Raw genomic sequence first — 56,778 nt, 5'->3', positions numbered from 1 at the left:
GGAGGGCTTCAGCGAGATCCCGCCGGAGTCGTACATGATGCCCTTGCCGACCAGCGCGAGGTGGGCGGGAGGCGCCTCACCGTCCGTTGGCGCCGCACCGACCGTTGGCGGGGGAGAGTACGTCACCTTGATGATCCGTGGCTCTTCGACGCTTCCGGCATTCACGCCGAGGAGACCGCCACAGCCCAGCTCGATGATCTGCTGCTTGTCGAAGACATCGACGGCCAGCCCGTGTTCGAGGCCGAGGCCGATCGCGATGGTGCCGAGATCGGTGGCGGTGAGGTGACTCGGCGGAGTGTTGGCCAGGTCCCGGGCGAGATTTGTGGCGCGTGCGGTGATCTCGCCGACACGGACCCCCACGCGAGCCTGATCCGCGACCCCGGAGCCGGTACTCGGGGTGTCGAGGACGATGTCGAGGGTGACGAGCGCGCAATGGTCGGAGGAAGGCTGCAGCTCGACGTATCGGTAGCGGGCGAGCAGGACCCCTTCGACGACCGCCTGGCCGACGGTCGCAGCGTCGAGGGGGAAGGTGTCGCCGATCGCGAGTGCGATCCGGGGATAGCGCTGGGCCGCCCGCGCGAAGGTGGCCGCGACGTCGCGCAGGAGATCCGCATCCTGGGCATCCGCGGGTCCGGCACCGACGACGATGAAGATCGGACCGTTCGGTTGGGGGAGAAGCAGGGTCTGCCCGATGCTGCCGGTGAAGCCGGCAGAGACGAGGGTGGCCCGTTCGGCACCCAGCGTCAGGGGAAGGGGGCCATCCGGGCCGATGAGGAATCCGACGGCGTCAAGACCGACCGGCACCTCGGAGACGACGAGGATTCCGACAGCGGAGGCCGGAGTCTGGGATGGCGTCCGGGTGAACGATTCCGGGATGAGTTTGTATGTGCCGAGGGACATGCGCGGTCTACGCGATCGCCTGGGCCTTGAGCAGGGCGAATTCCGCATCGGTGAGGGCGCCGGCAGTGTGCAGCGCAGCGAGGCGCTCGATCTTGCTGATGATGTCCTCCTGGGGTGCCGCTGGCGGGACGGCGACAGGCGCCGTCGCAGCGATGGGCGCAGCGACGGCCGGGGCGGCTGCAGCAGCGGCCGCCTGCTTGCGTGCGGCGGAGCCGTGAACGGCATTGCTCGTCGCGGTTGCTGTTCCGACGATGACGGCAGTGCGTGCCGCACTTGCCGCGAGTCCGCGTGAACGTCGTCCGAATGCCATGGTGTTCCTCTCGAGTGGTTTAGCCGGGGTGGTGTTCGTGGTGTTGTGGTCGGGTCAGGTCAGGGGTGGAAAGGCCAGAAGACTGGAACCAGGAAGGTGGCAACGGCGACGAAGAGCAGCAGGAGGGGCAGCCCGAGCTTCCAGTAGTCGCCGAAGCGGTACGCTCCAGGCCCCATCACCATGGTGTTCGCCGGGGTCGCGACCGGGGTGAGGAACGATGCTGCCGCTGCGACCGTGACGCCCATCAGCAGGGGGAGCGGTGAGATCCCCGTTTCGGTTGCGATCGCGATGGCGATCGGACCAAGGATGAGTGCTGTGGCCATGTTGCTGATCAGCTGCCCGAGCACGCTCGTGACGACGGCGATACCGAAGAGCAGCAGATAGGGGCTCGAGGTGCCCACTGCGGCGACGAGCCCGTTCGCGATGACGTCGGCAGCGCCGGAGACCTGGATGGCGGTCGACAGCGGAATCATCCCGCCGACGAGGATGAGGGTCGTCCAGGAGATCGAGCGGTGCGCCTGGGAGACCGTGAGCACGCGCAGGAGGACCATCGCCGCCGCAGCGGTCAGGGCTGCAACCGCCGCAGGCACGATCCCGGTGGCAAGCAGGACGACCATGCCGGCGAGGATCACGAGGGCGGTCGTTGCGCGCGGGCCCATCGGCACGGCCTGGCGACGAATCAGCTGGGGTGCGTCGACGACGACGACGTTGGGGTCTGCGGTGTTCCGGTCGAGCGCCTGCCACGGGCCGCGCAGCAGCAGCACGTCTCCAGCGGCGAGGACGGCATCCGTCAGGTCCTCCCCGCTCCGCTGGATCGCGATGACGACGAGTTCCCCACTGTCCGTCACCATTCCCGTGAAGACGCTTTCACCCACGAAGGACGAGCGTGGTGCGATGACGACCTCTGTGACACCGTTCTTCCGGCCCAGCAGGCTTCCCGCGTCCGCGAGAGAGTACTGGGCTGCGAGGGTACGCGCGTGGTCGCTGAGATCCTTGGGCGCGACCTGGGCGGTTCGGTTGGGCAGGAGCCTCGGGCCGAGGAATACGGTGATCAGGATGGTCCCGACGACGAGCGGGAGGCCGACGAGGCCGAATTCGAAGAATCCGAACGGTGCATGGCCCGTGCTGACCGCGAGCTCGGAGACGAGCACATTGACCGGGGTTCCGGTCAGGACGAGAAGGGACCCGGCATGTGCGCCGAAGGCGAGTGGCATCAGCATCTGGGAAGGAGGCTGCCGAATCCGGATCGCGAGCACGACGACCATCGGGAGCAGGGACGCGACGGCGCCGTTGACGCTGATCAGGGCGGTGACGACCGCAACGAGCAGCATCACGAACGTCACGATGATGCGCCGGTTCGTTCCGGTGCGTTTGGTGAGCTGCTGGCCGGCCCAGGTGGTCACCCCGGTCGCGTCGAGTGCTTCGCTGACGACGAACAGGGCGGCGATGAAGACGATGACCGGGTCGCCGAACCCCGCCAGGGTCTGCTCGAAAGAAATCACACCGGTCAGGAAAAGCGACAGCGCGACGCCGATGGCGACGATCTCCACGGGAACCGCGTTCCAGACGAAGAGCACGATCGCGGCGAGAAGCACGAGCAGGGTGATCGAGATGTCGTTCACGGCTGCGCCCCAGGATGCCGGTGAACGGCGTCGCCGCGTGGCCTGCTCATGACCGGGAGGCCGGCCGTTCCAGGCCGTCCTCGTCGTCGTCCGGTTCCTTGCCGCTCGAGAGCGCCGCGGGGATGTCCCCGGGAATGTAGTCCGGCATCCGCCCGGCCGGGATGATCGCGAGGAGTGCGATGCCGGCGAGGCCGAGCAGCGAGATCTGCAGGGCACGGAGCCGCGCGTCCTCGTTGATGGCAACGGCCTCTGCAACCTGCTCCGGGGTGGCGGATGTCTGGCTCAGGACCGACTCGAGGTGGTCGTTGGTGACGAAGTTCACACTGTCGAGGGGCACTTGCGCGACCAGTTCCGGCGGCAGGGCCTGGCTGCTCGCGACACTCGACGCCACGATCGCGCTGAGGATTCCGACGGCGAAGACGCTCGCGACGGCGATGCCGACGCTCCCCGAGATGTTGTGGACGAGGCCGCGCCAGGCGCCTACGTCTCCGGCGAGGCGTTTCGGGGCCGCGGAGAGCAGGGTGTTGAACACGAGCGCCACAATCGCCCCCTGGCCGAGGCCGAGGATGATGAGGCCGATGACGACGGCGAACTGTTCCCATTCGTTCCGGATCGTGAAGGCGAGGATCACCAGCCCGAGGGCGACGACGACGAACCCCACCCGGGCGATCTGGTGCGGCGGGTACCGCTTGTACAGGGTGGCCACGACGGAGCTGGCGATGAAGATCGAGAGGGTGTACGGGATGATCGAGATCGAGGTCTGGAAGCTCGACCGGCCCTGCACGATCTGGATGTAGAGCGGGATCAGGAAGTTCGCCGCGGTTCCCACGAACAGCATCGCCGCCATCGCGAAGGTCGTCGCCTTCTCGGATCCGGACTTCAGCACCTCGAGGTCGAAGATCTGCGGCAGGTGCGCGGCCTTCCTCCGGCGCAACCACACGAAGAACGCCTGCCCGCCGATCGCCCCGAGGAGGATCAGGACCGGCGCAGGGGAGACCCCCAGGACCGTGAAAGGCGCGCTGGGCGTGGCCAGGACCACGCCCCAGGAATTCAGGCCGCTGAACCCGAAGCTCAGCAGGATGATGGACCCCGCAGCGAGGACGGCGCCGACCCAGTCGATCACGACGGCGGGCTGGGGCGGCACGACCTTCAACCGGAAACTCAGCAGCAGGTTCACTGCCGCGAGCGCCACGATCAGGGCGAAGGAATACCGCCAGCCGATCGTGGACGCGAAGGTACCCGCGATGAGGAGCGCGAGCACCCCGGCCGCGGGGATGGCCGCCGCGAGGAACCCGATTGAGCGGGCCTGCTGCTCACCGGAATAGTTCGCCGCGATGAACACCACGAGCGCCGGCGCGATCAACGCGATCACCGCACCGGACGCGGCTTGCGCGATGAACAGCATCGTCGGACTCACACTCACGGCAACGGCCGCCATCGCGAGTCCATGGATGACGACTGCGATCTGGAACACCCGGCGGGACCCGAACTTCGCACCCAGCTTGGCACCGAGCAGGATGAACGCCGCCATCGCGAACGTGCCCGCGGTGATCGCCGTCCCCACACTCGTCGCTGGAGTGTTCAGATCCGTCGTGATGCCCTGCATCGACACCGTCAACGCATTCACCGCGAACGACGCCTGAATCTGCGTGAGCACGACCACGACCAACGGCAACCACGACGCTGCAACGGCAGGGCGGGTGGCACCCCCGGGTACGACGGTCTCTGAGGACATCCTTCACGCTCCCATCTGGGTTTCCGACTGGTTCTGTCTGGGTCTGTCCGGCGAATTCTTGTCAGACTAGGGCCACTGATCCGGCGTCCAGCAGAGTTGGCGCAGGACTGCGCTTGTGCTGGCGCAAGAACGCCGTGCCGGGTCCGGAGCTGTCAGGCGACAACCCGGAGTTCTTCCGCGTTGCATTGTGTTCCCGTTTGGGGGGGCGATAGCCTGCGGTTCTGGAATGGATCGCAGGTCTGCGTCGCAGCGGGCCGCGCGGAGATCGCGCAGCAGAAGTGAGGGGTTTCAGATGTGGGTGCCGGTGTCCAGCGACGCGGTGCGGCATCTCACCGTTCAGTCCGGCATCCCGGTTCCGCTTCCCGACGACGCTGTCGGCTTCCTCGCGCAGCGCCTCGAGGTTCCGGCCTCTGACGTGTTTCATTTTTCGGCGATCAGGAAAGTGATCGGCAGCACGACGGTGACGCTCGCCACCCAGTCGGCCTTCCGCTACACAGGGGGCACCGATTCCACCGCGGGGGTCCTGCACGTCGGTTTCATGCTCAATGGCAGCATGACGATCGGACTCGGTCAGCACCCGCCCCAACGGTTCAGCCCGATCAGCGCATACGTGATGCCGGCGGGGGTCGCGTCGTCCGTCCAGACGACGGAGGTCACGCGCGGACTCGGCATCCAGCTTCCCCAGGCCCGCCTGATAGCGAGGGGGATCCAGCTCGAGGGTGAACGCCTGCGCCTCGAACGCTCGGCGTCTCTCGCCGCGCCCCTGCGGGTCCTGGCGCTCGCGGTGGTCGAAGCGGCCTGGACGCCGACGGCCATCGGAGTGTCTGTCACAGAGAGGACGATCGAGGACCTCGTGGTCGGCATTTTTCTGGAGGGCGACGGTTATGCCATGGACAGCGCTGACCTCCGGGCGGGCCTGCGCATGCGCGCCGTCGCCCACATCGAGGCCAGGCACCGGAACCGCGATCTCAGTCCTGCTGTCGTTGCCGCCCAGCTGGGGATCTCCCTGCGGCACCTGCAGCGCGCGTTCGAGGGCGGGGGCAGTACTGTCGCCGCGGAGATCAGCCGGTGTCGCGCGGAGTCTGCCGCCCAGCTGCTGCTCGCACCGCGCACGGCGGGGCTGACAATCGCCGACATCGCAACGCGTTCCGGATACACGTCCGCTTTCGAGCTCCGCGCCGGGTTCCGCGCACGGTATGGCGTCCTGCCCTCCCAGTACCGCATCGGCGGCATCGCCCTGCCGGAGACACGAGCGTCCGGACGTGCGTAATCCCCGGTCCTCGGCCAGTATTCTTGGGACGGTGAGTTCTTCTGACTATTCCGCCCGCCACCTCTCGGTCCTCGAAGGCCTCGAGGCCGTGCGCAAGCGCCCCGGCATGTACATCGGCTCGACCGACTCCCGGGGGTTGATGCACTGCCTCTGGGAGATCATCGACAACTCCGTCGACGAGGCGCTCGGCGGATTCGGTGCCGGAATCGACATCGTGCTGCACCCGGACGCGAGCGTCGAGGTCAGCGACACCGCCCGCGGTATCCCCGTTGACATCGAACCGAAGACCGGACTGACCGGCGTCGAGGTCGTCTTCACCAAATTGCACGCCGGCGGCAAGTTCGGCGGCGGTTCGTATGCGGCGTCGGGTGGACTGCACGGAGTCGGCGCATCCGTCGTGAATGCCCTGTCGGAGCGCCTCGACGTCGAGGTCGACAGGGACGGCAAGACCTGGGCGATGTCCTTCCACCGCGGTGAACCCGGACTGTTCGCCGACACCGGGGAGAAGAGTCCGGACGCCCCCTTCACCCCCTTCGAACACCAGAGCGAACTCCGTGTGGTCGGCAAGGTCCGTCGAGGCGTCACGGGAACCCGTATCCGCTATTGGGCGGATCGGCAGATCTTCACCAAGGGCGCGACGTTCCAGACCGAGGAACTGCTCGAACGGGCCAGGCAGACGGCGTTCCTCGTTCCCGGGCTCGCCTTGTCGATCGACGACCGCCGTGGCGATGAGCCCGTTGTCGAGGTATTCCGGTTCGAGGGTGGCATCTCCGAGTTCGTCGAGCACCTCTCGACGGATGCCGCGATCACGGACACCTGGCGCCTCACCGGCCACGGCACGTTCACCGAAACCGTTCCTGTGCTGATGCCGACGGGTGCCATGGTCCCGACCGAGCTCGTCAGGGACTGCGCCGTCGATATCGCGCTGCGCTGGGGGACCGGCTACGACACGATCGTCCGCAGTTTCGTGAATATCATCGCGACGCCCAAGGGCGGCACCCACCAGGCCGGATTCGACGCCGGGCTGATCAAGTTCCTCAGGGCCCAGGTCGAACTCAACGCGCGCAGGCTCAAGATGGGTTCTGACAAGCTCGAGAAGGACGACGTGATGGCGGGGCTCACCGCCGTGCTCACCGTGCGTCTGCCCGAGCCGCAGTTCGAGGGACAGACCAAGGAGGTCCTCGGAACGCCCGCCGTGCGCGCGATCGTCGCGAACGTCGTCGCCCAGGCGATGAACGAACGCTTCGTGTCCACCCGGCGCGACGACAAGACGCAGGCGGCCGTGCTGCTCGACAAGATCGTCGCGGAGATGAAGTCGCGCATTTCCGCCCGTGCCCACAAGGAGACGCAGCGGCGCAAGAACGCCCTCGAAAGCTCCTCCCTGCCCGCGAAGCTCGTCGACTGCCGCAGCAACGACGTGCTGAACAGCGAACTGTTCATCGTCGAAGGCGACTCGGCGCTCGGCACCGCCAAGCTCGCGCGCGACAGCGAGCACCAGGCCCTGCTGCCCATCCGCGGCAAGATCCTGAACGTGCAGAAGGCATCCGTCGCCGACATGCTCTCCAACCTCGAGTGCGCCTCGATCATCCAGGTCATCGGCGCCGGCTCCGGCCGCAGCTTCGATCTCTCGGCGGCGCGCTACGGCAAGGTCATCATCATGAGCGATGCGGATGTCGACGGGGCGCACATCCGCACCCTGCTGCTAACCCTGTTCTTCCGGTACATGCGCCCGATGATCACAGAGGGGCGGGTGTTCGCCGCGGTGCCGCCCCTGCACAGAGTGGTCGTGATGAACCCGGGCTCGAAGCCCAATGAGACCATCTACACCTACTCGGAACCCGAGCTGCACAGCGTGCTTGCGGCCCTGAAGAAAAGCGGAAAGCGGTACCAGGACCCGATCCAGCGGTACAAGGGGCTCGGCGAGATGGACGCGGACCAGCTGGCGACGACGACGATGGAGCGCTCGCACCGGATGCTCCGCCGCGTGCGGGTCGCCGATGCCGAGCAGGCCGGCAAGGTCTTCGAACTCCTGATGGGCAACGACGTCGCCCCGCGCAAGGAGTTCATCATCGAAAGCTCGGACAAGCTCAGCAGGGACCGCATCGACGTGTAATGCCTGTTCACGGTGATATGGTCGCCGCACACTGCCGGCACTGGCGCCGGCACAAGGCGGAGGGCATTCCAGATGAGCACCCAGGCGGACCAGGCAGGATTCCAGCAGGCACGGTTCACGGGCCGGACCGTCATCGTGACCGGGGCGGGCAGCGGCATCGGGAGGGCGACGGCGCTCCGGCTCCTCAGCGAGGGCGCCCGCGTCATCGCCGCCGATATCTCGGCGGAGCGTCTCGCGGCTCTGGAGCAGAGCAGCGGCAGCGGGGAGCTCGTCGGCGTGGCCGGCGACGTGAGCCTGCAAGCGGATGTCGACGCGCTCGTGCTGGCCGCGGGACCCACGGTCGACGGGCTGGTCAACAATGCCGGGATCATGGACTCGTTCCTCCCGACGGCGGAGATCACCGACGAGGTGTGGGAGCGGGTCTTCCGGGTGAACGTGACCTCGCAGATGCGGCTGATGCGTGCCGTGCTGCCCGGCATGGTCTCGGCCGGTTTCGGGCGGATCGTGAACATCGCAAGCGAGGCAGGCATCCGCGCGGGAGCATCGGGCACCACGTACAGCGCGTCCAAGCACGCCGTGATCGGACTGACCAAGAGTACGGCGTTGTTCTACGGGCCGAAGGGGGTGCGCTGCAATGCGGTGGCGCCCGGCGCGGTGAAGACGAACATCGAGGCTCCGTTCCTGTCCGCGTGGGCCGCCGAGCGTCTCGGACCGATCATGCAGACGACCATTCCGGCCCCTGCGGAGCCGGAGGAGCTGGCCGCGTCCATTTGCTGGTTGCTGAGCGAGGACTCGCCCAACGTCAATGGAGCCGTCCTGATGTCCGACGGCGGCTGGTCGACAATCTAGCGAACGCCGGTCTGCGGAGGTCAGGCGGGCGGGGCGAACGCGGAACTGGGCAGGTCGCGCTCCCCGGCGGCGATGGCGCCGACGATCCGCGCGGCCACGGCCTCCGGCTGCAGACCGGCAGGGAAGTTCGGCGCGACGCCTGAGATCGGGTGGTCGGCGAGGCCGGTTTCGGTGTGTCCGGGGCGGGCGTCGATCATGCGGATGCCGCTGCGGCGAAGCTCCCGCCCCGCGGCCTGTCCGAATGCTGCGAGGGCGGCCTTGGACGCCGAGTACGCCGCAAGGCCCGCGGTCGGGCTCTCGCTCACGACACCGCTGAGGGTCACGAAGAACGGTTCCCTGCCGGCGGCGGCGGATGCCGTGAGGCTGTCCGCTGCGGCGCGGAGCAGGCGGATGGGCGCGAGCGTGTTCACGGCGAAGAGTTCCTCCATGGCCGCGTCTCCGAGCTCACGTGCCGGCCCGAAGGCCACAACACCGGCCGCGTTGACGACCCCGTCGAGTCCTCCGGTGGCCTGGACCGCACGGGCGACCAGGGCGTCGACTGCCGAAACGTCGGTGAGGTCACCCGTGACGAGCGTGCCGGGGATCCCGAGGGCTGCGAGCCTGGCCGTGTCACGCCCGGCCAGGACAAGGGTCGCTCCGGCGGCCGAGAGCTGCCGGGCGATTTCACGGCCGAGGCCGCCGGTCGCGCCGACGACGAGGACGACCGAGCCGGGAAGTGTAGTCATTCGGACACTGTAGCCGTCTGAGCCGGCCGTCTGAGCCGGCCGCATGAGCCGGACGCATGAGCCGGCCGGCCGGTTCAGGCGATCCGGGCGCCGATCGTGCCGACCAGAGCTTCGAGCATCGTCCCAGAGGCATCCCGCCTGGCCCCGGTTTCCGGAAGGGTGCGCGGGGCTCCGTCCGGACCGACCGCGCGGGCGGGCATCGGACCGACCCACGCGACGGCGATGGCGTCTTCCCCCTTGAGGAAGCGGTGGGCGCGGACTCCGGACGTCGCCCGGCCCTTCGCGGGGAATTCGGTGAACTCGGAGACCTTGGCACTGCCGGGGTCCGTTCCGGCGAGGGTGTGGCTGGACGCTGCGACGGTGGCGACGACGGCCGTCTCCGCGTCGTCGGCCGCGAGACTCGTGAAGAACACGGCCCGGGCATCCGCTGCGAGTTTGATCCCGGCCATTCCGCCGGCAAGGCGGCCCTGGGGCCGCACCGATGCGGCCGGGAACCTCAAGAGCTGGGCGTCGGACGTGACGAAGACGAGCTCGTCGTCCTCCGTGCCCTGCTCGGCCCCGATGACGGAGTCCTTCGGCTTGAGCTGGATGATCTCGAAGTCAGGCCGGTTCGCCCAGTCGCCCGCGACGACGCGCTTGACGGTGCCGAAGGCGGTTCCGAGCGCGATGGAGCGGTCGGACTCGAGGGAAACGAGCGCGAGCACGGTCTCGGACCTGTCGGTCAGGCCCAGGTAGTCGGCCACGCGCACGCCGGCGCCGAGCTGGATGGATGTGGGCGGCATCACGGGCAGGTCGACCGGGGTGAACCGGATCAGCCTGCCGCGGCTCGTGACGGCGCCGACCTCTGCACGGCTCGTCGTGTCCAGGGTGGAGAGCACGGCGTCGTGCTTGCTGCGCCGCTGGGTGGGTACGGTCCTGGTCCGGGGCGCGGATGCCGCGTCACCGGTCTCCGTCGCGGCGTCTCCAGCCGGGAGGGCATCGGGATCGAAGGGGTCGTCAGCAGTGGGCTCGATGGCGGCGAGGTCGACCCTGGCGATGCGACCGGTGGCACTCAGGTAGACCCTGGTCGGCGTGTCGGTGAGTTCGAGCACCGGGGCGTTGCGTTTGGCGACGGCGCCGGCGATGCTCGGCTTGGCCTCGGTGAGGAGGGTGCGGCGCGGGGTGCCGAACTTCTCCGCCACGGCGGCGAGCTCGTCGGAGACGAGGGTGCGGATGGCCTGCTTGCTCCCGAGCAGTTCTTCGAGGAGGGCGATCTCGGCGAGGAGCTGGTCGCGTTCGGCCTCGAGTTCGATCTGGGAGAAGCGGGTGAGGCGGCGCAGACGGAGTTCGAGGATGTACTCGGCCTGGATCTGGCTCAGCTCGAAGACGTCGATCAGGCGCGTGCGGGCCTGCTCGGTGTCGTCGCTCGTGCGGATCACCTGGATGACCTCGTCGATGTCGACGATGGCGATGAGGAGGCCCTCGACGAGGTGCAGGCGTTCCGTGCGCCTGGCCAGGCGGTAGGCGCTGCGCCGGGTGACGACCTCGATCCGGTGGCCGACGTAGACGGACAGGAGCTCGCGCAGGCCGAGGGTCTGCGGTCCGCCGTCCACGAGGGCGACCGCGTTGATGTTGAAGGAATCCTCGAGGGGGGTGTAACGGTAGAGCTGTTCGAGAACGGCGAGGGGGCTGAAGCCGGTCTTGATGCCGATCACGAGCCGCAAGCCGTGGGTGCGGTCGGTGAGGTCTGTGACGTCGGAGATGCCGCTGAGCTTCTTGGAGGTGACGCCGTCCTTGATTTTCTCGATGACCCGCTCCGGGCCGACGAGATAGGGGAGCTCCGTCACGACGAGGCCCGATTTCCGGGCCGTGATGGCCTCGACGGAGACCTTGGCGCGGGTCTTGAAACTGCCGCGGCCCGTGAGGTAGGCATCCTTGATCCCCGAGAGACCGACGATCGTCCCCCCGGTCGGCAGGTCGGGTCCCGGCACGTATTCCATCAGCTCGTCGAGCGTCGCGTCGGGGTGCGCGAGCAGGTGCCGCGCCGCGCCGACGACCTCGATGAGGTTGTGCGGCGCCATGTTCGTCGCCATGCCGACGGCGATGCCCGCGGCCCCGTTGACGAGCAGGTTCGGGTACGCGGCAGGGAGCACATCCGGCTGGGTCAGCTGGTTGTCGTAGTTCGGGACGAAGTCAACGACGTCCTCGTCGAGGTTTTCCGTCATGGCGAGGGCGGGGGCTGCGAGGCGCGCCTCGGTGTACCGCGGCGCGGCGGGGCCGTCGTCGAGGGACCCGAAGTTGCCGTGGCCGTCGATGAGGGGAACGCGGAGGGTGAAGGCCTGGGCCATCCGCACGAGCGCGTCGTAGATCGCGGTGTCACCGTGCGGGTGCAGCTTCCCCATGACTTCGCCGACGACGCGCGCCGACTTCACGTGGCCCTTGTCCGGACGCAGGCCCATCTCGGCCATCTGGTAGAGGATCCGGCGCTGCACGGGCTTGAGCCCGTCCCTCGCGTCGGGGAGGGCGCGGGAATAGATCACCGAGTACGCGTACTCCAGGAACGATCCCTGCATCTCCGTCGAGACATCGACGTCCTCGATGCGTTCGGTGAATGCTGCGGGCGGGGTAGCGGGTGTGCGACTCATTCGTGAATTCTGCTTGGGGTGCTCCGGTGGCAGGACCAGCGGCACGATCGGGTGGGCGCGCAGGCTGCGCGCCAGTGCAGGGCCGTGTCCATGACAGACTTGACCCAATGCCCCCCATGCTACCGGCCCGCCAATTCAGTGCGCTGCGCCTTGCCGACGTCCTGTCAAGTTGCCACGCTGCGGTCCTCGGCCGGGAGAATGCGCTTGCCCTCGCCGCTGTCGACAAGGCCGTCGTCGTGCTCGTCGACGGCCTCGGCGTCAGCTCGCTGCGGGCACGGGCAGGCCACGCCCGGTACCTCATGTCGAAACTGACCAGGGCCGGGGTCGTCGATACGGTCTTCCCCGCCACGACCGCCGCAGCGATCACGAGCCTGACCACCGGGGTCGAACCCGGTCGGCACGGGCTCGTCGGCTACCGGGCCCTCGACGCCGCCAACGACAGGGTCGTCAACCAGCTGAGTGGCTGGGACGAACGGATGCCGCCGGAAACGTGGCAGCGGACCCGTACCGTCTTCGAACGCGCCGCCGATGACGGTGTGCCGAGTTTCACCATCGGCCCGAAGCGCTACGCCCACTCCGGATTCACCCTCGCGTCCCTCCGTGGTGCGCACTACGTGCCGGCGGAGAGCATCTCCGATCGGTTCGCGGCGGCCCGTGCCCTGCTGGACACCGAGTCGCGCGCCCTCGTCTACCTGTACGTGCCCGAACTCGACGTCGCCGCACACGCGCACGGCTGGGAGTCCGCGAAATGGCTCGCGGCCCTCGAGGCCCTCGACTCCGCCGCCGGGCGCTTCGCTGCCGGTATGCATCGGGACGAGGGGCTCATCGTCACCGCAGACCACGGCGTCCTCGACGTCCCCGCCACGAAACACGTGCTCTTCGACAGCGTTCCCGAACTCGTCGCGCCGGTGCGGCACATCGGGGGAGACCCGCGCTGCCTCTACCTGTACCTCGACGAGTCCCGCGGCGACGCCGGAACGTCCGCATCAGAGGCGGCGACCACGCTGGCCGAAACCTGGCGCGAGGTCGAGGGCGACCGGGCGTGGATCTTCACGCGTGCGGAGGCGGTCACGGCCGGACTCTTCGGCAGGGTCGATGACGAAGTGCTGCCCAGGATCGGCGACGTGATCGTGGCCGCGCGGAAGGCCGTCGCATACTACGACTCCCGCGAGCCGAACCAGTCCGCCCGGTCGATGATCGGCCAGCACGGGTCGCTCACGGACGAGGAACTGCGCGTCCCCGTGATCCGCGACGGTGCCTTCGGCGCGTAGCCGCGGCTTCCGCCCGGGGGAACACCTCAGGCCCGCCCCCGGGGGGACGGGCCTGAGGGAGAGCCTGATGCTCAGGAGGGGTACTGGCCGCGCTTGACCTGGGGCTTCGGAAGCCGCATTGCTCGCAGCTGGAGCGCGCGCATCGCCGCATACCAGCGCACGCGCTCCGCCTTCGCGTCGCCGAACTTCGCCTTGACCTTCCGGGTGAGGGTGAAGCCGAGCACCGTGCAGTCCACGACGGCGATGAGGAAGAAGGCCCAGAGCGCGAGGATCCCGTAGGTCTGCACGTTGCGGTCGGGGAAGAACGTGAGGAGGATGACGAGGAACATCACCGGGATCATGAACTCGCCGATGTTCACCCGGGCGTCCACGTAGTCGCGCACGAAGCGCTTCTGCGGACCACGTTCGCGGACGGGGAGGAACTTGTCCTCACCCGCGGCCATGCCGATCCTGGCCCTGTCGCGGGTCTCCGCGGACTTGGCGCGTGCCTGGCGTGCGGCGAGCTTGCGGTCGTCGGGCACGAGGGGGCGCCGGTTGGCGGCCTCCTGCTCCTTACGACTCGGCGTCGGCTGGCCCTTCCCTTCCGGGTGGCCGGCGGGGTGGGCGGCCGCGAGGCGCGCCCTCGTCTCGTCGATCGATTCGATCGGCGGTTGTGCGTCTGGGTTCACTGGCTTGGCCACATCAGTTCCTTGCAATTAGTTGGCTTAAGATTACCTGATGACCGTTACCCCAGATACTGCACCCGAAGCCGCACTCGCCGACGCGCCTGTGCGCGCCGCGGTCGAGGCCGCCCTTCCCGCCACGATTGCCGACCTGTGCGCCCTCGTGCGCATCCCGTCCGTGTCCTGGGACGCGTTCGATCCGGCCAGGGTGGCGGAAAGCGCGGAGGCCGTCGCCGCCCTGGTGCGGGGGCTCAACGTCTTCGACGAGGTTGTCGTGACCCGGTCGGGAATTCCCGGCACCACGGAACTGGGCCAGCCTGCCGTGCTCGCCCACCGGCCGGCCCGCAACGGCCGACCCACGGTCCTGCTCTATGCCCACCACGATGTGCAGCCCCCCGGCCACGACATCGACTGGGAATCCACCCCGTTCGAGCCGACCGTTCGCGGGGATCGGCTCTACGGAAGAGGCGCAGCGGACGACAAGGCAGGGGTGATGGCGCACGTAGCGTCGATCCGGGCACTCGCCGAGACGGCCGGCCCCGACTTCGACCTCGGAATCGCCGTGTTCATCGAGGGTGAGGAGGAGTTCGGCAGTCGCTCGTTCGCGGCATTCCTCGAGGACAACCGGGAGTCGCTCCGCGCCGACGTCATCGTCGTCGCCGACTCCAACAATTGGGACGTGGACACCCCCGCCCTCACGGTCGCCCTGCGGGGCAACGTCACCTTCCGACTGACCGTGCGCACTCTCGACCACGCCTCCCACTCCGGAATGTACGGGGGAGCGGTGCCCGACGCCATGATGGCGACTGTGCGCCTTCTCGCGAGCCTCTACGCGGAAGACGGCTCCGTGGCCGTCGACGGGCTCACGAGTCGGGACGTCCCCGCACCCGAATACACCGAGGAACAGCTGCGCCTGGAAACCGGCCTCCTCGATGGTGCGACGCCCATCGGCCACGGCCCGCTGCTCAGCAGGCTCTGGTCCCAGCCCGCCATCACGATCACGGGCATCGACGCCCCGAGCGTCGCGAACGCGTCGAACACCCTGTCCCCGGTCGTGAGCGTGCGTCTCAGCACCCGGATCGCACCAGGACAGCCCGCTGCTGAGGCTTACCAGGCCCTCGAGGCGCACCTGCGCGCCCACGTCCCGTACGGGGCGAGCATCACCATCGACGACGTCGACACCGGCGAGGCGTTCCTCGTCGACGACAGCGGCTGGGCCGTGCCGCTCGCGCTCGGTGCGATGACGGATGCCTGGGGCAAGCCCCCGGTCAACGTCGGCATCGGCGGCTCCATTCCGTTCATCTCGGACCTCGTGCGGGTGTTCCCGGAGGCCCAGATCCTCGTCACGGGTGTCGAAGACCCCGATTCCCGGGCGCACAGCCCCAACGAGTCCCTCCACCTGGGCGTGTTCAAACGGGCAGTCCTCGCCGAGGCGTTCCTGCTCGACCGGCTCAACCGCCGCACCGGGACTCTGGAGGCCCCCACCCGATGAACCCATCAGCCCCGGTCAGAGACGAGAGACCGGCAGGCGGGAATTACTGCGGCGGACTCACCGTTGCTGCAGGTAGAATCTGTCAGAATTCGAGCACAGCGCAAGGAGCGTCATGACCGACACCATCACAACCAGCACCGCCGCCCACGGAGTGGGCCTGAGCGAGGCCGCAGCGCTGAAGGTACGAAGCCTGCTCGCCCAGGAGGGCCGTGAGGACCTGCGCCTCCGCGTCGCCGTCCAGCCCGGCGGCTGCTCCGGCCTCATCTACCAGCTCTACTTCGACGAGCGTGTGCTCGACGGTGACGCGCTCGTCGACTTCGACGGTGTCGAGGTCGTCGTCGACAAAATGAGCGTTCCGTACCTGGACGGGGCCTCGATCGACTTCGAGGACACCATCCAGAAGCAGGGCTTCACCATCGACAACCCCAACGCCGGCGGCAGCTGCGCCTGCGGGGACTCGTTCAGCTAGGGAACCACAGACGATGCCGGGCGGGCCGCCCGGCATCTTGGCGTGGATTCGTTACCGGATCAGCGCCTGCGCTGCACCCCGAAGCGCATCCCGCGCAGTAGGCTGTCATTCACACAGAGGCACTTCCGATGAAGTGATGTCGAGACTCCCCGAAAGGTTACTGGTGCGCAAAAACCACCGTCTCCGATGGGCTGCAATTCCGATCGCAGCGTCGTTGGTCATTGTTCTAGCGGGGTGCACCCAAGCCCAGCTCCACGGCTTCCTGCCCGGCTTCGTCGAGGGCGAACCGGCGGTGACGAACCAGACCGACCGCGTCGCCGGACTCTGGACGACATCCTGGATCGTGCTCCTGATCGTCGGCCTGATCACCTGGGGCCTGACAATCTGGGCCGTGATCGTCTACCGGCGCCGCAAGGGCCAGACCGGACTTCCGGTCCAGCTGCGGTACAACATGCCGATCGAGATCTTCTACACGATCGTTCCTCTCATCCTCGTCATCGGTTTCTTCGCATTCACCGCGAGGGACCAGGCCGCCATCGAGGCCCGCTTCGACTCACCGGACGTGAAGATCGAGGTCATCGGCAAGCAGTGGGCCTGGGACTTCAACTACGTCAACGAGAATGTCTACTCCGCCGGCATCCAGGGCCAGCCGAACCTCGACGGGCCCAAGGGCTCGCTCGTCGAAGCCGAGTTGCCGACGCTGGTCCTCCCGGTGGGCAAGAAGGTCGAACTCGCGCTCGAATCCCGCGACGTCATCCACTCCTTCTGGGTCATCGACTTCCTCTACAAGAAGGACATGATCCCGGGGAAGACCAACTACATGTCGGTCATCCCTGAACGGATCGGCACCTATTCCGGCAAGTGCGCCGAGCTGTGCGGTGAGTACCACTCGCTCATGCTCTTCAACGTCAAGGTCGTGTCAGAGGCCGACTACGAGGCGTACACGGCCTCGCTCAAGGCCGCGGGCAACTCCGGGCAACTCGACAACGGGTACAACCGCAACCAGAATCTTCCGGGCACGTCCGCCCCGGCGGTAGAGGAAGGCAAGTAGGCCATGACCACAACCGCACCCGCAGCACCCGCGACGCCGGCAGCCCCGGCCGCTACCCGTCGTCCCACGGGCGTCGAGCGCAAGGGCAACGTCCTCGTCCGCTGGATCACCTCCACCGACCACAAGGTGATCGGGTACATGTACCTCATCACCTCCTTCGTCTACTTCTGCCTCGCCGGCGTGATGGCGCTCGTCATCCGCGCGCAGCTCTTCGAGCCCGGCCTCGAGGTCGTGCAGACCAAGGAGCAGTACAACCAGCTCTTCACGATGCATGGAACGATCATGCTGCTGATGTTCGCGACGCCGTTGTTCTTCGGCTTCGCGAACTCGCTGATGCCCCTGCAGATCGGCGCTCCTGACGTCGCCTTCCCGCGCCTCAACGCCTTCTCGTTCTGGGCATTCTTCTTCGGCAGCCTCATCGCCGTCGGCGGGTTCCTGACGCCGCAGGGAGCAGCATCCTTCGGCTGGTTCGCCTACCAACCGCTCGCGAGCACGACCTTCTCGCCCGGCGTCGGCGGAAACCTGTGGATGGTGGGCCTGGGACTGTCCGGTTTCGGCACCATTCTCGGCGCGGTGAACTTCATCACGACCATCATCACGATGCGCGCCCCCGGCATGACCATGTTCCGGATGCCGATCTTCACCTGGAACACGCTCGTCACCTCGCTGCTGGTCCTGATGGCGTTCCCGGTGCTCGCCGCGGCCCTCCTTGCAGCGGCCTCTGACCGCATCTTCCTCTCGCACATCTACGACCCGGCCAACGGCGGTGCCATCCTCTGGCAGCACCTGTTCTGGTTCTTCGGCCACCCCGAGGTGTACATCATCGCGCTGCCGTTCTTCGGCATCGTCTCCGAGGTGTTCCCGGTCTTCAGCCGCAAGCCGATCTTCGGGTACAAGACGCTCATCTACGCGACCATTTCGATCGCCGCCCTGTCGGTGGCGGTCTGGGCCCACCACATGTACGTGACCGGTTCGGTGCTGCTGCCGTTCTTCTCGCTCATGACGATGCTCATCGCGGTTCCGACCGGTGTGAAGATCTTCAACTGGATCGGCACGATGTGGCGGGGGTCCCTGACCTTCGAGACGCCGATGCTGTGGGCGCTCGGCTTCCTCGTCACCTTCACGTTCGGCGGGCTCACCGGTGTCATCCTCGCCTCGCCGCCGCTCGACTTCCACGTCTCCGACACGTACTTCGTCGTGGCGCACTTCCACTACGTCATCTTCGGAACCGTCGTGTTCGCCATGTTCAGCGGCTTCTACTTCTGGTGGCCGAAGTGGACGGGCAAGATGCTCAACGAGAGCCTCGGCAAGTGGCACTTCTGGTTCCTGTTCATCGGATTCCACACCACCTTCCTCGTGCAGCACTGGCTCGGAGTGGTCGGCATGCCGCGCCGCTACGCCTCGTACTCTCCGGAGGACGGCTTCACCTGGATGAACCAGCTGTCCACCATCGGGTCGATGATCCTCGCCGTCTCGATGATCCCGTTCTTCCTGAACGTGTACATCACTGCCCGCAAGGCGCCGAAGGTCACGGTCAACGACCCGTGGGGCTTCGGAGCCTCCCTCGAGTGGGCCACGTCGTGCCCGCCGCCGCGGCACAACTTCACGTCGATTCCGCGCATCCGCTCAGAGCGGCCGGCCTTCGACCTCAACCACCCCGAGGTCGCCATGCCGGTCGGGATCGGGCCGGGCAAGGACGCGCCCGATGCCCCCGTCTACGACGCCGCAACGAACGAGGTCAAATAAATGAGGGCAAACACCAACCTGCTCTGGCTGCTCGCGGGCTTCTTCGCCCTCGTCACGGTCGCGTACATCGTTTGGGGTCTCGTCGACCCGCACCAGCACAGCATCGAATGGGCGGGAACCTTCGCCCTGGCACTGAGCTCCGTGTTCGTGAGCTTCGTCGCCTTCTACCTGTCCCGGGTGCACGGCGCTCAGGGAGGAGAGCTTCCAGAGGACCGCCTCGACGCCAACGTCGACGACGGCGATCCCGAAGTCGGCTTCTTCAGCCCGTGGAGCTGGTGGCCCATCCTCCTCGCCGCGAGTGCTGCGTTGCTTTTCCTCGGCCTCGCGATCGGGTTCTGGATCTCGATCATCGCGGTCGGCATCGGCGTGATCTGCCTCATCGGCTGGGTCTACGAGTACTACCGCGGTAACTTCGCGCGCTAGCCGGTCCGCGAAAGCGGGTGAGCAGTCGGTCTCGATTCCTGAGAACGACGGCTCCCGCTTTCGCGTTAATGGGGGAGAGCGTGCAGGGCGCGGCGCCGGAAGCCGAGCACGTCGAAGGAGAACGTCACGGGACTGCGGGAAGGCCAGCGGCCTGCGATGGCCTCCGTCCCGGTGTGATGTGCCGACGGGCCCATGCCGATCAGGACGGCAACGGCGTCCGCGCCGAGGTCGTGACGACTGGTGACCCTGATCCGGGTCTCCAGGGCGAACCAGGGCTGCAGGGAGTCCCTGAGGTCCTCGGCTTTGTTCGGCGGGATATCGAGGGCCAGTCCGGCATCCCTGAGCTCGCGGAGATGGTCATCGTGGGGAACGACGACGGCGAGGAGACCCCTGTCGCGCAGCACGCGATGGAATTCGGCCGGGTTCCGCGGTGCGAAGACGTTCAGGAGGGCATCGGCGACTCCGGTCCGCACCGGAAGGTCGGCCCAGACGTCGGCGACGAGCCCGTCCACCTGCGGCGGTTCAGGGAGTTTGCCGCCTGAGGCTGCAGCATGTTCGTGCCCAGGCGCGGCGACGGTGCGGGCAGCGGCCACAGTTCGGGCCACGGCGACGGGGGAGAGGTCCATTCCGAGGTATCCGGCGGTCGGACAGGCTTCGGTCACTCCGCGGAGGTAGTACCCGGTGCCACAGCCGATGTCGAGCACCCGAGCGGGCTGTTCCGCTGCGACGAGCGTCGTGACGGCCGTGCGCAGGTCTTCGTACCAGCCGGCTTCGAGGAAGGCCTCACGTGCGTCGAGCATCGCGGCGCTGTCACCGACCACGTGGCTGCGCCCGCCCAGGAGCGACAGATAGCCGCGCCGGTTGGCGTCGAAGGAATGCCCGGAAGCACACCGCAGCACGAGGCCGCCGTTCGCCGCGAGGGGCGACAAACAGTTCGGGCACCTAAGCCACTCCGACAGGGTCTGGAGGGACATCGATGCCCGATCTGTTCATGTTGTGTTGTGGTGATTGTGGAACTACCGCTGGTTAGTGGTGGTCTCCGTGGCTCTGCTCGAGCTCCGTCGTGGTGACCGGAACAATCCGGTCCTCGAAGAACCAGCGAGAGAGTCCGCCGCGCAGGCGCTGGCCGGTCGTGATCTTGCCCTGGTCGTTCGGGCGGATCATCAGCGGCTTGTAGTCCGAGTAGCTCACGAGCTTCCAGCGCTCGTACTCGTCGACGGGCTGGTGCACCTCGATGTACTCGCCACCGGGCAGGCGGACGATCCGGCCGGATTCGTAACCGTGCAGGACGATCTCGCGATCCTTCTTCTGCAGCGCGAGGCAGACTCGCTTGGCGACGAAGAACGCGATGAACGGTCCGACGATCGTGGCGAACTGACAGGCGTGGATGACGCCCTCCATCGTCACGTGGAAGTGCGTGGCGATGATGTCCGAGGATGCGGTCGACCAGAGCGCGGCGTAGAACGTCACGCCGGCCGCGCCGATCGCCGTGCGGGTCGGGGCGTTGCGCGGGCGATCGAGGATGTGGTGCTCGCGCTTGTCCCCGGTGACCCAGGCCTCGATGAAGGGGTAGATCAACACGACCAGGATGAAGAGTCCGAGGCTGATCAGAGGGATCAGGATGTTGAACGACCAGGTGCGATCGAGCCAGACGAACTCGAGTCCCGGCGGAATCAGGCGCAGGGCCCCGTCGGCAAAGCCGATGTACCAGTCCGGCTGGGTACCCGCCGAGACGGGGGAGGGGTCATAGGGTCCGTAGTTCCAGATCGGGTTGATCGTGAACAGTGAGGCGATCAGCATCACGACACCGAAGACGATGAAGAAGAACCCGCCGGCCTTGGCGGCATAGACCGGGAGGACCGGGTAGCCGACGACGTTCTGGTTCGTGCGTCCGGCACCGGGGTACTGGGTGTGCTTGTGCACGACGACGAAGAGCAGGTGCATCGCGATGAGGGCGATGATGATCGCGGGCAGCAGCAGGATGTGGAGCGAGTAGAGCCGACCCACGATCGCCTCGCCCGGGAACTCGCCGCCGAAGAGCAGGAAGGAGATCCAGGTTCCGATCAGCGGGATGCCCTTGACCATTCCGTCGATGATCCGCAGGCCGTTGCCGGAGAGCAGATCGTCGGGGAGGGAATATCCGGTGAAGCCCTCTGCCATCGCGAGGATGAACAGGATGAAGCCGATGACCCAGTTGAGTTCGCGGGGCTTGCGGAACGCACCCGTGAAGTAGATCCGGAGCATGTGCAGGCCGATGGACGCCACGAACAGCAGCGCAGCCCAGTGGTGCACCTGGCGCATCAGGAGGCCGCCGCGGATGTCGAAGGAGATATTGAGCGACGAGGACATCGCCGCCGACATTTCGACGCCCTTGAGCGGAACGTACGAGCCTTCGTAGTGGACGGGTGCCATCGAGGCGCTGAAGAAGAACGTCAGGAACGTCCCGGACAGCAGGATGATGACGAAGCTGTAGAGGGCAACCTCACCGAGGAGGAAGGACCAGTGGTCTGGAAAGATCTTCCTGCCGAGTTCCTTCACCGCGGTGGAGATGCTCGTGCGCTCGTCGATGTAGTTCGCCGCCGCGCCCGTGAAGCCGCCGTTGGTTTTCGTCGTCTCGACCACGCCTGTGGTCGTTTTCGTGATACTCAATGCCGCTCCCAGAAACTCGGTCCGACGGGTTCAGTGAAATCGCTCTGCGCAATGAGGTAGCCCTCAGAGTCTACGGCGATGGGCAGCTGGGGGAGCGGCCGCTTGGCCGGCCCGAAGATGACCTCGCAGTGGTTCGACACGTCGAACTGTGACTGGTGGCACGGGCAGAGCAGGTGGTGGGTCTGCTGTTCGTAAAGGGCGACGGGGCAGCCGACATGGGTGCAGATCTTGGAATACGCGACGATGCCGTCGTACGACCAGCCTGCACGCTCGGGGAGTTCGTTGAGGTCCTCGGGCTTGAGGCGCATCAGCAGCACGGCCGCCTTGGCCTTCTCTTCCAGACGACCGCTCGGCAGGTCCTGCAGACCCTCCGGAATGACGTGGAAGGCGGAGCCGAGGGTGACGTCCGAGGCCTTGATTGGTGTGCCGGTCGGGTCGATCGCCAGCCGGGTCCCCTTCGTCCACATCGTGTGGGTGAGCAGCTCGGAAGGGTTCTCGTTCATCGGGCCGAGGCCGCGGAAGAGCACGACCGCGGGAAGGGGGAAGGCGATGAGCGCGCCGATCAGGCTGTTCCGGATGAGGCTACGTCGTCCGATCCCGGATTCCTCGTTGGCTTCGGCGAAGATTTCGACCGCCCTGGCCCTCGTCTCGTCTGAGCCGCGGACGGGGTGCCGGACATCGATGCCTTCGTGGTCGCTCATCAGCGCCTTGCCCCAGTGGACGGCGCCGATGCCGATCGCCAGGAGCGCGAGGGCCAGACCGAGGCCGATGAAGAGATTGTTCAGCCGCACGGAACCCGGGTCGGTTTCCACGATCGGGAACGCCATGTACGCGGCGATAGCAAAAACGCTGCCGACGATCGAGAGGTAGAAGAGCGTGTACACCGTGCGCTCGGCACGGCGCTCGGCGCTCGGGTTCAGGTCGGTGACGCGGGGGCGGTGCGGCGGGAATCCGGGGTTGTCCACGGCGTCGCGCACGACAACGGCCGTGCCGGCGTTCGCGGGGTCGTGCCCGGCGCCGGAGTCAGCAGCGGTGAGGTCCTTCCCGCTGTTATCGTCCGTGGCCATTGTGCTCCTTTGTCTGCTGTGTGTCGTGCAGTTGTGTGCTGAGCAGGTGTGTCTGCTGCATGATTCTGATTCCGCGCCCTGTTCGGATGCGGGTCAGTTCGATTTTGCGGTGATCCACACCGTCAACCCGACGATCGCGCCGAGTCCGAAGATCCAGAGGAACAGTCCTTCGGAAACCGGACCGAGCGAGCCGAGGGCGTATCCGCCCGGGGACGGGTTGTTCTCGAGGTACTTGAGGTACGTGATGATGTCGCGTTTGCTCTCCGGTGAGATGTTCATGTCGTTGAAGACCGGCATGCTCTGCGGTCCCGTGATCATGGCCTCATAGATGTGCTGGGCGGAGACGCCGTCGAGTGCGGGTGCGAACTTGCCCTCCGTGAGGGCGCCTCCGGCGCCTGCGACGTTGTGGCACATCGCGCAGTTGATGCGGAAGAGCTCGGCGCCCTTGGCGGAATCGCCCTGCGCGTCGAGGTACCGCGCATCCGGGATGGCCGGCCCGGGGGCGAGGGAGGCGACGTATGCGGCGAGGGCTGCGATCTGTTCGTCCGTGAACACGACGGCCTTCTTCTCAGCCTGAGGCCCGTCCATCTGCATGGGCATCCGGCCGGTGCCGACCTGGAAATCGACGGATGCCGCACCGACACCGATGAGGCTCGGGCCGGATCCGGTTCCCGCGGCGCCGAGGCCGTGGCAGGTGGCGCAGTTGCTCGCGAAAAGCTTCTGGCCCTCTCCGATGGTCTGCTGAGACGAGGCATCCGTCTGGGCACTCGCGGTGCTCGTGCTGAACAGCGCATAGGCGCCGCCCGTGAAGAGGAGGCCGATGGCGATCAGGGCGACACTGGCAAGTGGGCTGCGGCGGCCGGACTTGCGCACGCGGGCCGGCTTGGGGGTGTTGGTCTTGGTCATTCTGAGGTGTCCGCTCCGGATCTCTATTTGAGGACGTAAATGACGAGGAAGAGGCCGATCCAGACGACATCGACGAAGTGCCAGTAGTACGAGACGACGATGGCGCTCGTCGCCTCCTTGTGACCGAAGTTCTTGACCGCGAACCCGCGGCCGATGACGAGGAGGAAGGCGATCAGGCCGGCCGTGACGTGGATGCCGTGGAAGCCGGTGGTGAGGTAGAACGCCGATCCGTATGCGTTGCTCTGCAGCGAAACGCCCTCGGAGACCAGGGTGGCGTACTCCCAGATCTGCCCGGAAACGAAGACGGCGCCGAGGGCGTACGTCAGGAAGAACCACTCGACCATGCCCCACTGGCTGGGCTTCCAGCCCGTTGAGCGGGCCTGGAGACGCTCCGCGGCGAACACGCCGAACTGGCAGGTGATCGACGAGGAGACGAGGATCAGGGTGTTCACGAGTGCGTAGGGAAAATTGTGCTTCTCGGCTTCGAATTGCCAGAGTTCCGGCGATGTCGACCGGAGCGTGAAGTAGATGGCGAACAGGCCCGCGAAGAACATGACTTCGCTGCCCAGCCACACAATGGTGCCGACAGCAACGCTGTTGGGCCGATTAACCACGGGCGCTGTGGCTGAATAAGTTATCGAAGGGCTCGTCACTCGTCCATTATGGCCGATTTCGCAGCCGGGGTGCGCACCATGCGGACGCGGGTGCGTCATTTACCCAAAAGGTGACCAGATTGGAACGAAAGCGCCGCTGGAGCAGATTCGGAACGCGGGAGCCGATGCGCTTAAGATCGGTTTCATGCTCGAAATCCAGTCCTGGCCCAATGTCCTCAGCGCCCTGCTCAGTGGAGAGGACCTGAGTGTCTCCGATGCGGCGTGGAGCATGGAGCAGGTGATGCAGGGGCACGCGACCCAGGCCCAGATCGCCGGGTTCCTCGTCGCCTTGCGCGCCAAGGGGGAGACCGTCGACGAGATCGTCGGTTTTCGTGACGCCATCCTCGAGCATGCCGTCGCCCTCCCGGTCAACCCGATGGCGCTCGATATCGTCGGCACCGGCGGTGACCGTTTCGGCACCGTCAACATTTCGACGATGGCTTCGATCGTCTGTGCCGGCGCGGGCGTTCCGGTGATCAAGCACGGGAACAGGGCCGCGAGTTCGGCATCGGGCGCCTCGGACGTGCTCTCGGCGCTGGGCATCGACCTGACCCTCTCCGCCGAGAAGGTCGCCGAGATCCTCGAGGCGACCGGGATCACCTTCGCCTATGCGGCGGCATTCCACCCAGGATTCCGTCACGCCGGACCGGTCAGGGCCGAGCTGGGCATCCCGACGGTGTTCAACTACCTCGGCCCGCTCTGCAACCCGGCGCGTCCGGAAGCCTCCGCTGTCGGTGTCGCCGGACTCGACCGGGTACCGCTCATCGTCGGTGTCTTCCAGACCCGCGGAGCTGCCGCGCTCGTCTTCCGCGGGGACGACGGTCTCGATGAACTCACGACGACCGGTCACAGTCACGTCTGGGAGGTCTCCCGGGGACTCGTGACCGAGCATGACATCGACCCGCGCGAGCTCGGCATCCGCCGCGCCTCGATGAGCGAACTCCTCGGCGGCGATCCGGCGCACAACGCGGAGGTCGTGCACCAGACGCTCGCCGGACAGGCGGGCGCCGTGCGCGACATCGTGCTCCTCAACGCAGCGGCCGGTCTTGTCGCCTTCGATCTTGCGAAGAATCCGGTGTCCGCGCAGTCGAGCATCCTCGACCGATTCCGCGACAAGCTGGCCGTGGCAGCGGAATCCATCGATTCAGGGGCCGCTACGGCCAAACTCGCCGAATGGGTCGCGGCCAGCCGCGCCTAGCCAGCCTGCACGCACCGATTCGACGGAGATTCTGGTGGGAAAGCGCCTGAGACGCGCTCCCGCGTGTGTGGAACCCGGAATCTCCGTCGAATCGGTTGGTTGTGCGGCAGCGAGTTGTGCGGCTTAGAGCACGTCCTCGTCGACCCAGCCGAAGGTCTTCGTGACGGCCTTCTTCCAGTTGCGCAGCTGCCGGTCGCGCTCGGCGACCGTCATCTGCGGCGTCCAGCGACTGTCCTCCTGCCAGTTGGCGCGGAGCTCGTCGAGGTCGCTCCAGAAGCCGACCGCGAGGCCGGCCGCGTATGCGGCACCGAGCGCCGTGGTCTCCGCGACGACGGGCCGGACGACGGGCACACCGAGGATGTCGGCCTGGAACTGCATGAGCGTGTTGTTGGCGATCATGCCGCCGTCGACCTTGATCTCGGTGAGCGGGACCCCGGAGTCGGCGTTGACGGCGTCGATCACCTCCCGGGTCTGGAACGCGGTCGCCTCGAGGGCCGCCCTTGCGATGTGACCCTTGTTCACGAACCGGGTCAGCCCGACGAGGGCGCCCCGGGCGTCCGAACGCCAGTACGGCGCGAACAGCCCGGAGAATGCCGGCACGAAGTAGGCGCCGCCGTTGTCGTCGACGGACTTCGCGAGCGTCTCGACCTCTTCGGAGGAACTGATCATGCCGAGGTTGTCGCGCAGCCACTGCACGAGCGCGCCGGTGACGGCGATCGAGCCCTCGAGCGCGTAGTGCGTCTCGCCGTCGCCGAGCTTGTAGCCCACGGTCGTGAGGAGGCCGTTCTGGGAGTGCACGATCTCGGTGCCGGTGTTGAAGATCAGGAAGTTACCGGTGCCGTAGGTGTTCTTCGCCTCGCCCTGGTCGAACGCGGCCTGGCCGAACGTTGCGGCCTGCTGGTCGCCGAGGATGCCCGAAATCGGGGTCTCGCGCAGCAGGCTGTGTTCGCTCGCGATGCCGTAGACCTCGGAGGAGGAGCGGATCTCGGGCAGCATCGACCGGGGCACGTTGAAGGCGGCGAGGATGTCGTCGTCCCATTGCAGGGTTTCGAGGTCCATGAACATCGTGCGGCTCGCGTTGGTGACGTCGGTCGCGTGCACGCCGCCCTCGAGGCCGCCGGTGAGGTTCCAGAGCACCCAGGAGTCCGTCGTGCCGAACATCAGCTCGCCGGCATCCGCCTTGGCCCTGGCGCCTTCGACGTTCTCGAGGATCCAGACGATCTTCGTGCCCGAGAAGTACGTGGCGAGCGGCAGGCCGACCTGCTTCTTGAAGCGTTCGACGCCCCCGTCGGCGGCGAGGCGGTCGACGATGGGCTGGGTGCGGGTGTCCTGCCAGACGATCGCGTTGTAGACGGGGAGCCCGGTGGTGCGGTCCCAGACCACGGCGGTCTCGCGCTGGTTGGTGATGCCGACGGCGGCGATGTCGTGCCGGGTCAGGTTCGCCTTGGACAGCGCCTGCCCGATGACCTCACGGGTGTTGTTCCAGATCTCCATCGGGTCGTGCTCGACCCAGCCGGCCTGGGGGAAGATCTGCTCGTGCTCGAGTTGTCCGGTCGAGACGATCGAACCGGCCTTGTCGAAGATGATCGCCCGCGAACTCGTGGTGCCCTGGTCGATGGCGATGACGTATTGGGCCATGGAATACCTCCTTGTATTGTTCTGACACGTTGTGCTGAGACGTACTGACTACTGATGGACATGCAGAAGCCGACCGGTCGGTCCTGGTTGGGGAACCGGCCGGTCGGCAGGCGCACTAGGTGAGAATGGGCAGGAGAGCGTACGAGGCCCATCCGGCGAGGACGCCGCCGATGACGGGGCCGACGACCGGCACCCAGGAGTACGCCCAGTCGGACGAGCCCTTGCCCTTGATCGGCAGGATGAAGTGCGCGATGCGCGGTCCGAGGTCACGGGCCGGGTTGATCGCATACCCGGTCGGGCCACCGAGCGAGGTGCCGATCACGATGACAAGCAGAGCCACCGGCAGGGCGCCCAGGGCCGCGAGGCCGCCGGACGTGCCCTGGCGACCGCCGCCGAAGGCGATCACGACGAACACCAGCACGAAGGTGCCGATGATCTCGGTGACGAGGTTCCAGCCGTAGGAGCGGATGGCCGGACCGGTCGAGAAGACGCCGAGCTTGTTCGCCGGGTTCGGTTCCTGGTCGAAGTGCTGCTTGTAGGCGAGCCAGCAGAACACGGCCCCGATGATGGCGCCGAGGAACTGAGCCGCGATGTAGACGAGCACCGACAGGAAGTTCACCGGGACCCCGGAGCCGAACTCGGTCGCGCCCGATGCGACGAGGCCGAGGGTGACGGCGGGGTTCAGGTGCGCACCTGAGTTGTACGCCACGATGACGCCGGAGAAGACGGCGAAACCCCACCCGATGGTGACCATCAGGAAGCCGCCGCCGAGACCTTTGTTCTTGGCCAGGGCGACGTTGGCTACGACACCGGTACCGAGGAGGACGAGCATCGCGGTGCCCACGACCTCCGACAAAAATACGACTCCAATATTGTCCACGTTGACCTTCCTAGGTAGGGCTCGAGCGCTGAACAGTCTGGTCGCGGTGAGCGACTGGCAACACCATAGCGCGCTGGTATCCCGAGCGAAATGGGCAGGTCGAGGCGTGGTTCGTCCCTTACTTCCCCGGCTACCTGCGCGTAGGTTAAGGACAGCTCCGTATCGAATCGCACGATGCGACGCCGACCGATCGTCACCATCCGACCCGAAGGAAGAGTCATGAAAAAGCTCGTCAATGATCCCAAGAACGTTGTCGATGAGGCCGTGGCCGGCTTTGCAGCCGCGCACGGCGACATCGTGCGCGTATCCAGCGACCCTACTTTCATCGTCCGCGCCGATGCCCCGGTGTCGGGCAAGGTCGGCCTGGTCAGCGGAGGCGGAAGCGGCCATGAGCCGTTGCACGGCGGATTCGTCGGCGTCGGCATGCTCGACGCCGCCGTGCCAGGCGCGGTCTTCACCTCGCCGACCCCCGATCCCATCCTCGCGGCGACGCAGGCGGTCAACGGCGGCGCAGGGGTGCTGCACATCGTGAAGAACTACACCGGCGACGTCCTCAATTTCGAGACGGCTGCCGACCTGGCCCTCGCGGATGGGATCGAGGTCCGCACGGTCATCGTCAATGACGACGTCGCCGTGAAGGATTCGCTGTACACCGCCGGACGTCGCGGAGTCGCCGGAACGGTCCTCGTCGAGAAGATCGCCGGAGCTGCGGCCGAACGCGGCGATGACCTCGCCTCCGTTGCCGCCGTCGCGGAGAAGGTGATCGGGCAGGTGCGCACGATGGGTGTGGCGCTGACGCCGTGTGTCGTCCCGCACGCGGGAGAACCGAGCTTCACCCTCGCAGAGGACGAGATCGAAATCGGCATCGGCATCCACGGCGAGCCGGGCCGGGAGCGGATCAAGCTCGAACCCGCAGACGCCATCGTCGACCGTCTCCTCGGACCGATTCTGGAGGACATCCCGTTCGTGAGCGGGGATTCGGTGCTCCTCCTCGTCAACGGCATGGGCGGCACTCCCCAGATCGAGCTCTATATCGTCTTCCGGAGGGCCGCCGAGGTCCTTGCTGCCAAGGGGATCACTGTCACGCGGACGCTGGTCGGGAATTTCACCACCTCCCTCGAAATGCAGGGCATGTCCATCACGGTTCTCAAGCTCGATGACGAGCTCACCGCGCTCTGGGATGCGCCGGTGCAGACTGCGGCGCTACGGTGGGGACGGTAGAAGGAGATTCGATGAATCTGAGTGTCACCTGGGCTGAAGCCTGGATCCGGCAGTGTGTGGACGTTATCGCTGACCATCGTGTGGAGCTGATCACCCTCGACAGGGACATCGGCGACGGCGACCACGGCGAGAACATGGACCGTGGTTTCCAGGCGGTGCTGGGGAAACTCGACACGCTCCCGGCAGACGCCGTTCCCGGCGACGTCTTCAAACTCGTCGCGACGACACTCATTTCCACGGTGGGCGGCGCCGCGGGGCCGCTCTACGGAACGGCTTTCCTGAAGGCGGCCGTCGCCGTGGCGGGGAAGCCGGACCTGGACGGTGCCGCGGTCGTCGCACTCCTGACGGCGGCACGCGACGGAATCGTGCTCAGGGGCAAGGCGGAGAGCGGCGACAAGACCATGGTCGACGCCTGGACGCCCGCTGTGAACGCTGCAGCGGCCGCGGAACGCGCCGGAGCGACGCCCGTCGCCATCCTCGTCGAGGCCGCGGATGCTGCGGAGGCCGGCGCGGTTGCGACGGAGCCGCTCATCGCGCACAAGGGACGCGCGAGTTACCTCGGCGAACGCGCCATCGGGCATCGCGATCCGGGTGCCCAGTCCAGTGCCCTGCTTCTGCGTGCTGCCGCCGACACCGCCGAGCAGGTTGCGGATGAGTGATTCAGAACCCGCCGTCCCCGCCGTACTCGTCGGCCTTGTCTTCGTGTCGCACAGCTCGCTGATCGCGAGGGGCCTCGTCGATCTCGCCCGCCAGATGGCTCCGACCGTGCGGATGCTGCCGGCGGGCGGCACCGACGACGACCGGATCGGAACGAGCTTCGCCAAGGTGGCGGCGGGCATCGAGGCCGCAGAAGCAGGCAGGGGAGTCGTCGTGCTTTGCGACCTCGGCTCCGCAATCCTGACGGCGGAATCAGCGCTCGATTTCCTCGATGACGACACTCGATCCCGGGTCGTCATCGTCGACGCACCCCTTGTCGAGGGCGCCGTCGCCGCCGCCGTCGCCGCACAGATCGGTGGCGACCTGCCTGCCGTGGAGTCTGCGGCCCGGTCGGCTGGGGCAGCGTACTCGGGTGCGCCCTCGGCCCAGGCGCCGGTCCCGGCCGCAGATGCCGGGTCCGGTCAGTCGGGGACCGACACGACGGTGATGAGGACGGTGACCCTGATCAACGCTGACGGCCTGCACGCCCGGCCCGCCGCGGAGTTCGTGACCCTCGCCGCGACGCTCGGCGTTCCGGTCACGGTCAATGGCCGCGATGCCGCGAGCCTGCTGGCCATCATGGGCCTCGGGTTGACCCGGGGCGCACGGGTTGAACTCTCGGCAAGCGGTGCCGGCGCGGCCGCGGCGGTCGACGCCCTTGCCACACTCCTCGAATCGGGGTTCGGCGAGGCCTGAGAGTCCCGGGGGAGCCAGCGGCACGGCGGAAGATCGCGCCGGGAAATTTCGGCTCATACCGACCCGATTGGTTCTATGCTGGCCGCATGATCCAGGACACCACAGTGCCGTGCCCCGTGTGCGGCCATGCCATGAGTGAACACACGATCGTGCACGGCGTGCACGACACGATCCTGAACTGTCCGGTGCCCCATCCGGGCGCCTGGGACAGGGACGCATTCGAACCTGTGAACGAGTTCGGCATGGTCACCCACCAGCACCCTGCGGAGGACCCTCCCGTTCACGGCTGAATTCTCCTGCTCCGCACCTGCAACGGCTGGTCAGCGTACGAGTTCACCAAGAATTTCCCCGGATGCCCTATTGTCTGCAGTGCAGATCTCCTGCACAACGTCGTCCCACCTAATCCAGACGGTATCCATCGAATGAGCGCCACAGCCAAGCGTGTGATCGGGCTCGTCCTCGCGGGCGTGCTCGTCGTCGGCGTGGTCATCGTCGTGGTCGGCGGTCGCCTGTTCGGAGCACCGACAGGGACGGCTCCGGTGACCACGGACCTCGCTGTCGTCCACGGGGTCATCGGCTCGGAGAAGAAGCCGTTCTTCGACGACCCGGCCGTCCGGGCGGTCTTCGCCGAGAAGGGCCTCGACGTCGAGGTCGTGACGGCGGGATCACGCCAGATCGCCACATCCGTCGACCTCACCGGAGTCGATTTCGTGTTCCCGTCCTCCGCGCCCGCCGCCGAGAAGATCCGGCGCGAAGCCGGGGCGCGCAGCGTGTTCTCACCGTTCTACTCGCCGCTCGCCATCGCGACCTTCACGCCGATCGTGACCCTCCTGCAGTCCGCGGGGATCGCGAACCAGGACGCCGCGGGCACCTGGCACCTGAACGTCGCGGAATACCTCAAGGCCGTCGCCGCGGGAACCCGCTGGAATCAGCTCCCCGGTGCGGCGGCGAGCTACAACAGCTCCCGTTCGATCCTGATCTCCAGCACGGACATCCGCCAGTCGAACTCAGCGGCCATGTACCTTGCGATCGCGTCCTACGTCGCCAACGGGAACAGCGTCATCAGCTCCGCCGACGCGGAGGCCGCCGTCATCGACCCGATGGCCGCACTCTTCCTCGAGCAGGGCTTTTCGGCCTCCTCCTCCGAGGCACCATTCGAGGACTACCTCTCCCAGGGAATCGGCTCGAAACCGCTCGTGATGGTCTACGAGGCACAGTTCCTCGGCCGGCAGATGAGCGTCACCGGCCGCAGTGCCATCACCCCTGACATGGTCCTGATGTATCCGGACCCGACCGTGCTCTCCAAACACACGGTGGTCCCGCTGACCGAGCAGGGAACCCAGGTCGGCGAACTCCTCCAATCCGACCCCCGCCTCGCCCGGCTCGCGGCGCAGTACGGGTTCCGGCCTGCCGACCCGGCCGTGTTCACGGCAGCCCTCGCCGGCAACGGCCTCGCGGCGCCCGCAAGCCCCGTCAACGTCATCGACCCGCCGAGCTACGAGACGCTCGAGGCGATGATCACGACCATCAGCGGGCGGTACGACACCCCTCTTGCCTCACCAGACGCCAACGTCGACAAATGACCCGACGAACACCCGCCGAACGATCCCCGGAGACCAAGGAGCACCATGGCAGACTCATCCCTCGATCTGAGCACTCCCACACCGGGCGAGAGGCCGGCCGCCGCTGCAACGACAGCACCGCGCGTCGACACCGGACTTGTGCTCGTGCCGCCGAACGCTGTCCCGGACATCGGTGGCACCCAGGCCAGCGCGATGATGCCGATCGACGACGCCCGCACTGAGGAACTCGCCGGACGAGCCAGGGCCTTCGTCGCCGACCTCATCGACCGCGATCCCTCGGCCCCGGAATTCCAGAAGAAGATCTCGGACGTGGCCCAGATGGGCCGGGACGAGATCCGGGCCGCGTCCGAGGTCAGCAACCGGATGCTCCAGCGCCCGGTCGCAGCGCTTGCCGCCGCGCGCGGAAAAGGCGACGAGGCCGACGCGCAACGGCGCGTCGCCAGCACACTCGTCGAACTGCGCGGAACGATCGAAGACCTTGACCCGTCCAGGGCCGACGGCGGGGTCGCCCAGTTCCTCCTGAACCTGATCCCGTTCCGGGACAAGCTCCGCAGCTATTTCGCCCGGTACGCCTCCGCACAGAGCCAGCTCAACAAGATCATCCACTCGCTTCAGAACGGCCAGGACGCCCTTCTCAAGGACAATGCGGCGGTCGAGGGGGAAAAGGTGCGGCTCTGGGAGACGATGAATCGCCTGCAGGAGTACGCCCTCCTCACGAGCGCCCTCGACACCCAACTGGTGGAACAGATCGACACGGTCAGGACGACCGACCCGGCCAGGGCCGACGCGCTCACGAGCGATCTCCTCTTCACGATCCGACAGAAGCACCAGGACCTGCTCACCCAGCTCGCCGTGAGCGCCCAGGGCTACCTCGCCCTCGACGTCGTGCGGAAGAACAACGTCGAACTCATCAAGGGCGTCGAACGGGCAACGACGACGACCATATCCGCCCTGCGCACGGCCGTGATCGTGGCACAGGCACTGGCCAACCAGAAGCTCGTCCTCGACCAGATCACCGCCCTCAACACGACGACCTCGAACCTGATCGTCTCGACCTCGCAGATGCTCAAGACCCAGTCTGTCGCCATCAGCGAGCAGTCGGCATCCGCCACCATCAGCCTCGAATCGTTGGAAACGGCCTTCCAGAACATCTACGAGACTATGGACGCCCTGGACAGCTACAAGCTCAAGGCGGTCGCGACGATGGCCCAGACGGTCGACACCCTTCAGACCCGCCTGGCCGAGGCAACCGCATACCTCGAGCGAGCCCGGCCGGAAGCTCGCTGAGCATGCTTCGCCTCCTGAGGAGCTTCGGCGTGGTCGCGGTCGCGGCGCTGCTGCTGGCGGGCTGCACCGTTGCGCAGCCGAACGAGCAGGACGGCCTGCCCAACGACGCCACGACTCTTCGGGTCCTTGCGGGCAGCGAGGTCAAGGACATGGCTCCGATCCTGGAGTCCGCGGCCGCGGACAAGGGAATCCGGGTGGTCTTCGACTACACCGGCACCCTCGCCGGCACGGAACTCGTCGCATCCGGTCGTGCCGTCGGTCGCTACGACGCGACGTGGTTCCCGAACAACCGCTACCTGTCGCTGCTTCCCGGGGCGGCCAAGGCCGTCTCCTCGAGCGTCAAGATCATGAGCTCCCCGGTCGTCCTCGGGCTTCGGCCCGCAGTGGCGGCGCGGCTCGGCTGGGACTCCGCCCCGCCGACCTGGGCGGACCTCGCCACCGCCGCTGCCGACGGTGAATTCACCTACGGCATGACCAATCCCGCGGCCTCGAACTCCGGGTTCAGCGCCCTCGTGGCGGTCGCGACGGCACTGTCCGGAACGGGAACCGCGCTCACCGATGCGGACGTCACTGCGGTCGGTCCTGAGCTGACCCGGTTCTTCTCCGGGCAGAAACTGACCGCCGGGTCCTCCGGCTTCCTTGCTGACAAATTCGTCGCAGACCCCACCCTCGTCGACGGCGTCATCAACTACGAGTCCGTACTCCTCGGTCTCGCCGGCAAGGGTGCACCGCTCACGATCGTCCGGCCGACCGACGGAGTCGTCACGAGCGACTATCCGCTCACCCTGCTGGCCTCGGCCGACACGGGCAAGCGTCCACTCTTCGACACCCTGACGGCCTGGCTCACCACTGACGCCGTACAGAAGCGAATCGTGTCGGAGACCCACCGTCGGCCAGGCGTTCCCGGGATCGACACCGGGTCGGCCTTCCCGGCCGGCATCCTCTTCGAGACGCCGTTCCCGAACACGCTGGACGTCGCCAACACCCTGATCGCGACCTACCTCGACACGGTGCGGGCTCCCGCGCAGACGCTCTTCGTGCTCGATACCTCCGGGTCGATGGCGGGGGAGCGGCTCACCGCGCTCCAACAGGCGCTCAAGAACCTCGCCGGGGCAGATTCCTCGACGACGGGCGGTTTTGCCGCGTTCCGCAACCGTGAGCGCGTGACCCTGATCCCGTTCAGCACCGCCCCGGATACCCCGACGATCGTCGACGTGCCTGCGGCGGACAAGACCGAGGCCCTGCAACGGATTCGCGATGTCGCGGATGGACTCTCCGCAGACGGCGGCACGGCGATCTATGCCTCGCTGGAGCGGGCGTATGCCCTCGCGCGGCAGCAGAAGGCCGAGCGGCCGGATACCTTCGTCTCGATCGTGCTCATGACCGATGGTGAGAACACCGACGGTGCAACGGCGAAGGACTTCGCGGACTACTACGCGGCCCAGGGTGCGGATACCCGGTCCATCGCGACCTACGTCGTTCTCTTCGGCAATGGCAACGTCGATGAGCTCACGAGCGTGGCGAAGCTCACGGGCGGGCAGGCCTTCGACGCCCTGAACGGCGACCTGTCGAGCGCGTTCCAGGACATTCGTGGGTACCAGTAGCGTGTCGCGGTGGCTCGCCTCCACGAAGAACATCGTGGGTTCGGTACTCGGCATCGCGACCCTCGGCGCGCACGTCGCCGTCGGCCTCGGTCCGCTGTGGCCCGTTGTCGTCGTCGCGATGTACGCGGTCGGCGCGCTCGTCGCACCGCGAGACAGGGTGGACCTGCGGCCGGGACCACTGCATGGAGACGGGGGAGTGGCGTCAGCCGCGGACCTTGCTGCCCAGCTGGCCGTGCTGAGGAGATCGATGACGGCGGAGAACCGCCGCCTGCCGGACGAAGCGACCTCGAGGCTCGCCCGAATCCTGGATGCCCTCGATCAGGTCATCGCCCGCTGGACGGACCTGACCGAAGCGGCCGATCAGGCTCACACGGTAGAGCAGATGATCCTCGACTACCTGCCCACGTCGATCCAGCGGTTCCTGAACCTGCCGCGGAGCTTTGCGATCGCAAGCCGGGTCGAAGGGAAGAAGACGGCTGAGGACGAACTGATCGAGCAGTTGGACATCCTCGAGACGGAGAGCGATCGCATCCGCACCGCACTCTACGCGAAAGACCTCGCGGCGCTCGAAGACCAGAGTCGTTTCCTGCGTGAGAAATTCGGCCGATCCGAACTGGACCTCTGATTCAGGCGAGCCCGGGCAGGGGGACCGGCGGCGCCGGTGCGACGGGGGCCGCTGGGCGATAGGTCGCGATGATGACACCCGTGCTCGTCGTCGTGCTGTCGACGAGGTCGAGGGATGCCGAGGGGCCACCGTCCGGGAAGAGGCGTCGACCGGTGCCGAGCACCAGGGGGTGGATCAGGAGCGTGTACTGGTCGATCAGGCCCCAGCGCATCAGTGCACGCACGAGCTCGCCGCTGCCGAGGATCACGATGTCCTTGCCGGGCTGCTGGCGCAGTTCCGCGACGGTCGTCGTCGCCTCACCGCTCAGGAGGATCGAGTTGTTCCAGGCCAGGGGGCCGGGGAGGGTCATCGACGTCACGTACTTCGGGATGTTGTTGATCACCTCGGTATACGGGTTCTCCAGGGTCATCGCCGGCCAGATCGAAGCGAAATCCGCGTACGTCTTGCGTCCGAAGAGCAGGGCGCCGGCATCGCCGATTCCCGCGGCCATGACGCTGCCCATCACCGAGTCGGCATAGGGCTGGGCCCAGCCGCCGAGGTCGAAGCCGTCCCGGCGATCCTCGTTCGCCCGGCCGGGCGCCTGCATCACGCCATCGAGGGTCACGCTGTTGGTGACCACGATTCTGCTCATCGAAATCCTTTCCTCCGTCTGCAAACTTACTGCCCGATGCCGAATCTCCTAATTCGGGGGACAACAGATGACGCCTGCTCCAGACAGCCTTTCACCTTCTTGACAAAAAATATTGTCGGTGGAAGGCTGGTTGCATGCTCGAAGTCGCCGTCATCGACACCGCCGGAGCGGCGGCAGCGTCGCTCGAGCCCACACGGAGCCGGCTGCTCGCCGAGCTCGGCGAACCGGGTTCGGCCACGACCCTGGCGGCCAGGCTCGGCCTGCCGCGCCAGAAGGTCAACTATCACTTGCGCGAACTGGAACGCCACGGTCTCATCGAACTCATCGCCGAGCGTCGCAAGGGGAACATGACCGAGCGGGTGATGCGGGCGACGGCACAGTCATTCGTGATCTCGCCAACGGCGCTCGGGGGAGTGGCTCCCGATCCGCGGCGTGGCGTGAATGAATTCTCGGCGCGCTGGATGCTCGCGGTTGCCGCCCGGCTCGTCCAGGAGGTCGGAATCCTGCTCGACCGCGCGGGGCGCGCACACCGCCCGCTTGCCACATTCACAATCGACAGCGAGCTGCGCTTCGCTTCGGCGGCCGATCGTGCCGATTTCAGCGCGGAACTCGCTCTCACGGTCGCCACCCTCGTCACGCGCTACGACGCGCCGCAGTCCCCGGGCGGTCGCGCCCACCGGCTCGTCCTCGCGCTGCACCCGAGCATCACCCGACCTCCGGAAGAACCCGGTAACCCAGCAGACAAGGAGAACTGACATGAGCAAGGACTTCGAGATCGTCGTCGAGGGGGAGTTCCCCGGCGATCCTGAACAGATGTGGGACGCCATCACCCAGAACACGGCGGCGTGGCTGTTCCCGACGGACGACATGCCCGGGGTTGACCTGGTCTCGGAGCGCCCGACCCATCACGTGAATCGGATGGAGGGACCCGACGGCTGGTTCAACCAGCTCGAACAGGTCATCGAACCGCGTCCGGGTGGGCATTCGTTCCTCCGCTGGGTGCACAGCGGCGTCATCCAGGACGACTGGGACAACCAGTACGACAGCGCGAGCAAGCACACCCTGTTCTACCTGCACACCCTGTCCGAGTACCTCGAGCACTTCGCCGGCCGCAGTGCCGTCTACGCCGATGTCCAGGGACCGGAGGCCTCTTGCGGTCCCGAGGGATTCGAGACGCTCCGGAGCGCACTGGGTTTGACTCCCACGTCGGCCGTGGGGGAGACCGTCACCGTCGCCCTGCCCGGAGTCCCGGCGGGAACGGCAAGCGTCGACTGGAACGCAGAGCACTTCATCGGCCTCCGCACGGCCGACGGTCTCTACCGATTCTTCGGTCGGAACGCCTTCGGTGCTGTCGTCGGGCTGACCGTGCACCGGTTCGGCGACATCGGGAGCGCGGGACTTCCCGAGGACTGGAAGACCTGGCTCGACGCCCTGTATGGCTGACGCCGGTCGGGAAGCAACGTCCGGGGACGTCGGACCTCTGGAAACCGTGTGCCTCGCGCGCTACCGTGGCAGCATGAGCGCAATGGATCTGGCCACCCTCCGCCGCCTGGCCGCGGAGGGCAACGAAGAGGCCGCGAACCGGCTCGCCGAACTCGCGGCGACTCGCGGCGACCTGGCCGAACTGCGCGAGCTAGTGGATTCCGGCAACGAACTCGCCGGCGAGAAGCTCGCGCAGCTCGCGGGGGAGCGCGGCGACATCGACGAGTTGCGCCGTCTGGTCGGCGCGGGAAACGAACTGGCGGCAGACAAGCTGGCCCAGTTCGCCGCGGCGCGGGAGGACATCGACGAACTCAGCCGTCTCGCCGACGAGGGCAACGAGGTTGCTGCGACACTCCTGACCCAGCTCATCCGTGGAACCGGGTAGGGGAGCCAACCATGGCAGTGACGGGTATCGGCGGGCTCTTCTTCCGCAGCAATGATCCGGACACCCGGGCGGCCTGGTACCGGGAGCACCTCGGTATCGAAGCGGGCCAGGCCGGCGTCTGGCAGCAGCAGGCAGGCCCGACCGTGTTCGCGCCGTTCCCCTCCGAAAGCGACTATTTCTCAGAGAAGCACTCGTTCATGCTCAACCTCCGTGTGACGGACCTCGACGCGCTCACCGCACGGCTCACGGCGGCGGGAGTCCACGTCGAGCGTCGCCCAGAGTGGGATACGACCGACTACGGCCGCTTCGCCCGCATCCACGATCCCGAGGGGCTTCCGATCGAGCTCTGGGAGCCTCCGGCCTGAACGGGCCGGATCGCATCAGCCTACCCATTCGCCCTGCCAACTGACATAATGTGCATTATCGGTCATTAACTAAGACCAATTGCATCTGATGCGATAACCCGTCTTCCGGTGCTATAGCGGCTAATTGCAGCCAATTCGCTAGCCCCTGGAGATTATTTTCGGTTCGCTCGATCTGACGAAACATACTCAAGCCCATTGATTTATTGGGTTGCGAGCCTTATCGTTCATCTAACGAATGATTCCACCATCTGATCGTGGAGGCTTGAAATGGCTGGACGTCGATCCGAGGCCGGCTTCGCTCCTGAGATTCTTCGGTCGAGCAGTTCCATTCTTTTGCGCCCCGACGAGCAAACGTTTGCGGCAATGTTGACGGGCTGGGCGGACCAGCAGACGGCTCGTGGGCTGGTCCAAACGACGATTCAGCCGCGGTTGGACCTCGTTCGCCATTTCCAGGCATTTGTAAACGACTACCCGTGGAAGTGGACGGCTGGGGATCTCGAGGACTTCATGACCGAGCAAGGCGGTCGCAAGATCGCGGCAAGTACGGCGCGGACCTATCAGTCGTCAATCCGCCTCTTTCTCGACTTTGTTTGCGATCCGCGGTACGAATGGACATCGGTCTGTGAACGTCTCTTTGGCGATCATCCTGTTCAGATCTGCTTCGACTGGAACACGAGGATTCATACCCAGGACTATGAGGGTCGCCCACAGCGCAGGTCTCTTACCCGAATCGAGCTACAGAAGTTGTTCGACCATGCGGACGATGAGGTCATCCGGCTGCGTAAGTCCAATAACAAGGGGTGGCTTCCCGCACAGCGCGATGCCACTGCGTTCAAGGTCGCTTATGCCTTTGGGCTTAGGCGCCGAGAGTTCCAAATGCTTGATCTTGAAGATTTCGGGTCCAATCCGCATGCGCCAGAATTCCGCGACAAGGGAGTTCTGTACGTGAGATGGGGAAAGGCGATCAAGGGCGGCGCACCGCGCAGGAGGTCCGTTCTGACTATCTTCCCGTGGTCCGTCGATGTTCTGGATGAATGGGTAGCGGACTATCGCCGTCAGTTCGCCACAGCTGCCCGTGGATCCGCCCTCTGGCCGAGCGAACGTGTTGGCAGGGTTGGTCCCGAAGCTTTGGGGCGCCGGTTCGCAGGCTGGCGAGATGAGGTTGGGCTCCCGACTGAGATCGGGCCCCACTGCCTGCGGCACTCTTACGTCACCCACCTCATCGAAGACGGCTACGACCCACGATTCGTCCAGGAGCAGGTCGGACACTCCCACGCATCGAGCACCTCCATCTATACCTCGGTGTCGTCTGACTTCCGGACGCGAACTCTCCGAAACGTCCTCGACGCCGGCATGGCCGAAGCGCTCACTCAGAAAGAAGCCATCTCATGACCACTAGACGGAAGCTCGACTACAACTGGAACCTGAGAGGGCTGATGGCAGCCCACAACCTCTGGAAGACGACCGACTTAGCTCCCCTGCTCCGTGACCGAGGAATCAACCTCTCTGCGGCACAGGTCTATAGGCTGGTTGCGGAAAAGCCAGAGCGACTCTCGCTTCGCACCCTCGTTGCCCTCTGCGACATCTTCGATTGCTCGCCAAACGAACTGGTTGAGCCATTCGTTCAGACTGCCGAGCATCGAAAGGCCGTCAACTCGGCCGAAGTGATAGACATCAGCACTGAGAAGCGGCCGGTCAGAGCTCAGATCGTTCCCGATAAATGAGCCGGCCCAAAAAGCCGGAGGATCCAGAGAGCTTCGATCCGTGTGCTCGTTGCGACATGGCTTACGTCCCTGCAGCTCGCTGGCCAGAAGGGCTCATCTGCGGATACTGCTACATGGCTGCGAAGCGGACGCACGGAGCCTGCGCAGCCTGTGGCCACGTTGGAGTGCTCCCCGGAATCAGCTCAGTGGGCAACACCTGCCGATCCTGCAGCGGAATTTCCCTCAATGTCGACTGCGTTGAATGTGGTCAGGAGTCTGAACTCTATCGGGGCAACCGCTGCTTGCGGTGCGTTCTCAAATCAGAAGCTGCCGCAGTCCTTTCAAACTCAACTGGCGTCCTCAGGCCACAGCTCCAGCCGATCCTCGACGCCCTGGGGTCAATGGAGCGACCGAATAGCGGTCTCACTTGGCTCAAACTCCCCCGCGTGAACGAGCTGCTGAGATCTCTCGGTAGCGGCGATGTCGAGCTCACCCACGAGGCTTTCGACGACCTTCCTCGGTCGAGGACCGTCGACTACATCAGGGAGTTGCTGATCACGCACGGCACGCTGCCGCCGCGCGACCGCTATCTTGAGGAGTTCCGTATCTGGTCGGAAGCGAAGATTCAAACACTGGTTGACGCGGAGCACAGCTCGATAATGCGACGCTTTCTTCGTTGGCACCAAAACAAACGGCTTCTCGAAAAGTTCCGGACGGCCGGCGCGGTCGACGTCGGCCTTTTCCTAAGCGTGAAGCAGACCACAACGGTCGCGGTCGAGCTGCTCAATTGGCTGTCGGATTCGGACACCCGGCTTGGCAACATGGGCCAGGCCCACCTCGACCGATGGCTAAGCAGTGGCCCGTCGACCAGGCAACACGCCCATATGTTCCTCTACTGGGCCATGGAACATCGGTTAGTCCGCAGACTCGAGTTGCCTAAACGCAATCTTGCTAATCGGGGAGGATATGGTCACGCGGAACGGATAGCAGGGATCCGCCGGGTCATCACAGATGATGAGCTGTTGCCCAACCTTCGAATTATTGGAGGCCTCGTTTTGATATTCGGCCAACCCTTAAATCGCATCATGGCCATGCAATTGGACCAGGTTCGAGAGATCGCCGATGGCATTCAACTCCGCATCGTGGACGACTGGATTTCTATCCCAGCGCCCTTTGACGCGATGATGCGCGCTTGGGTCGCGAATCGGACGAACCTACAGACAGCCGCTCACAAGAACTCTCCATGGCTCTTCCCCGGGACGTTCCCCGGGAGGCACCTCGCGCCGGCCTACACCAGCATCGCGCTGGCACGCGAAGGTATTCCGACATCCCTGGGTAGGACAGCTGCTTGGCGAGACATGGTCCTTTTGGGTGCGCCAACAATTCTGGCAGCGCAGCTTGGCATGTCCGAGGACATCGTTCAGAGACACGCCCTGCTCGCCGGAGCAACCTTCGCTCGCTACGCGGGACTAGCCATGGGTCCTGGCTTCTCGGAGCCTTAGCCAGGAGCGGATCAGCAACACGACATGGTTGCACACGCATCGTTGCCGGTAACCGGATGCCTGTAATCTGAGCCGTGTCGTCGTTGTTTTGTCGTCGTTGTTTTGTCGGCGTTATCGCGTCGGATTCTGTCTGACGGCCAGCGGAGCCGGGCGGCCCGGTCAGGCGCCGACGTACGCAGCGAGGAACTGGCCGGTGAGGGTGGACCGGGCGGCGACGAGATCGGCGGGCGTTCCTTCGAAGACGATCCGTCCGCCGTCGTGGCCCGCACCGGGGCCGAGGTCGATGATCCAGTCGGCGTGTGCCATGACCGCCTGGTGGTGTTCGACGACGATCACGGACTTGCCGGAGTCGACCAGCCTGTCGAGCAGGCCGAGAAGCTGCTCGACGTCGGCGAGGTGGAGGCCGGTGGTCGGTTCGTCCAGGACGTAGATGTCGCCTTTCTCTGCCATCTGGCTCGCGAGCTTGAGCCGCTGTCGTTCGCCCCCGGACAGGGTCGTCAGCGGCTGTCCCAGGCCGAGATAGCCGAGTCCGACATCGGCCAGCCGGACGAGGATCGCGTGAGCGGCGGGCGTGCGCGCCTCCCCCGAACCGAAGAAACTTTCGGCCTCGGTGACCGACATGGCAAGGACCTCGCTGATGTCGCGCCCGCCGAGGTGGTAGTCGAGCACGGATGCCTCGAACCGCTTGCCCTCGCAGACCTCGCAGGTCGTCGCGACGGTGGCCATCACGCCGAGGTCGGTGTAGATGACGCCTGCCCCGTTGCAATTGGCGCAGGCGCCCTCGGAGTTGGAACTGAACAGCGCAGGCTTGACCCCGTTGGCTTTGGCGAAGGCCTTGCGGATCGGCTCGAGCATTCCGGTGTACGTCGCCGGGTTGCTGCGTCGGGAACCCCGGATGCCACCCTGGTCGATCGACACCACATCCGCGCCTGCCGGGATGGAACCGTGCACGAGCGAACTCTTTCCCGACCCGGCCACCCCGGTCAGCACGACGAGCACGCCGAGCGGGATGTCGACGTCGACGCCCTGCAGGTTGTTCCTCGTTGCGCCGCGGATCTCGAGCGCCCCCCTGGGCGTGCGCACGGTGTTCTTGAGGGCGGAGCGGTCGTCGAAATGACGACCGGTCAGGGTGCCGCTGGATCGGAGTTCCTCGACGGTGCCCTCGAAGCAGACCGTGCCGCCGGCCGTTCCCGCGCCAGGGCCGAGGTCGACGACGTGGTCGGCGATCACGATCGTCTCCGGCTTGTGCTCGACGACGAGCACCGTGTTTCCCTTGTCCCGCAGCTGCAGCAGCAACGTGTTCATCCGTTCGATGTCATGGGGGTGCAGCCCGATGGTGGGTTCGTCGAAGACGTAGGTCACGTCGGTCAGCGAGGATCCCAGGTGCCGGATCATCTTGGTGCGCTGGGCTTCACCGCCGGAGAGGGTGCCGGCCGGCCGGTCAAGGGAGAGATAGCCCAGTCCGATCTCGACGAAGGAATCGAGGAGCTGGCGCAGCGCGGTCAGGAGCGGCAACACGGAGGGTTCGTCGAGAGCGCGAACCCACCCGGCCAGGTCGCTGATCTGCAGGGAGCAGGCATCCGCGATACTGATGCCTGCGACCTTCGAGGACCGCGCGGCCGCACTGAGGCGGGTCCCCCGGCACTCCGGGCAGGTCGTGAACGTGACCGCGCGGTCCACGAACACGCGGATGTGCGGCTGCATCGCCTCGCGGTCTTTGGAGAGGAAGGCCTTCTGGACCTTGGGGACCAGACCCTCGTAGGTCATGTTGATGTCCCCCACCTTCACCTTGGTCGGTTCCCGGTACAGGAAGTCCTCGAGCTCCTGCGCGCTGTAGTCGCGGATCGGCTTGTCCGCGTCGAGGAAGCCCGACCCCGTGAAGATCCGCACGCCCCAGCCGTCCGGGGTGTAGCCGGGAATCGTGAGCGCACCCTCGTTGAGCGATTTGGCGGAATCATAGAGCTGGGTGAGGTCGATGTCGTTGACCGTGCCCATGCCCTCGCACCGGGGGCACATGCCGCCGGTGATCGTGAAACTGCGTCGTTCCTTCACGGTCTTGCCCGCCCGTTCGAGCGTGACCGCTCCCGCTCCGCTGATCGAGGCGACGTTGAAGGAGTACGCCTGCGGCGAGCCGATATGCGGCTGCCCCAGCCGGCTGAAGAGGATGCGCAGCAGCGCGTTCGCGTCGGTCGCGGTTCCGACCGTTGACCGGGAATTGGCGCCCATGCGCTCCTGGTCGACGATGATCGCGGTCGTGAGCCCCTCGAGCACGTCCACATCCGGCCGCGCGAGGGTCGGCATGAAGCCCTGCAGGAAGGCGCTGTACGTCTCGTTGATCATCCGCTGGGACTCTGCGGCGATCGTACTGAACACGAGGGAACTCTTTCCCGAACCGGAGACGCCGGTGAACACCGTCAGGCGACGTTTCGGGATGTCGATGGTGACGTTCTTGAGGTTGTTCTCCCTCGCGCCCTGAACCCGAATCAGATCGTGGATGTCGGCGGCGTGCGGAGGAAGACTCATCATGGCTCCATTCAACCAGCATCGCGCAATGCGCGAGCGGGGTGAACTCCCCCGGCGACCATTGCGCGCCAGGGGCCGTCCTCGCTACAGTCTGGGTGACCGAACCAGACGCCCAGGCGTCCCCAGTGGTATTTCGAGTCCGAGGAGCGCAGTCATGTCTCATCCCGTCACCGAATTCGATCTCACGGTGGACACGAGCCGCCTGAGCAAGCCCGAACTGACCACGATGCGAACCGCCATGGCCGTCGGCGGGGTCGTCGCCATCGTGCTCGGCGTGATGATCCTGGTCTGGCCGGGAGCGACGCTCACCATCGTGGCCGTCCTCTTCGGCCTCTACTTCCTGATCGGCGGAATCGTCCGGATCGTGCGCGGCATCGTCATGGCCGGCGGCGGCGCAGGCGTCCGGGTGCTGAACATCCTGCTCGGTGTGCTGCTGCTCGTCGCCGGTGTCATCGCGATCCGCAATCCGATCGGGACGATCGCCGTGCTCGGCATGGTCATCGGGATCTCGTGGCTGATCGAGGGTGTTGCGGCGCTCGTCGAAACGGCCTCGGACTCGAGCAGGTGGTTCGGCATCCTCTTCGCTGTGATCAGCATCGTGGCCGGAATCGTGGTGCTGCTCTCCCCCGTGAACTCGCTCGGCGTGCTCGTCATCGTCGGCGGGGTGTTCCTGATCGTGTCCGGCCTGGTCCAGCTGGTTGTGTCGTTCACGCTCGGACGCGGCGCGCGCACCAGCGTCACAGACTGACCTCGCTAGTCGGTGACCATGTCGGTGGTGTCGCCGACGTACCGGGTGTTGCCCGCGGGAACCGGCTCGACGGCGGCCAGGGCCACCTCTGCGGCGAATTCGCTCACGTTGTACAGGCGACCTGCGGCGACCTTGCGGGCGCTCATCGTTCCGGGGCTCGAACGCTCGAGGAGCGTCGCGGTGACGGTGCCCTCGATAATGTCTCCGGAGACCACGACGAAACCGATGCCTTCGGAGTCGAGTTCGGGGATGAGCGCGCGCAGCGCGTCCTCACCCGCACGCTTGCTCCGCGCGACCGGTACGTACTCCGGCATGGTCGGGGCTGTCTCGAAGAAGTGCGCCTGGTGGCTCGTGACGAACACGACCCTGGCGCCGGCGCCCAGCAGGGGGCGAGCGGCCGCGAGCAGGTTGAGCTGGGCATCCCGGTTGAGCTTCATCGCGTAGTCGGGGGCCATCCCGGTTTCCATGCCGCCTGAGGCATTCATCACGAGGATGTCGAGTCCGCCGTATTCCGCGCGGATCGTTTCGATCATGGCTGCGACCGAGGCCTCATCGGTGAGGTCGGCGCCCGCGGTGATGGCCGTTCCGCCGGCCGCGCGGATGGCGTCGGCGACTTTGATCGCCCGCGCCTCCTTGTTGCGGAAGTTGATGACGACGCTCGCTCCGGCCTCCGCGAAGATTCCGACGGTCGCGGCTCCCACGCCCCGGGAAGAGCCGGTGACGAGGACACGCTGTCCGTTCAGTGAACCTGCGGCAAGTGGGTTGGTCACACGAACTCCTCAAATAACGAACTGGGTCTAGCAGAAGACCTTACCAAGAACCCCGACCCCGCCCTTGTCGGCACACCTGCTAGTTTGAGAAGGGGAACACAATGGGGAGGGTCACTATGGACGTATTCGCTGCGAATTACGCGTGGGTTGTCTGGCTGGTGCTCATATTGATCTTCATCACGATCGAGATGGTCACTCTTGACCTCACGTTCCTGATGATTTCCCTTGGCAGTCTCGGCGGCCTGATTTCCGGCCTGTTCGGTGTGCCGTGGTGGGGCCAGCTCGTGATCGCGGCGCTCCTGTCCATGGTGCTGCTGCTCGGCATCCGCCCGCCCCTGCTCCGGGTGCTCAAACGAGGTGGCGACCCGACCCTCAGCAACGTCGACGCCCTCCTCGGCCAGGACGGTCACATCGTGAGCTCGACCGGCGCCCTCGCCCAGGTGCGCCTCGCGAACGGTGAGACCTGGACCGCGCGCTTCTCCCCCCTCGTCGAGCCGGCCGTTTTTACGCCGGGCGAACGCGTCATCGTCATCGCCATCGACGGGGCGACCGCAGTGGTCATCCCCGCAGAAAGGAACATTTCATGAATGATCCGACCCAGGTCGTCGTGCAGGTGATCGTTGTGGCCTTCGTCGCGGCGCTGGTCATCTTCGTGATCGTCACCCTCGCGAAATCCATCCGCATCATCCCCCAGGCCAGGGCCGGGGTCGTGGAAAGGCTGGGCAGGTACCACAAGACGCTCATGCCCGGCCTCAACATCCTGATCCCGTTCGTCGACAGGCTGCGTCCCCTCATCGACCTGCGCGAGCAGGTCGTGTCCTTCCCGCCCCAGCCGGTGATCACCGAGGACAACCTCGTCGTGTCGATCGACACGGTCGTGTACTTCCAGGTGACGGATGCCCGGGCAGCGACCTATGAGATCGCCAACTACCTGGGCGCGGTCGAACTGCTCACGACGACGACCCTCCGTAACGTCGTCGGCGGGCTGAACCTCGAGGAAGCGCTTACGAGCCGTGACAACATCAACGGCCAGCTCCGCATCGTTCTCGACGAAGCAACGGGCAAGTGGGGCATCCGGGTCGGCAGAGTCGAGCTCAAGGCCATTGATCCGCCGCACTCCATCCAGGACTCGATGGAGAAGCAGATGCGCGCCGAGCGTGACCGTCGCGCGCTGATCCTGACCGCAGAGGGCACCAAGCAGTCCGCCATCCTCACGGCGGAGGGCGCCCGACAGGCGGCCATCCTCTCCGCGGAGGGCGACGCGAAGGCGGCTGTGCTGCGGGCCCAGGGTGAGGCCGAGGCCATCACGACCGTGTTCCGGGCGATCCACGAAGGCGACCCCGACCCGAAACTCCTCGCCTACCAGTACCTGATGACCCTGCCGAAGCTCGCAGAGGGCAGTGCGAACAAGCTGTGGATCGTGCCGAGCGAACTCACCGAGGCGATGAAGGGCATCGGCCGCGCTTTCGGAGAGCGGCCCGTCGCCGGTTCCTCCACCTCCCCGGCCGCCGCTCCCCCGGCTGCCGCGTCCGCCGGGCCGTCCGTGGAGATTCCCGCCGACGCGCCGGCCGGCTCACACGCCGCAGAGGGGTAGCCCCGTGGTTTCGGGCGGCCCCCCTGCATTCCTGGCCGGGTCGCCCCCGCGCATTTTCGCGCACCGCGGCCTCGCACTGAACGCCCCCGAGAACACGGTCCTCGCCTTCCGGCACGCGCTCGAGCACGGCGCGACCCACCTGGAGACCGACGTGCACGCCTCCCGTGACGGGGTCGCCGTGCTCAGTCATGACGCGAGTCTGGCACTGCCCGAGTTGGACATCCCGCTCGAGGAGCTGCGTATCGCCGAACTGCAGCGGATCGACCTCGGCTACGGCCAGTCCTTCTCCTCACTGACGGAAGCCCTCGAGGCCTTCCCGGAGGCGCTGTTCAACCTCGACGTGAAATCCGAGGGCGCCATTGCCGCGACGGCGGCCGCCGTTCTTGCGGCGGGAGCGACCGGGCGGGTCCTGGTGACCTCGTTCTCCGAGGAACGACGCAGGAAGACGCTCCGGCTCCTTCCCGGAGTCGCGTCGAGCGCGTCCGCGCCGGTTGTGGCTCAGTCCGTTGTCGCCGCGCGGCTCGGGAACAGGGCGCTGCTGCGACGCGTTCTCAACGGATGCGTTGCGGTCCAGGTTCCGGAGTCGGCATCAGTGCTGCGAGTGGTGACACCCCACTTCGTAAGGGCCATCCACTCGGCGGGCGTCGAGGTTCACGTCTGGACGGTCAACGACCCCGCCGCCATGGAACGACTGCTGGACACCGGTGTCGACGGCCTTGTCACCGACCGACCAGACCTCGCCGCCGCGCTCGTGGACCGCAGATCCGACCGTGGAACCGACCGCGGAACAGCCCGCGACACGCCCGGCATGCCATAAATCCCACTTCCGAAACTGAGAGTTATCACCGAGTAGGGGCATAACGGAAAGATAACGCCCAGCTTGACGGTTTATAACTGAGAGTTGCATCGCGAGAGGAGACCACACAATGGCGGATCGCAGTTTGCGTGGCATGAGGTTGGGCGCACAAAGCCTTCAAAGCGAAGAGGGCGTAACCTTTTCACCACGAGTTAGTCACACATACCTGTGTGCAACGTGCTCACGAGAGACGGTGATGATCTTTTCGGCGGAGGCGGAAGCCCCCGACGAGTGGGAATGCCGGTTCTGTTCCCAGACGGCCACCCGGCTCGTCGATTCCAAGCCCGTCATCGTCGATCACTCGGCCGAGAAGGTACCGCGCACACACTGGGACATGCTCCTGGAACGTCGCACCCGTCCCGAGCTCGAGGAACTGTTGCAGGAGCGCCTCGCGTTCCTCCGCGCACGTCGCGGCCAGCAGAAGATCGGCGCCTGACACCGAGCAGACACTACGCACGCACCCGATTCCGTCGGGTGCGTTCTGCGTTAACCGGCCGGATCGATGCCACCTCTGCACGCCGGCGCGCATCGCTCCGGGCGGACGGCGCGAAGAACAGGCAGAAGACGAGCCCCGCGAGTCCGAGCCCGGAGACAAGCCACTCGATGCCCCGACCGGCAACCATCGCGGGGGTCAGCGTCGTGCTGAGCGGAACGGTCTGCACCATGGCCCCTGGCACCCACGTCGGCAGGCTGTCCATCGTGTGGCCGTCGGGCGCGATGATGGCGCTCGACCCGACCGTCGAAATATTGACGACGGTCCGCCCGGCCTCGATTGCGCGCAGACGGGCGATCGCGAGCTGCTGGACGCTCTCGTCCGTGTGCCCGAAGTCGGCGTTGTTGGTCTGCGCCAGGATGACCGTGGCCCCGGAGTCGATCATCTGGTGAACCAGCTGGTCGTCTGCGATGTCGAAGCAGATCGCGATGCCGGCCAGGATCCCGTTGACGTCGAAGACGTTCGGCTGGGTGCCGAGCTGGTAGTCCCGCGAGATCAGGTCGATCAACTCCGGGGCAAAGGGGCGCCAAAATGCCCGATCAGGCATGTATTCTGCGAACGGTACCGGGTGGACCTTGTCGTAGAGCGCTGTGACGCCCTCCCCCGCCTTCCAGAGCAGGCTCGTGTTGTAGTACTTGCCGTCCCGGTACGTGATCGTTCCCGTGATGAGCGGGGCCACCATCGCGCGGCTGACGTAGTCGAGGACGTCGGCGGCGTCCTGCGACCGGGTCGGGTCGATGTCACTGCCGTTCTCCGGCCACACGACGAAGTCGACCGGCTGCCCGACGAGCGGGAGGGTGGCTGAGGTGTGGTCGGCGAGGATCTGCCCCGGCGAATACCGCGCAAAGAGCCCGGCATCGGAAGCGCCCTGGACGGCGGCGATCCTGGCCTCCCCCGACTGGGCGATGGACACCGCCGGCACGAGGAGGAGCAGGGCGACGGATGCCGTGAGCACGGTCCACCTGGCCAGCACGCCCCAGCCCACCTCACGCAGCAGCTGCAGCGCGAGGGCACTCAGCCAGACGATCAGGAAGGTGAGCCCGGACATCCCGACCCAGGCGACGAGGCCGGCAAACGGACTCTCCGACTGCGAGATCGCCACGCGGCCCCAGGCGAAGCCGCCGTACGGCCAGACCGCGGAAATCGCCTCACGCGCCGTCCAGAGGCCGGCCACGACCAGCGGAACCATGCCCAGGCGTCCCCATCGGGTCGGCCAGGCCAGCGGTCCGCGGTTGAGGACCACGGCGATGAGCCACAGCCCGACGCCGAAGAAGATCGCCTCGAGTCCGCCGAGGGCGAGCCAGGGCACCGGGCCGAGGTAGAGGGTGATCCAGCTGATGTGGATCAGCCAGAAGGACAGTCCGGCGACCATGCCGACCAGAAGCGCCGGTCCCGGCCGGCGGCCGAGCAGGGCGAGGAACATCAGCAGTACGCCGACCGGAGCGAGGATCCACCAGGAGCGGTCGGGGAACCCGCCGTCGAGGATGGCGCCCGCGCCCGCTGCCAGCACCAGGGCGGCCGGGAGCGGCAGGCGGAAGTCCCCGCGGTCCGCGGACCTCCCGACGCGGTTCACCTGTACGTCGACACGGTTCACCGGGGCGACACTCACCGGCACGACACTCACCGGCACGACACCCGCCTGCACGACACTCATCTGCACGGCCTAGGCGAACGACGAGTATGCGACGATGCCGCGTCGAATGGCATCGAGCGCGATCCGGGCTGTCGCGCCGACCGGGGCATCGGCGACGACGGACAGCTGATCAAGGAGGTCGATGGTCTGCTTGGTCCAGCGTACGAAGTCCCCCGCGGCCATTTCGGCCTCGTCGAGGACGTCGATGAGCGAGCCGTCACGGGCCCATTTCCACATGGCAAGGCTGAGTCCGACCGCGAGCGGGTTACTGCCAGGCAGCTGGTGGTCCCGTTCGAGGTCGTCGAGGCGGCTCCAGAGCTCCTGGGTGTCGTGCAGGGCTGCGCGGAACGGGCCCCGCGGCAGGTAGCGCTCGTCGATCAGTCCCTCTTCGCGTCTTGGTTCGAAGACGAGGGCGCAGGCCATCGCCGCGAGCCCGGCCGGGTCGAGGTCGTTCCACAAGCCGCGGCGCAGGGACTCGGCGACGAGCAGGTCCCTGTCGGCATAGATCCGCCGGAGGATGAGGCCGCTCTCGCTCAGGGTCACCGCACCGTCCCGGTCTTCGAGCAGGTAGCCGTAACCGAGGAGGACCTCGGTGACGCGGTCGAAGACGCGGGCGACGGCTCCCGTGCGGGTCGTGATCTGCTTGGTGAGGGCATCCGTTTCCCGACGCAGTTTCCACCACCGCTGCGCCCAGCGGGCGTGCGACTCGCGCTCGGGGCAGTTGTGGCACGGATGCGCGCGCAGCCGCTTCCGGAGGCTCGCGAGCTCGCGCTGGCGGCGTTCCTTCGCCGCGCGGGCGCCGGTCTCCCCCGTGAGCGTCTCGCGTTCGACCTCGGTGAGCCGGCGGCGGATCGCCGAGTACTCGGTGAAGTCTCCGAGGTGGCAGACCATCGAGGCGGCGAAGCCCGTGAGGGATTCCTCCTGCTGGCGGACGGCCCTGGCCATGTCGACGACAGCCCTGTCGGCCTGGAACTGGGCGAATGAGGATTCCAGGACCGTGCGGGTGCGGTCACGGCCGAACTGGTCGATCAGGTTCACGGCCATGTTGTAGGTCGGCTTGAAGCTCGAATTGAGCGGGTACGTGCGCCGGGAGGCGAGCGATGCGACGGTCTGCGGGTCGAGTCCTGAGGCCCACTGGATGACCGAGTGGCCTTCGACGTCGATGCCGCGGCGGCCGGCGCGGCCGGTGAGCTGGGTGTACTCCCCCGGCGTGATCGGGACCCGGGCCTCGCCGTTGAACTTCTCGAGCTTGTCGAGGACGACGGTTCGCGCGGGCATGTTGATCCCGAGGGCGAGGGTCTCCGTCGCGAAGACCGCTTTGACGAGCTTCTTCTGGAAGAGTTCCTCGACGACCTCCTTGAAGGCGGGGAGCATGCCGGCATGGTGGGCGGCGACGCCGCGTTCGAGACCGTCGAGCCATTCGAAGTAGCCGAGCACGCCGAGGTCCTCGTCGAGCAGGGTGCGGCAGCGTTCGTCGACGATCGCACGGATCTCGGCCCGTTCCGCGGCATCGGTCAGGCGGACGCCTGCCCGCAGGACCTGGTTGACCGCCTGGTCGCAGCCGACCCTGCTGAAGATGAAGAAGATGGCGGGGAGCAGATGCTTGCCGCCGAGGAGCCGGACGATCTCGGCTCTGTCCATCCTGCCCGGTTCGAAGGTCGAACGCGGGGGCTGCGCGCGGCCGCGGTTGCCCCCGTGCCTGCCGTCCTGGCGGACGGAGACCCCGCGGCCCGCGCCCTGGGCCAGACGGACCAGTTCCGGGTTCACCCGGTGCGTTCCCGCGGCGCCCGCAGCGTCGAACAGGTCGAGCATCTTGCTCTTGACGAGCACATGCTGCTCGAGCGGCACCGGCCGTTCCTCGGAGACGATCACGTCGGTCTCGCCGCGAACGGCCTGCAGCCAGTCGCCGAACTCCTCCGCGTTGGACACGGTCGCACTCAGCGACACCATCCGCACGTTCTGGGGCAGGTGGATGATGACCTCTTCCCACACGGCGCCGCGGAACCGGTCGGCGAGGAAGTGCACTTCGTCGAGCACCACGAAGGCGAGGTTGGTGAGCAGGTCAGAGTCCGCGTAGAGCATGTTGCGCAGCACCTCGGTCGTCATGACGACGATCCGGGCCTGCGGGTTCACGTTGGTGTCGCCGGTGAGGAGGCCGACTTCGTCCGCCCCGTACTCGGCGACGAGCTCCTGGAACTTCTGGTTGCTGAGCGCCTTCATCGGGGCGGTGTAGAAGACCTTTTTGGTCGACTGCTTCATCGCCAGGTAGATCGCGAATTCCGCGATCAGGGTCTTGCCCGCTCCGGTCGGTGCCGCCACGAGGACGCTGTTGCCGTCCTCGAGGGAGGCGCAGGCGGCGATCTGGAACGGGTCGAGGTCGAACCGGAGGCCGGCTCGGAAAGCTGAGAGCCTGGGGCGGCTCGCCCGGTCGCGGGCCGCTGCGAAGCGCTCGGCCGGCGTCGGCTCGGCCGGGGTCTGGAGAGAGGTCATGGTCGACGCCTAGAGCGCCAGCTCCTGTTCGAATGCGAGGGCGCGCCGGGCGGCACGCCGGTCGTGCAGCACGGCCACCCCGTACGCGGCGAAGTACAGCACCACCATGGGGATGGCGAGGAGGAACATCGACACGACGTCAGCGGCGGGGGTCGCGATCGCGGTGAAAAGGATGATCACGAGGATGGCGACCCGCCAGGACTTGATGATCGACTGCGCACTGATCACCCCGGCGAAGTTCAGCAGCACGATGAAGACGGGCAGCACAAATGCGATCCCGATCGCGACGACGAGTTTCAGCACGAAATCGAAATAGCTCTGAGCGGTGATGAGCGCGGCGTCCTGCGACGGTGCAAAGCCGGTCATGAGTTCAACGACGTGCGGGAGGACATAGAAGCCGGCGGCACAGCCCGCCAGGAACAGCGGCACCGCGGTGAAGAAGAAGCCGAAGGTATAGCGCTTTTCCGTGCGGGTCAGGCCCGGCATCAGGAACGCGAAGACCTGGTACAGCCACATCGGGCTCGAGATGACGATTCCGACGTAGACGGAGATCTTGAGCTTGAGGTCAAAGGCGCTCGTGATGTCCGGGTAGTTCAGCTGCGCGCTGCGCCCCTGTGCCGACGCGATCGTGTAAATCGGCTCCCTGAGGGCGTTCCACACGAAGTCGGACAGGAAATAGCCGATCACGGCGCCGACGAGTATTCCGGCTGCCGCGAGGAAGAGGCGTTTCCGCAGCTCGAGCAGATGCTGTCCGAGGGACATCTTCCCGTCGGAGTTCGTGCGCCGAGGAGTGCGCCCAGGCACGGAGGTTACGGCTTTGTCGTCGGATCGGGCGCGTCGACTCCCGGGGCGGAGTCCGTCCCCGGTGCGCTCTTCGTCTCAGCGGGCTCATCGCTGCGGATCTCGCTCTTGAAGATCTTCATCGACTGGCCGAGGCTGCGCGCGAGTGCGGGAAGCTTGGGCGCACCGAAGAGCAGCAGAACGATGACAAGGATGATCAGGAAGTGCCATCCGGTCAGGTTGTTAAGCATGAGGGCGTGTCCTCTTCATCGGTGGGTCTGGTCTAACGATCGGGCCGTGTTGCAACAGCTTACCTCTGGCGATCCGACGATCGCGCCGTTCCTGCCTGGAGCGTTCACGCGCGGTGCGGTGCAGGTCGACGGTCAGGGCGAGTTCGTTCACGTCCGCGAAGATCGCAGGACGCCGCGGCGGCCGTGTCTCCTCGGCCGGGTCCGTGTCGAGTTCCCCGACGAGGTCACCGAGCGCGCCGACTGCATCCGCGAGCGCCATCAGCTTCCGGAAGAGCATGACGGCGAACCAGGCCAGCATGCCGAGGAGGACGAGCACCAGGCCGGTCCAGCTCAGGAGCCAACTCCACCACGGCATCGGCTACTCCCCCGGCCCTGCCGGTGCACTGGGTGCCGCAGGCTCCGAATACCGTGCCGCGCCGGCATCCGCCCACGCGCGCACGATCTCGCGAGCGGCGGCGGGCTCGACGACGGTCACGACCCCGGAGAGACCCGCGACGAGGCGTTTGAGTGCGTGGTAGTGCGAGACACGCAGGGTCGCCCTGACCCGGTCACCCGCGAGGTGCTGGACCGGGCGGCCGGAGAGGTAGTCGCCCAGGAGCGGCAGCGCACCGGCAGCGAGCTCCACGACGACGTCCAGGTCGGATTCGGAGCCCTGGAACAGGGTCTCCGGCAGCACGAGTTCCTCGGTGCGGCTCGTCACGGGGCGATCGGTGACGGTGAGGGCGCTCATCCGGTCGAGCCGGAACGTCCGGACGGCTCCGCGCAGGTGGCACCAGCCGCGCAGGTACCAGTCCCGGTCGACGGATTCGACGCGGAGCGGGTCGACGTAGCGTTCTTCCTGCCCGCCGCGGGCGTTCAGGTAGTCGAACCTGACCTGGACGCCGGAGCGCAGTGCGGACTGGATAAGGGAGATGGCGTCTCCCGAGGTACGAGCGGATACGGCGAGCTGGCTCGGCGCGGCGGTGGCGCTCCGGCTGAGCTTGGCCATCAAGGATGCGATCGCATCCCGGTCGGCGTTCTCGGGAAGCGAGGAGAGGTATTGCAGTCCTGCGATGAGCGCGGCGGCCTCGCGGGCGGAGAACCGTGGCGAGTCCTCGATCGCCACGAGGTGGGTCAGCACGATCGTGTCGTCGGCCTCGAATTGGCCCCACTCGATGTCGAAGAGATCCCCTGGCAGGTACTGGCTCGTGTCTCCGGGCACCCCGGAAACGGCGATGAGGGTGACCGCGTCGCGCACCCGCTCTGGCGCGACGCCGAAGTGAGCGGCGACGTCCGTGACGCTGATGCCGTCGTGGTCGATGAGATAGGGAACGAGCGAGAGCAGGAATGTGAGCTTGTCGGGGGCGCCGAGGGGCACGCGGGGGGTCATGAACGCACCTCGAGCGGCTCATGGGCGTCGCGGACGCGGAGCAGCCGGTCGAGCACGGCGTCCCGGAGGGCCGGCGGGGAGAGCACGAGGACCTCGGGACCGAACCCGGAAAGCTCGTCCGCGAGGATGTTGAGGTCCGTGTAGTGCAGGACGAGTGCCGCGATCGGCTGGGCGCCGCCGGAGGCATCCGCCGCCCGTTTGCCGAGACGCACCGCGGCATCGCTGCCCGGGAGGACCTCGATCTCAGCGACGTTGGCCGCGGAGAGCGCATCGAGTTCGGCGAGGGCGGTCTGGCCGGCGTCCGGCCCGGATTCGGGTGCGACCAGGTCGGGGACGACCACGACCGGTCCGACGATGCGGGACAGCAGGAACGTGCGGGTCGCCCCGGCGTCGAGGTCGGTACCGAACAGGTGCCAACGGCTTTCGTGCTGGACGACGGCGCGCGGCGCCACCTGACGGCGCCGGGGCGCCGCCTCGCCGGGCTTGAGGTAGAGGAAGGAGACCACGTGCGCGCGGTCCATGGCCTTGCTGAGCGGTTCGAAGGACGCGTCGCGGACCCGGAGGGTCGGGGCGTACCCGAGCACGGGGTCGCCGTCCGCTCCGCCGAGCGCGTTGAGCTTGGTCAGGGCGCGCCGGGACTCCGCCGAGAGCGATCCCTCGCGCCACACGGTCGCGGCGAGCTTGAGCAGCATCAGTTCGTCACCGGAGAAGGACACGTCGGTCGGAAGTTCGTAGAGCCCCTTGGGGATCCGGTAGCGCAGGTACCGGTTATTGCCGGGATCGTCGGGCTGTTCGACGGTCTCGAGCGGGATTCCGAGTTCGCGGATGTCGTCCTTGTCCCGCTCGAACTGCCGTTCCAGGCTCGCATTGTCGCCGCTGTGCACGTAGCGCTGCCGGTAGCCCTGAACGGTCGAGAGGATGTCGGCCTTCGTGAGGCCGATTTCGGTCGCTATCAGGGCCAGCACGAGGCTGAACAGGCGTTCTTCAACCGTGACGCGGTTGATCGGTTCGGGGGTCGTCGACACCCCGTGAGTCTAACCGAGCGCCGGCACACCGACCGTGTCGCGGAGCGAGAAGCGGAGGCGACTCGTTGCCCGGGTCACTGGTCATGCGCGGTTGGGCGGTCCGGTGAGGACTTGGTGGGCGCGGTGCCGGTTCGGCGGCCGCCAGAGTCGTTGCGGATCGATCAACCCAGGGGCCCGCACTTGCGGTGAGCCCTTCACCATGCGGATCTCCCA

General features: G+C 66.6%; 54 protein-coding genes (1 of these 54 only partly in view). 30 read left to right on the top strand and 24 right to left on the bottom strand.

The window, feature by feature from the left end; genetic code table 11:
* The 4 genes in view from QN357_RS00970 to QN357_RS00955 are tightly spaced (at most 59 nt apart) and all read right to left on the bottom strand, a layout consistent with a single transcriptional unit that may run on beyond the window.
* Positions 1–900, bottom strand: partial view of a leucyl aminopeptidase gene (locus QN357_RS00970; RefSeq protein ID WP_322189675.1) — the 5' portion only. 690 nt of this gene lie to the left of the window's left edge; 900 of the gene's 1,590 nt are visible here — the first part of the coding sequence; its start codon is at positions 898–900; its stop codon lies off the left edge, out of view.
* A gap of 7 nt (positions 901–907) precedes the next feature.
* On the bottom strand, positions 908–1,210 hold the full coding sequence (locus tag QN357_RS00965; RefSeq protein ID WP_134558414.1) for an SHOCT domain-containing protein: 303 nt from the start codon (positions 1,208–1,210) through the stop codon (positions 908–910).
* Between the two features lie 59 nt (positions 1,211–1,269).
* Positions 1,270–2,832: an SLC13 family permease gene (locus QN357_RS00960; protein WP_134558413.1), complete on the bottom strand. Its 1,563-nt coding sequence runs from the start codon at positions 2,830–2,832 to the stop codon at positions 1,270–1,272.
* 46 nt (positions 2,833–2,878) lie between these two features.
* Positions 2,879–4,567: an MFS transporter gene (locus QN357_RS00955; RefSeq protein ID WP_322135850.1), complete on the bottom strand. Its 1,689-nt coding sequence runs from the start codon at positions 4,565–4,567 to the stop codon at positions 2,879–2,881.
* Between the two features lie 292 nt (positions 4,568–4,859).
* Here QN357_RS00955 and QN357_RS00950 point away from each other — a divergent pair, with 292 nt between their 5' ends.
* From QN357_RS00950 to QN357_RS00940, 3 genes are all read left to right on the top strand, one after another.
* Complete coding sequence (locus tag QN357_RS00950; RefSeq protein ID WP_322189676.1) at positions 4,860–5,837, top strand: helix-turn-helix transcriptional regulator; 978 nt, start codon at positions 4,860–4,862, stop codon at positions 5,835–5,837.
* Between the two features lie 31 nt (positions 5,838–5,868).
* Positions 5,869–7,950 (top strand): DNA gyrase/topoisomerase IV subunit B, encoded by a 2,082-nt coding sequence (locus QN357_RS00945; protein WP_134446524.1) that lies wholly within the window; start codon positions 5,869–5,871, stop codon positions 7,948–7,950.
* A 72-nt stretch (positions 7,951–8,022) separates the two neighbouring features.
* Entirely contained in the window at positions 8,023–8,799 is a 777-nt protein-coding gene (locus QN357_RS00940; protein WP_134446525.1) for an SDR family NAD(P)-dependent oxidoreductase, read from the top strand.
* A 20-nt stretch (positions 8,800–8,819) separates the two neighbouring features.
* Here QN357_RS00940 and QN357_RS00935 read toward each other — a convergent pair whose 3' ends face one another.
* Positions 8,820–9,524, bottom strand: coding sequence for an SDR family NAD(P)-dependent oxidoreductase (locus QN357_RS00935; RefSeq protein ID WP_134446526.1), 705 nt, complete (start codon positions 9,522–9,524; stop codon positions 8,820–8,822).
* A 74-nt stretch (positions 9,525–9,598) separates the two neighbouring features.
* A complete protein-coding gene (locus QN357_RS00930; RefSeq protein WP_322189677.1) occupies positions 9,599–12,148 on the bottom strand; it encodes a DNA topoisomerase IV subunit A in 2,550 nt (849 codons plus the stop codon).
* Positions 12,149–12,255: 107 nt separating this feature from the next.
* Between QN357_RS00930 and QN357_RS00925 the strand changes: the two genes are divergently transcribed.
* The gene (locus QN357_RS00925; protein WP_322189678.1) at positions 12,256–13,419 is read left to right on the top strand and encodes an alkaline phosphatase family protein; all 1,164 of its coding nucleotides are present in this window, start codon (positions 12,256–12,258) and stop codon (positions 13,417–13,419) included.
* A gap of 71 nt (positions 13,420–13,490) precedes the next feature.
* Here QN357_RS00925 and QN357_RS00920 read toward each other — a convergent pair whose 3' ends face one another.
* Positions 13,491–14,099, bottom strand: coding sequence for a DUF3043 domain-containing protein (locus QN357_RS00920; RefSeq protein ID WP_134446529.1), 609 nt, complete (start codon positions 14,097–14,099; stop codon positions 13,491–13,493).
* A gap of 37 nt (positions 14,100–14,136) precedes the next feature.
* On the opposite strand from QN357_RS00920, the gene QN357_RS00915 reads away from it, so the two are divergent.
* The 5 genes from QN357_RS00915 to QN357_RS00895 all read left to right on the top strand — a co-directional run bounded on the left by QN357_RS00915 (position 14,137) and on the right by QN357_RS00895 (position 19,262).
* Positions 14,137–15,573 (top strand): dipeptidase, encoded by a 1,437-nt coding sequence (locus tag QN357_RS00915; protein WP_134561090.1) that lies wholly within the window; start codon positions 14,137–14,139, stop codon positions 15,571–15,573.
* Positions 15,574–15,685: 112 nt separating this feature from the next.
* The gene (erpA, locus tag QN357_RS00910; RefSeq protein ID WP_134446531.1) at positions 15,686–16,042 is read left to right on the top strand and encodes an iron-sulfur cluster insertion protein ErpA; all 357 of its coding nucleotides are present in this window, start codon (positions 15,686–15,688) and stop codon (positions 16,040–16,042) included.
* Between the two features lie 163 nt (positions 16,043–16,205).
* Entirely contained in the window at positions 16,206–17,093 is an 888-nt protein-coding gene (gene coxB, locus QN357_RS00905) for a cytochrome c oxidase subunit II (protein ID WP_166787268.1), read from the top strand.
* Positions 17,094–17,096: 3 nt separating this feature from the next.
* Complete coding sequence (ctaD, locus tag QN357_RS00900) at positions 17,097–18,839, top strand: cytochrome c oxidase subunit I (protein WP_134446533.1); 1,743 nt, start codon at positions 17,097–17,099, stop codon at positions 18,837–18,839.
* Positions 18,840–19,262, top strand: a complete 423-nt coding sequence (locus QN357_RS00895) for a cytochrome c oxidase subunit 4 (RefSeq protein ID WP_134446534.1) — start codon at positions 18,840–18,842, stop codon at positions 19,260–19,262.
* A 65-nt stretch (positions 19,263–19,327) separates the two neighbouring features.
* Here the strand turns inward: QN357_RS00895 and QN357_RS00890 are convergent, their stop codons facing one another.
* From QN357_RS00890 to QN357_RS00870, 5 genes are all read right to left on the bottom strand, one after another.
* Complete coding sequence (locus QN357_RS00890) at positions 19,328–20,236, bottom strand: methyltransferase (protein ID WP_134446535.1); 909 nt, start codon at positions 20,234–20,236, stop codon at positions 19,328–19,330.
* Positions 20,237–20,288: 52 nt separating this feature from the next.
* Positions 20,289–21,911 (bottom strand): cytochrome b, encoded by a 1,623-nt coding sequence (locus QN357_RS00885; RefSeq protein ID WP_370294571.1) that lies wholly within the window; start codon positions 21,909–21,911, stop codon positions 20,289–20,291.
* Positions 21,908–22,978 (bottom strand): ubiquinol-cytochrome c reductase iron-sulfur subunit, encoded by a 1,071-nt coding sequence (locus tag QN357_RS00880; protein ID WP_134446536.1) that lies wholly within the window; start codon positions 22,976–22,978, stop codon positions 21,908–21,910. The genes QN357_RS00885 and QN357_RS00880 overlap by 4 nt, the downstream gene beginning before the upstream one ends.
* Before the next feature lie 93 nt (positions 22,979–23,071).
* Entirely contained in the window at positions 23,072–23,884 is an 813-nt protein-coding gene (locus QN357_RS00875) for a c-type cytochrome (protein WP_134446537.1), read from the bottom strand.
* A 23-nt stretch (positions 23,885–23,907) separates the two neighbouring features.
* Complete coding sequence (locus QN357_RS00870) at positions 23,908–24,597, bottom strand: cytochrome c oxidase subunit 3 (protein ID WP_134446538.1); 690 nt, start codon at positions 24,595–24,597, stop codon at positions 23,908–23,910.
* An 85-nt stretch (positions 24,598–24,682) separates the two neighbouring features.
* Between QN357_RS00870 and trpD the strand changes: the two genes are divergently transcribed.
* Complete coding sequence (gene trpD, locus QN357_RS00865) at positions 24,683–25,735, top strand: anthranilate phosphoribosyltransferase (RefSeq protein WP_134446539.1); 1,053 nt, start codon at positions 24,683–24,685, stop codon at positions 25,733–25,735.
* Positions 25,736–25,858: 123 nt separating this feature from the next.
* Here the strand turns inward: trpD and glpK are convergent, their stop codons facing one another.
* Both glpK and QN357_RS00855 read right to left on the bottom strand, forming a co-directional pair.
* The gene (gene glpK / locus QN357_RS00860) at positions 25,859–27,373 is read right to left on the bottom strand and encodes a glycerol kinase GlpK (RefSeq protein ID WP_323504290.1); all 1,515 of its coding nucleotides are present in this window, start codon (positions 27,371–27,373) and stop codon (positions 25,859–25,861) included.
* 115 nt (positions 27,374–27,488) lie between these two features.
* A complete protein-coding gene (locus QN357_RS00855; protein ID WP_241975266.1) occupies positions 27,489–28,205 on the bottom strand; it encodes an MIP/aquaporin family protein in 717 nt (238 codons plus the stop codon).
* A 267-nt stretch (positions 28,206–28,472) separates the two neighbouring features.
* On the opposite strand from QN357_RS00855, the gene dhaK reads away from it, so the two are divergent.
* From dhaK to QN357_RS00815, 8 genes are all read left to right on the top strand, one after another.
* Positions 28,473–29,474 (top strand): dihydroxyacetone kinase subunit DhaK, encoded by a 1,002-nt coding sequence (gene dhaK, locus QN357_RS00850; protein ID WP_134446542.1) that lies wholly within the window; start codon positions 28,473–28,475, stop codon positions 29,472–29,474.
* An 11-nt stretch (positions 29,475–29,485) separates the two neighbouring features.
* Positions 29,486–30,133: a dihydroxyacetone kinase subunit DhaL gene (gene dhaL / locus QN357_RS00845; protein ID WP_134561095.1), complete on the top strand. Its 648-nt coding sequence runs from the start codon at positions 29,486–29,488 to the stop codon at positions 30,131–30,133.
* On the top strand, positions 30,126–30,866 hold the full coding sequence (gene dhaM / locus QN357_RS00840; protein ID WP_323504289.1) for a dihydroxyacetone kinase phosphoryl donor subunit DhaM: 741 nt from the start codon (positions 30,126–30,128) through the stop codon (positions 30,864–30,866). Before dhaL ends, dhaM begins: the two co-directional genes overlap by 8 nt.
* Before the next feature lie 86 nt (positions 30,867–30,952).
* Positions 30,953–31,156, top strand: coding sequence for a hypothetical protein (locus QN357_RS00835; protein WP_134446545.1), 204 nt, complete (start codon positions 30,953–30,955; stop codon positions 31,154–31,156).
* A 132-nt stretch (positions 31,157–31,288) separates the two neighbouring features.
* Positions 31,289–32,449 (top strand): hypothetical protein, encoded by a 1,161-nt coding sequence (locus QN357_RS00830; protein WP_322135841.1) that lies wholly within the window; start codon positions 31,289–31,291, stop codon positions 32,447–32,449.
* A gap of 45 nt (positions 32,450–32,494) precedes the next feature.
* Entirely contained in the window at positions 32,495–33,736 is a 1,242-nt protein-coding gene (locus tag QN357_RS00825) for a toxic anion resistance protein (protein WP_134558403.1), read from the top strand.
* 2 nt (positions 33,737–33,738) lie between these two features.
* Complete coding sequence (locus QN357_RS00820) at positions 33,739–35,340, top strand: VWA domain-containing protein (RefSeq protein ID WP_134558402.1); 1,602 nt, start codon at positions 33,739–33,741, stop codon at positions 35,338–35,340.
* Complete coding sequence (locus tag QN357_RS00815) at positions 35,327–35,965, top strand: hypothetical protein (protein ID WP_322135839.1); 639 nt, start codon at positions 35,327–35,329, stop codon at positions 35,963–35,965. Before QN357_RS00820 ends, QN357_RS00815 begins: the two co-directional genes overlap by 14 nt.
* A 1-nt stretch (position 35,966) precedes the next feature.
* On the opposite strand, the gene QN357_RS00810 is transcribed toward QN357_RS00815, so the two are convergent.
* The gene (locus QN357_RS00810) at positions 35,967–36,596 is read right to left on the bottom strand and encodes a dihydrofolate reductase family protein (RefSeq protein ID WP_134446550.1); all 630 of its coding nucleotides are present in this window, start codon (positions 36,594–36,596) and stop codon (positions 35,967–35,969) included.
* A 134-nt stretch (positions 36,597–36,730) separates the two neighbouring features.
* On the opposite strand from QN357_RS00810, the gene QN357_RS00805 reads away from it, so the two are divergent.
* The 7 genes from QN357_RS00805 to QN357_RS00775 all read left to right on the top strand — a co-directional run bounded on the left by QN357_RS00805 (position 36,731) and on the right by QN357_RS00775 (position 42,033).
* Positions 36,731–37,351 (top strand): helix-turn-helix domain-containing protein, encoded by a 621-nt coding sequence (locus QN357_RS00805; protein ID WP_322189681.1) that lies wholly within the window; start codon positions 36,731–36,733, stop codon positions 37,349–37,351.
* 1 nt (position 37,352) lies between these two features.
* Positions 37,353–38,039 carry an SRPBCC domain-containing protein gene (locus tag QN357_RS00800; RefSeq protein WP_322140807.1) on the top strand — a complete coding sequence of 229 codons (687 nt, stop codon included), beginning with the start codon at positions 37,353–37,355 and terminating at the stop codon, positions 38,037–38,039.
* Positions 38,040–38,112: 73 nt separating this feature from the next.
* Complete coding sequence (locus QN357_RS00795) at positions 38,113–38,463, top strand: hypothetical protein (protein ID WP_198413353.1); 351 nt, start codon at positions 38,113–38,115, stop codon at positions 38,461–38,463.
* 11 nt (positions 38,464–38,474) lie between these two features.
* Entirely contained in the window at positions 38,475–38,828 is a 354-nt protein-coding gene (locus QN357_RS00790; RefSeq protein ID WP_134558400.1) for a VOC family protein, read from the top strand.
* Positions 38,829–39,095: 267 nt separating this feature from the next.
* Entirely contained in the window at positions 39,096–40,220 is a 1,125-nt protein-coding gene (locus QN357_RS00785; RefSeq protein WP_323504288.1) for a tyrosine-type recombinase/integrase, read from the top strand.
* A complete protein-coding gene (locus QN357_RS00780; protein ID WP_323504287.1) occupies positions 40,217–40,552 on the top strand; it encodes a helix-turn-helix transcriptional regulator in 336 nt (111 codons plus the stop codon). Before QN357_RS00785 ends, QN357_RS00780 begins: the two co-directional genes overlap by 4 nt.
* 425 nt (positions 40,553–40,977) lie before the next feature.
* Positions 40,978–42,033 (top strand): hypothetical protein, encoded by a 1,056-nt coding sequence (locus QN357_RS00775; RefSeq protein ID WP_323504286.1) that lies wholly within the window; start codon positions 40,978–40,980, stop codon positions 42,031–42,033.
* A gap of 159 nt (positions 42,034–42,192) precedes the next feature.
* Here QN357_RS00775 and QN357_RS00770 read toward each other — a convergent pair whose 3' ends face one another.
* Positions 42,193–44,559 (bottom strand): excinuclease ABC subunit UvrA, encoded by a 2,367-nt coding sequence (locus tag QN357_RS00770; RefSeq protein WP_322140808.1) that lies wholly within the window; start codon positions 44,557–44,559, stop codon positions 42,193–42,195.
* 151 nt (positions 44,560–44,710) lie between these two features.
* Here QN357_RS00770 and QN357_RS00765 point away from each other — a divergent pair, with 151 nt between their 5' ends.
* Complete coding sequence (locus QN357_RS00765) at positions 44,711–45,304, top strand: HdeD family acid-resistance protein (RefSeq protein WP_166787271.1); 594 nt, start codon at positions 44,711–44,713, stop codon at positions 45,302–45,304.
* Between the two features lie 5 nt (positions 45,305–45,309).
* On the opposite strand, the gene QN357_RS00760 is transcribed toward QN357_RS00765, so the two are convergent.
* A complete protein-coding gene (locus QN357_RS00760) occupies positions 45,310–46,074 on the bottom strand; it encodes an SDR family oxidoreductase (protein WP_134446556.1) in 765 nt (254 codons plus the stop codon).
* A 116-nt stretch (positions 46,075–46,190) separates the two neighbouring features.
* Between QN357_RS00760 and QN357_RS00755 the strand changes: the two genes are divergently transcribed.
* The 4 genes from QN357_RS00755 to QN357_RS00740 all read left to right on the top strand — a co-directional run bounded on the left by QN357_RS00755 (position 46,191) and on the right by QN357_RS00740 (position 48,960).
* Complete coding sequence (locus QN357_RS00755) at positions 46,191–46,661, top strand: NfeD family protein (protein ID WP_134558398.1); 471 nt, start codon at positions 46,191–46,193, stop codon at positions 46,659–46,661.
* Positions 46,658–47,668: an SPFH domain-containing protein gene (locus QN357_RS00750; RefSeq protein WP_134446558.1), complete on the top strand. Its 1,011-nt coding sequence runs from the start codon at positions 46,658–46,660 to the stop codon at positions 47,666–47,668. The genes QN357_RS00755 and QN357_RS00750 overlap by 4 nt, the downstream gene beginning before the upstream one ends.
* Before the next feature lie 4 nt (positions 47,669–47,672).
* Positions 47,673–48,485 carry a glycerophosphodiester phosphodiesterase family protein gene (locus QN357_RS00745; RefSeq protein WP_322140809.1) on the top strand — a complete coding sequence of 271 codons (813 nt, stop codon included), beginning with the start codon at positions 47,673–47,675 and terminating at the stop codon, positions 48,483–48,485.
* Between the two features lie 109 nt (positions 48,486–48,594).
* Entirely contained in the window at positions 48,595–48,960 is a 366-nt protein-coding gene (locus tag QN357_RS00740) for an RNA polymerase-binding protein RbpA (RefSeq protein WP_134446560.1), read from the top strand.
* Between the two features lie 13 nt (positions 48,961–48,973).
* On the opposite strand, the gene lnt is transcribed toward QN357_RS00740, so the two are convergent.
* The 7 genes from lnt to QN357_RS00705 are packed head-to-tail and all read right to left on the bottom strand — an operon-like array spanning position 48,974 to position 56,565.
* Positions 48,974–50,671: an apolipoprotein N-acyltransferase gene (lnt, locus tag QN357_RS00735; RefSeq protein ID WP_134446561.1), complete on the bottom strand. Its 1,698-nt coding sequence runs from the start codon at positions 50,669–50,671 to the stop codon at positions 48,974–48,976.
* 9 nt (positions 50,672–50,680) lie between these two features.
* On the bottom strand, positions 50,681–53,140 hold the full coding sequence (locus QN357_RS00730) for a DEAD/DEAH box helicase (protein ID WP_134446562.1): 2,460 nt from the start codon (positions 53,138–53,140) through the stop codon (positions 50,681–50,683).
* A 9-nt stretch (positions 53,141–53,149) separates the two neighbouring features.
* Positions 53,150–53,902, bottom strand: a complete 753-nt coding sequence (gene tatC / locus QN357_RS00725) for a twin-arginine translocase subunit TatC (RefSeq protein WP_134446563.1) — start codon at positions 53,900–53,902, stop codon at positions 53,150–53,152.
* A 47-nt stretch (positions 53,903–53,949) separates the two neighbouring features.
* Entirely contained in the window at positions 53,950–54,171 is a 222-nt protein-coding gene (gene tatA, locus QN357_RS00720) for a twin-arginine translocase TatA/TatE family subunit (protein ID WP_134561105.1), read from the bottom strand.
* On the bottom strand, positions 54,164–54,526 hold the full coding sequence (locus QN357_RS00715) for a hypothetical protein (RefSeq protein WP_322135832.1): 363 nt from the start codon (positions 54,524–54,526) through the stop codon (positions 54,164–54,166). The genes tatA and QN357_RS00715 overlap by 8 nt, the downstream gene beginning before the upstream one ends.
* 3 nt (positions 54,527–54,529) lie before the next feature.
* On the bottom strand, positions 54,530–55,540 hold the full coding sequence (locus QN357_RS00710; RefSeq protein WP_322135831.1) for a WYL domain-containing protein: 1,011 nt from the start codon (positions 55,538–55,540) through the stop codon (positions 54,530–54,532).
* Positions 55,537–56,565 carry a helix-turn-helix transcriptional regulator gene (locus tag QN357_RS00705; protein ID WP_241984946.1) on the bottom strand — a complete coding sequence of 343 codons (1,029 nt, stop codon included), beginning with the start codon at positions 56,563–56,565 and terminating at the stop codon, positions 55,537–55,539. The genes QN357_RS00710 and QN357_RS00705 overlap by 4 nt, the downstream gene beginning before the upstream one ends.
* Between the last annotated feature and the right edge of the window lie 213 nt (positions 56,566–56,778).

The organism is Cryobacterium sp. RTC2.1, from assembly GCF_035018685.1.
In the GTDB taxonomy this organism is placed as follows: domain Bacteria; phylum Actinomycetota; class Actinomycetes; order Actinomycetales; family Microbacteriaceae; genus Cryobacterium; species Cryobacterium glucosi.
This window is presented reverse-complemented; position numbering and strand designations above follow the sequence as displayed.

Bases quoted from the DNA above. Each gene is read 5' to 3' on its own strand.
- QN357_RS00875 (WP_134446537.1), bottom strand. From the start codon at position 23,884: ATGACCAAGACCAACACCCCCAAGCCGGCCCGCGTGCGCAAGTCCGGC.
- dhaL (WP_134561095.1), top strand. From the start codon at position 29,486: ATGAATCTGAGTGTCACCTGGGCTGAAGCCTGGATCCGGCAGTGTGTG.
- dhaK (WP_134446542.1), top strand. From the start codon at position 28,473: ATGAAAAAGCTCGTCAATGATCCCAAGAACGTTGTCGATGAGGCCGTG.
- QN357_RS00770 (WP_322140808.1), bottom strand. From the start codon at position 44,559: ATGATGAGTCTTCCTCCGCACGCCGCCGACATCCACGATCTGATTCGG.
- QN357_RS00710 (WP_322135831.1), bottom strand. From the start codon at position 55,540: ATGACCCCCCGCGTGCCCCTCGGCGCCCCCGACAAGCTCACATTCCTG.
- QN357_RS00935 (WP_134446526.1), bottom strand. From the start codon at position 9,524: ATGACTACACTTCCCGGCTCGGTCGTCCTCGTCGTCGGCGCGACCGGC.
- QN357_RS00930 (WP_322189677.1), bottom strand. From the start codon at position 12,148: ATGAGTCGCACACCCGCTACCCCGCCCGCAGCATTCACCGAACGCATC.
- QN357_RS00790 (WP_134558400.1), top strand. From the start codon at position 38,475: ATGGCAGTGACGGGTATCGGCGGGCTCTTCTTCCGCAGCAATGATCCG.
- ctaD (WP_134446533.1), top strand. From the start codon at position 17,097: ATGACCACAACCGCACCCGCAGCACCCGCGACGCCGGCAGCCCCGGCC.
- QN357_RS00925 (WP_322189678.1), top strand. From the start codon at position 12,256: ATGCCCCCCATGCTACCGGCCCGCCAATTCAGTGCGCTGCGCCTTGCC.
- QN357_RS00855 (WP_241975266.1), bottom strand. From the start codon at position 28,205: ATGCTCGTCCTCCTCGGTACCGGTGTCGTAGCCAACGTCGCCCTGGCC.
- trpD (WP_134446539.1), top strand. From the start codon at position 24,683: ATGCTCGAAATCCAGTCCTGGCCCAATGTCCTCAGCGCCCTGCTCAGT.
- QN357_RS00800 (WP_322140807.1), top strand. From the start codon at position 37,353: ATGAGCAAGGACTTCGAGATCGTCGTCGAGGGGGAGTTCCCCGGCGAT.
- QN357_RS00780 (WP_323504287.1), top strand. From the start codon at position 40,217: ATGACCACTAGACGGAAGCTCGACTACAACTGGAACCTGAGAGGGCTG.
- tatA (WP_134561105.1), bottom strand. From the start codon at position 54,171: ATGCTTAACAACCTGACCGGATGGCACTTCCTGATCATCCTTGTCATC.
- QN357_RS00965 (WP_134558414.1), bottom strand. From the start codon at position 1,210: ATGGCATTCGGACGACGTTCACGCGGACTCGCGGCAAGTGCGGCACGC.
- QN357_RS00715 (WP_322135832.1), bottom strand. From the start codon at position 54,526: ATGCCGTGGTGGAGTTGGCTCCTGAGCTGGACCGGCCTGGTGCTCGTC.
- QN357_RS00830 (WP_322135841.1), top strand. From the start codon at position 31,289: ATGAGCGCCACAGCCAAGCGTGTGATCGGGCTCGTCCTCGCGGGCGTG.
- QN357_RS00765 (WP_166787271.1), top strand. From the start codon at position 44,711: ATGTCTCATCCCGTCACCGAATTCGATCTCACGGTGGACACGAGCCGC.
- QN357_RS00795 (WP_198413353.1), top strand. From the start codon at position 38,113: ATGAGCGCAATGGATCTGGCCACCCTCCGCCGCCTGGCCGCGGAGGGC.
- QN357_RS00940 (WP_134446525.1), top strand. From the start codon at position 8,023: ATGAGCACCCAGGCGGACCAGGCAGGATTCCAGCAGGCACGGTTCACG.
- QN357_RS00835 (WP_134446545.1), top strand. From the start codon at position 30,953: ATGATCCAGGACACCACAGTGCCGTGCCCCGTGTGCGGCCATGCCATG.
- QN357_RS00820 (WP_134558402.1), top strand. From the start codon at position 33,739: ATGCTTCGCCTCCTGAGGAGCTTCGGCGTGGTCGCGGTCGCGGCGCTG.
- QN357_RS00895 (WP_134446534.1), top strand. From the start codon at position 18,840: ATGAGGGCAAACACCAACCTGCTCTGGCTGCTCGCGGGCTTCTTCGCC.
- glpK (WP_323504290.1), bottom strand. From the start codon at position 27,373: ATGGCCCAATACGTCATCGCCATCGACCAGGGCACCACGAGTTCGCGG.
- QN357_RS00805 (WP_322189681.1), top strand. From the start codon at position 36,731: ATGCTCGAAGTCGCCGTCATCGACACCGCCGGAGCGGCGGCAGCGTCG.
- QN357_RS00915 (WP_134561090.1), top strand. From the start codon at position 14,137: ATGACCGTTACCCCAGATACTGCACCCGAAGCCGCACTCGCCGACGCG.
- QN357_RS00950 (WP_322189676.1), top strand. From the start codon at position 4,860: ATGTGGGTGCCGGTGTCCAGCGACGCGGTGCGGCATCTCACCGTTCAG.
- erpA (WP_134446531.1), top strand. From the start codon at position 15,686: ATGACCGACACCATCACAACCAGCACCGCCGCCCACGGAGTGGGCCTG.
- QN357_RS00755 (WP_134558398.1), top strand. From the start codon at position 46,191: ATGGACGTATTCGCTGCGAATTACGCGTGGGTTGTCTGGCTGGTGCTC.
- QN357_RS00810 (WP_134446550.1), bottom strand. From the start codon at position 36,596: ATGAGCAGAATCGTGGTCACCAACAGCGTGACCCTCGATGGCGTGATG.
- QN357_RS00955 (WP_322135850.1), bottom strand. From the start codon at position 4,567: ATGTCCTCAGAGACCGTCGTACCCGGGGGTGCCACCCGCCCTGCCGTT.
- QN357_RS00730 (WP_134446562.1), bottom strand. From the start codon at position 53,140: ATGACCTCTCTCCAGACCCCGGCCGAGCCGACGCCGGCCGAGCGCTTC.
- QN357_RS00825 (WP_134558403.1), top strand. From the start codon at position 32,495: ATGGCAGACTCATCCCTCGATCTGAGCACTCCCACACCGGGCGAGAGG.
- QN357_RS00870 (WP_134446538.1), bottom strand. From the start codon at position 24,597: ATGACGCACCCGCGTCCGCATGGTGCGCACCCCGGCTGCGAAATCGGC.
- QN357_RS00740 (WP_134446560.1), top strand. From the start codon at position 48,595: ATGGCGGATCGCAGTTTGCGTGGCATGAGGTTGGGCGCACAAAGCCTT.
- tatC (WP_134446563.1), bottom strand. From the start codon at position 53,902: ATGTCCCTCGGACAGCATCTGCTCGAGCTGCGGAAACGCCTCTTCCTC.
- lnt (WP_134446561.1), bottom strand. From the start codon at position 50,671: ATGAGTGTCGTGCAGGCGGGTGTCGTGCCGGTGAGTGTCGTGCCGGTG.
- QN357_RS00785 (WP_323504288.1), top strand. From the start codon at position 39,096: ATGGCTGGACGTCGATCCGAGGCCGGCTTCGCTCCTGAGATTCTTCGG.
- dhaM (WP_323504289.1), top strand. From the start codon at position 30,126: ATGAGTGATTCAGAACCCGCCGTCCCCGCCGTACTCGTCGGCCTTGTC.
- QN357_RS00880 (WP_134446536.1), bottom strand. From the start codon at position 22,978: ATGGCCACGGACGATAACAGCGGGAAGGACCTCACCGCTGCTGACTCC.
- QN357_RS00750 (WP_134446558.1), top strand. From the start codon at position 46,658: ATGAATGATCCGACCCAGGTCGTCGTGCAGGTGATCGTTGTGGCCTTC.
- QN357_RS00890 (WP_134446535.1), bottom strand. From the start codon at position 20,236: ATGTCCCTCCAGACCCTGTCGGAGTGGCTTAGGTGCCCGAACTGTTTG.